This is a genomic window from Shewanella sp. SM74 (assembly GCF_025653725.1).
Lineage (GTDB): Bacteria > Pseudomonadota > Gammaproteobacteria > Enterobacterales > Shewanellaceae > Shewanella > Shewanella oncorhynchi.
This window is the reverse complement of record NZ_JAKKRZ010000001.1, coordinates 346,028-403,698: the sequence shown is the minus strand read 5'-3', so window position 1 is coordinate 403,698 and position 57,671 is coordinate 346,028. Positions and strand designations below refer to the sequence as shown.

Genomic DNA, 57,671 nt, shown 5'->3' with positions numbered 1-57,671 from the left:
CTAAATCAGGCATTATTGGAGAAACATCACCCGTGCTAGATGGATTGAAAGCAGGAATATAAGTACCCCTAGTGCCAATTGATGGACTCAGAGGCGTAAAAATATCAACGGGAATATTGCTCGTTACACTGAGATTTGGACTTATTGTAGCCAAGGAATTTACCCCAAGTCCGCTATTACTCGTACCCGCGACGGGCGAAAATACCTGAGTAGAAATAGGTGTCGCAATCTGTCCCCCGCGTACACCAGAAATGGATCTTGGTCCTGTTAACAAACTAAAACTCGCATCGGCATGTAAGCTAGCTCGATCATTTAACGTATTTACCTGAGGATTGCTCCTTGGCGTTGGTACGGAAAAAGGAGCGACCTCGAGTGCTTGGCTTGCACCATTCAGTACAGGAAGTACAGGTGCTGCAGTTGATGAAACAGCACTAGAAGCAGCAAAAGACACATTCGGTGATGAGTGGAGAGATTGGGAAACGTTAGCAGCTAATGAAGTAATAGGCGTGGCTTGAACTGGAGCAAATGAAGTTCCAGTAACCTGTAGTTCATGGACACCACTCGCTTCAATTTTTGCGGAGCCTGCAGTGTGAGCGCTGGCTCCTTGATAAGTGCTATTAGCGTGACTCTGGTTTAGGCTCTGGCTTTGAGTCTGGCTTAGATTCGAGCTGAGCATCTTATCATGTGCCGAAAATGAAGAGGATGGCGCTCCAACCTTAAGTGATAGCGCCACAACCGACATGATATTTACACCTTAATATTAATGATCGAACCTATCGTTTCAGAATCAGTTTCAATCACTTCTGTTGACGCTTCCCCTTGTCTTAATGACTCATTAGCGGTAAGTAATGCCGAGGTTTTATCAGGCTGCGCAACATCTCTTGTAGATTCAGCCGGAGCCGCACTTTGAGTCGGTGTAGGTTTAGCCACATCTATTGTTGCTTGAGTGAGCCCAGATTGAGCACTTTGCAAGCCTTGCAGACCGGATGAATAAGCAGATTGGATTTGCATAACGGTATTCCTGCACGCTGTGATTAATGGGTCAATTATTGACCAATCACCTGCAAAAGTACAGGTTTTATCCGCATTCTCACCATTTATTTACGGTCTTATTTATCCTGTGATCCAATTGGCTTCCCAATCCTTAAATACGGGATTAAAACCCTGCCGTTGCATCTGTTCGATGACTTGCTCGACGCTGCGATCATCGCTTATCTCAAATTGATCGAGTTGACTGTCGGGTGCTTGATAGCCCCCTGGTTGAGTGGAACTACCCGCACTGATTTGAGTGATCCCAAGTGGCAAAAGATTATCCCTCAGCTCAGGGCTTTCCCTTGTCGACATGCTGATATCAAGCTGTTGATTAAAAAGTCTAAATGCACAAATCATTTGTATTAAACCTAAATCCGATAGCATAACTTTTGGGGTGATCCCGCCAGTACAAGGCCTTAACCTTGGCAGCGAAATACTAAAGCGAGTGCGCCAATAGCGACGCTCTAAATAGTCAATATGATATCCCATCATTAACGCATCTAAACGCCAGTCATCCAGCCCCAGTAACACCCCAAGACCAATTTTATCTACTCCCGCCGCCGCAACTCTGTCTGGTGTTGCTAAGCGATAGGCAAAATCCATTTTTTTACCTCGGGAATGGTGACGAGCATAAGTCTCTGGCTGATAGGTCTCCTGATAAATCATCACGGCATCTAAACCTAGTGCGACTAACTGGCGATAATGATCCTCACTCATGGGCTGGACCTCCATCGCCACATGGCTAAATTGCTGCTTTACCAATGGTAAAATTTGCTTGAAGTAATCGATACCGACCTTAGTTTCATGCTCACCCGACACCAGTAAAATTGAATCGAACCCCCTATCTTTGATAATGACCATCTCGGCCATCAACTCCTGCTCATTCAAGGTCTTGCGTTTGAGTTTGTTACTCATGCTAAAACCACAGTAATCACATTCATTAGCGCACAGATTCGAGACGTATAGCGGTAAATACATGCCCAGATTCGCGCCAAATCGCTGCCGCGTAAGCGCCGCTGAATGTTGTGCCATGGTTTCGATATAAGGTTCAGCCGCAGGTGATAACAAGGCCAGTAAGCTACGTAAATCCCCTGCTGGACTCACTAACGCCCGCTCGACATCTTGGGCTGTGCAAGAATACAAATCGAGTAACAGTTTATCCCGTGGGATGTTGGCAAATTCCGCTACAAAACTCATTGGTTTAAAAATCCCGTCAGAGGACTGGTCTGTACCGCGCCAGTTTGTACTCGGCCAAGCCCAGCTTCAAAGGCTCGCCGACCGCATTGCACCGCCTCCTTAAAGCACTCGGCCATCACTATCGGCGACGCGCTGCTGGCGATGGCGGTGTTGACGAGCACCGCATCTGCGCCCAGCTCCATTGCTCGCGCAGCCTGCGAAGGTGCGCCAATGCCGGCATCGATCACCACTGGCACCCGCGCCTGCTCTATGATGATTTTTAAAAAGCTTTCAGTCACTAAACCTTGATTACTGCCAATCGGACTCGCCAGTGGCATAACCGCAGCGCAGCCCACTTCTTCCAAACGACGGCACAGTACAGGATCGGCATGCACGTAGGGCAACACGATAAAGCCTTTCTCACAGAGGATTCTGGCCGCCTCTAAGGTTTCAATCGCATCGGGCATCAGGTACTTAGGGTCTGGATGGATTTCGAGCTTAATCCAATGAGTTCCCAGCATTTCACGGGCAAGCTCAGCCGCAAACACCGCTTCCTTGGCGTTTCTCGCCCCAGAAGTATTAGGCAATAGCTGTACACCCGCTTGACGTAACGGCGTGAGCAAATCATCTAGCCCCATTTTAAAATCAATTCGTTTCATTGCAACTGTGACTAACTGCGATTTTGAAGCCATTATCGCCTCGATCATCACTTGGCTATTGCTGAATTTTCCCGTTCCGGTAAATAACCGTGATTCAAACTCCACATCGGCAATCGTTAACATATTAGCCTCCCGCCACTGCTGAAAAAAGTTCTAATTTATCTTCATGTTGGCAGAGAATAGATTGCCAGCGGTTGCGCGGAACCACCTCTGCATTCAACACGATAGCAACTGAGTCGAGGGCAATATCTTGCGCGAGGATCACAGCCGCGAGCGAAGTCGGTTCAGTCAACGACTGTGGGATATTATTTATGTGAATTAAAATCATATCAAACCTCAAGATTATCTTTATTTGATGATAGATAAGCCCCTTTGGGGCCACATATGTCACAATGGGGATCCCGCGTTAATATCGCCGCAGTCCATGAAAGTGATTTAGCGTCGAAGCGCCAAAAACGCCCCAACAAGGCACTTTTCGATTCATTACAACTATCCATATTCAACAAAAGTTGCATAGCCACCAAAGATTGCATTGACGCCATCACGCCCACGCTCGGCCCAAGTACGCCTTGGGTACTGCAGCTCTGTGACACTCTCGTCTGTGCGGGGAAAATACAGTGATAACAACCACCAGAGGGGAACTGCACTTGATCGACTGCAAACAATTGGCCGCTAAATGCTGCGATTGACGCGCTGACTAAAGGTAAAGCAGCTTCGATACAGCTGCGATTAATGGCTTGGCGGGTCGCAAAGTTATCAGTGCAGTCAAGCACGAGCACTCTTTTACCCTGTTGTTTTAATTGTAAAACCTCAGCGAAGTGATGAGCTGATGTCTCAGCACTAAATGCTGTTTCATGGGCAGTAACAGTGCACTGCGGCGCTAAGCCTTTGAGCTTTTGCTTGGCAACTCGCGCCTTATTGAGTCCAATGTCGGCATCGGTGAATAGCAATTGTCTTGGTAGATTCGAAACTTCAACCTTATCCATGTCGATTAAGGTCAAGTTGCCAATGCCAGCACAAGCCAGATACTGCGCCGCCAATTGCCCTAAGCCGCCAAGCCCTACAATAACAACGCTGGCGTCGACCAATTGCAATTGCCCTGCCTCACCGACCTCTGGCAATAAGACTTGCCGAGAATAACGCATGAAATCTGAATCACTGAGTGTATGAGCGCTTTGTGTACCGTCGCAAAGAACCTCTGCGTGAGCAAGCGGTTGGTTTTTACTCATGCTTAGCAACCAACTCATGCTTTACAGCCAGTTCTTCAGACAAGCTACATTGCTCCCAAGCTTGGCTCAACTCTGCAAATGCTGCGACTGGATCCTGAGCCTCGGTTATTGCGCGCACCACAGCAATATTGCCGACCCCAGTGGCTTTCACCTTTGCCAGATTAGCTAAGTCGATGCCGCCAATGGCGACCAAGGGATAGTGGTCTTGGAGTAACGCCACATAATGTTTAAGTTTTGCGAGCCCTTGGGGCGCCGAAGGCATTTGCTTCGTCGTGGTTGAGAATATATGCCCAAGCGCTATGTAGGATGGCGAGTATTGATACGCCAGTAGCAACTCAAAATAACTGTGGCTGGATATACCTAATGCGAGCCCTGCCGACTGAATGGCCGCTAAGTCGGTAACGGCGAGATCTTCTTGGCCTAAATGTACCCCAAAGGCATGGTATTTTATCGCTAACTGCCAGTGATCATTAATAAAAAGCTGTGCATTAAAATGCTTACCTAAGGCAATGGCCGTTTGAATTAGTGCTTCTAATTCAGAGCCAACCAACTCAGACTTACCTGACTCACATTTGCCTAAATCAGATTCGGCTAGCGCTGCACTAGATAACTCGCTGATGTCGGTTTTTATCCGTAACTGCAAGGTTTTAACGCCTGCAGCTAACAAACTCTCCAGCATGGTTAAGTCACTCACAACAGGGTAAACACCAAGATCGGCATCGAGCACTTTAAAACCGTGGGATAAAATATTTTGAGGTGGCGTCGAGGCTATTCTTACCTGAGCGGTTGCCTGATCTGTTGCAGATAAAACTGTTGCAACTAAATCACTTCTAATATCAAGGTGTTGGTTGAGTTGATGACTAATAAAATTGCCATCACACAGCCTTATCTTGGCATAGCGGGACAAGTCATTGGGCCACCCCATACGGGCCAACGGCCCTGGACCTTGCCCTAAGCCAATTGCCGCGCTTAAGCCATGACTCACATAGGCTTTCGCAACGACCACCGCATCTTGCAATACAAAACCCTGCGCTAACACGGCGGTAATGGCCGATGACAAAGTGCAGCCGCTACCATGATTATGACGGGTATTAACACGCTGACTTGCCAACCAGAAACGCCCATTTTGATGCAGCTCAGAGCTAGCGCGTACTTGATGGCAAACCAGATAATCCTCGGCAAGCTCAAAATCCCAGCCGTTGCTATCGAGAGTGCTAACATGAACGTTAGCCTGAGTTTGAGTTTGAGTATCAGCAAGAATGTCAGTGCAACCAAAGCTCACATCGCCACCTTTAGCGAGCACACTGCAATCAAGGCTCTGGGATAAAGCCAGTGCCGCAGCAGCGAATTGCGCTTTAGTCGAAACATCACTGTGAGTTAACCGCCCAAGTTCAAGCACATTGGGCGTGATAAGTTCGATTAAACCTTTGAAAGGCCTAAAATCTAAGGCTGATTTAGCCGCACTTTTTATATCCTGGCAGTTATCTACTGCTAATGCATCGCCACAACTGGCGACCATAACAGGATCGACAATCACAGGCACTGATGGATAGTTGATTTTAAAACTCGCGATCCAATCTGCCAGCAATGCCACTTGAGTTTGATCTGCCAGTAAGCCGATTTTAATTGCTTTGGGTGGCAAGTCTGACAGTAAAGTGGTCAACTGAGCCATTAACATCGCCGCTGACACGGGTTCGACTAAGGTGACCGCCACTGAGCTTTGCGCCGTCACTGTGGTGATCACGCTGCAACCGTGACAGCCCAAATCTTGAATCGTGGCCAAGTCCGCCTGAATACCGGCACCGCCGCCACTGTCTGAACCGGCTATGGTCCAAACAAACGCGGGACGCTCGGTACTCATGGGCAATTTTCCCCCATGAATACCCAGCATCATTAGGCTTCCTCAGCTTCGGCGACGAGCTTGTCTTTAACGTGATAAATCTCGGCGCCCGAGGCAGCAAATTGTGCCGATTTTAGCGCCATTGCCGCTTCCAACTCCTGCGGCGTCTTGACTGTGACTTGCATGGCTTGGGCAGCCGCTTCAACTTGCTCCGCTTTCGCTTGTGCCGCCTCTAAGCCAGCGGCATAGGCGCGAACATCTTGGGTGATTTTCATCGAACAAAATTTAGGGCCGCACATAGAGCAAAAATGCGCGACTTTAGCGGATTCCTGCGGTAAAGATTCATCGTGATAAGCACGCGCGGTTTCAGGATCGAGTCCTAAATTATATTGATCTTCCCAGCGGAATTCGAACCGCGCCTTTGCCAGCGCATTATCACGAATTTGCGCACTCGGATGACCTTTTGCCACATCGGCAGCATGGGCGGCAATCTTGTAAGCAATCAAACCTTGCTTAACATCTTGTTTATTCGGTAATCCTAAGTGTTCTTTTGGCGTGACATAACACAACATAGCGCAGCCGTACCAAGCGATCATGGCCGCGCCTATGCCGGAGGTGAAATGATCATACCCAGGTGCGATATCGGTGATTTGTGGGCCAAGGGTGTAAAACGGCGCTTCGTCGCAGTGAACTAACTGCTTGTCCATGTTCTCTTTAATGAGCTGCATCGGGATATGTCCCGGCCCTTCGATAATGGTTTGTACGTCGTATTCCCACGCGATTTTGACTAGCTCACCTAAGGTTTCAAGCTCTGCAAACTGGGCTGCATCATTAGCGTCGGCAATCGAGCCTGGACGCATACCATCACCTAAAGACAGGGATACATCGTAGGCGACGCAAAGCTCACAGATCTCACGAAAATGGCTGTAGAGGAAGTTTTCCTTATGATGGCTCAAGCACCATTTGGCCATGATTGAACCGCCGCGGGAAACGATCCCAGTGACGCGTTTAGCCGTCATCGGCACATAACGAAGCAGTACACCAGCATGAATCGTAAAGTAATCAACACCTTGCTCAGCTTGTTCAATCAAGGTATCGCGGAACACTTCCCAGGTTAAATCCTCTGCCACGCCGTTCACTTTCTCCAGCGCTTGATAAATCGGCACTGTGCCGATGGGCACTGGCGAGTTACGGATGATCCATTCGCGGGTTTCGTGGATATAACGACCCGTGGATAAATCCATGACAGTATCCGCGCCCCAACGGGTTGACCAGACGAGCTTTTCCACTTCTTCCTCGATGGAAGACGTCACCGTAGAATTACCGATATTGGCGTTCACCTTCACCAGAAAGTTACGCCCTATGATCATAGGTTCTGCTTCGGGATGGTTAATATTCAGCGGAATAATCGCGCGGCCACGGGCAACTTCGGCGCGGACAAATTCGGCGGTAATCGGTTCGCCAACTAAGGCACCAAAAGCTTCGCCCTTGGCTTTACGATTGAGGATTTCATCCTGTACTTGCGCAAGTGCCATGTTCTCGCGGATCGCCACATATTCCATTTCTGGCGTGATAATCCCTTGACGGGCATAGTGTAATTGACTGACTCGTTTGCCCTGCAGCGCTCTGCGTGGGCGGACAATTGCACTCGAACCTGCCTCAAAACGCAGATGGTCTAAACCGTCATCGGCGAGCCTTTGTTGGGTAAAATCCGATGTAGCGCAGGGTAATTGCTCTGTGTCGTTGCGGGCTAGGATCCAGTTTTGTCTTAATTTACAAAGACCTAGACGCACATTAATGTCGGCCTCAGGATCGGAATAAGGTCCGGCGCAATCGTACACTCGGATTGGCGGATTTTTCTCCATGATAGGCGCATCATCTGTTCCGCCCACCAGCGTGTCAGTCTGCAGAATCTGCCGCATGCCAACGCGTATATCGGCACTGGGACCTTCAAGATAAATCTTTTGTGAATTAGGATGTTGCAGTGGCGCTAACGTATCGATAAAGGCTTGAGCCTGCGCGCGAGTTTCGCGGCGATTCGGCGCCTTAGGCACGATTGATTGACGAGACTCAGCCGATTTATTAGGGATTGTCGATTCTGGCGCTGTGATTTCTATCGCATTGGCAGCTACAGCAGGGTTTGAGTTTGAACTGGACATAAGCAATCTCACGTTAAAAAATGGAGTTGCTTGTCTGGAGAATTGAGTTGTTGATAGCTGGACATGGCAATCAACTTTTGTGGCCAACACTGGCTTCAAAAATTGAGTTACCCTGCTCAATAACGATTAAATCTAAAAATTAAGGCTTAAAACACAGCTGAGTAAACAGGTGTTCAAGCAGTCTATTTTGGCGATTTAATGTGTGTTATTACGCTTGTTTCCTTCGCAGGTTTTAACCTGATCAGGTTCAACGGATCCCGAATAAACGGTCTCAGCCAAGAGGCACTCCGACAAGATGAGTGCGCAGTATAGACAGAAGCGGCAGCAACAAACAAGGAAAAAAGCAATTAAAAATCTTAACCACCAATCCAAAATAAAGATTCATAATTAATTGTTTTTAATTGATTAAATAAAATTAAACTAAAAAAGATATAATTAGCATGAAAATAAATCATAAAAGAAAGTCACTATTTATGGGGTTTGAGTATCATTTTGTTTAATCGAGATTGAATGGCATCATCAATAGCTTGATTGATTTTTTTGCCACTGCAGTTAATGGGAAAACCTAAATTTTCGGCGTTAGGATTAACTTGAGTGCCGACTTGTACCACGCGATAACAAGTATCCCCTTTACGCACAATACGATTTGGGTCTAAGGGTAAATCTAGACTCGTTGTGCCACCGAAATCATCAGCATTAGGGACAAATAGCACCTCCATCTCTGGGCTCATTTCACTCATATTCGATTTCCGGGTGAACTTATCGGCCTGTTCAATGACGAGAGCATCGAGCGCTTGCTCGCGCTGACGTTCAAAATATTGCTGGGTGAATAAACTCATGCTTGAGCTTGTCGCTATTGTGCTCTCACCTTCTGCTGCAGGCGAGCTCTTAGCGCCAAGCTGCGGCTTTATTTCTGTGGTATCAAGCGTATTAGTTGGTTTTTTTGTCGTCACTTCAGCGGGCTGTACTTCACTTTGGGCACTTGATTGAGATTGGCTCGATTGAGTGATGTCCGGTTTAACCGTATCTGGGTTCACTTTTTCCGACTCTACTTTTTCAGAGAAGGCCTTTTCTGGTGCTATTGTTTCAGGCATGACCTTTTCAAGTATTGGCAGAGGCTTCACTTGAGTTTGAGGTGTGGGAACAATTGTAGGCGTAACAGAATTTGTCGCTTCAGTCTTATCCTCGGCCTTGATCTCAGTTTCGGACTCTGAGGTTTTGGCTTTCTCTACCGCGGGAGCATAAATAAAGTAAGCCTTGATCGCTGCCACTTTAGGGCCACGGCTTTCTATTTCCTTCAATCCAAAGGGATTTAGCTGCGGACGCCACAAAATGCAGATAAGTAAAAATAAACACACATGCACTAAGATCACAAAAAATAACAGACTTAATCCTTTGAAATATGGCTGACGAGCACGCAAAACTGATCCCGTCCCTAATGCCTGAGCACTGGTTTGTGCCGTACAAGACAGTTCAAATTTGGATTCAGACTCAGGAACCAATTTATCTTGATGTTGATGTTCAGCACGGATTTCTTGCAGTACCAAATCTTGGGCTTGCTCTTGGTCTATAGCTTGGGCTTGCTCTTGGTCTATAGCTTGGGCTTGCTCTTGGTCTATAGCTTGGGCTTGCTCTTGGTCTATAGCTTGGGTGTCATGCTCAGTGACTAAAAAGCCTGCACCGCTATTGAACGCTAATGGCTCCGCATTAGTGGTAAAAACAGGCGTTTGAGCAGCATCCAGTTTACCGAGCTGATGATCAAAGGCGATAAAAGTCTCACCTTCTGGCGATGTGACCGAAATCAGCAAAGCACTATCAGCATCATCTCCAATCGCTGTAGGAGATGCTGTAAATAAAGGCGCGGCCTTGGGTTGATGTTGAAAAGGCAAAATCCATCCTTAGGTTTTGTATAGTATCCATTGATTTCAATGATGCTTAACGTGGAACGATTGCACTCTAATTCAATATCAATCCAATATCGGGTTGGTGAATATTGAAAGCGAATTACCCAATAATTGCATTTACTTACGAGTGCTCAACGCAGATTAGAGGAGGCAAACAGAGCAAAGTTCAATGCGAATGCAACCTGCTACAAGCACAGTACTTTACGCCAGTGCTTGATAAGTCACTTGCCAGTTAAGACAAATAAGGCTGGGAATTGGGATCATAATCGCGCTAAATTGAATGTTAAATCTCACGTCTTGAAGCGAGTAGCATCATCAATGCGATGCACTGATGGGAGTGCAAGACGGCGTTAAAAATCTAAAAGATGAAAAATAGAAGCCAACCATAAATTTAAGCTTACAAGTGTACGCTTAAATATGGTGATTTATTTTTCTAACTGATAGACTCAGTCTATTATCGTTTACGAGTGTGTATCTACCATGTCGAGTCAAAGTGTTACCGAACAGCCAAACACAGTTAAAAACCCGGTAAAATCTAGACCATATAGTATCAAAGAAGAGATCGCTAACAGTGTATCCCATGGCCTAGGTGTCATTGCGGGGATTGTGGCATTGGTGCTCATGCTGCTTAAAGGTCAAGATCACCTAACGCCAATTCAACTTACGGGCGTAACCATTTATGGTGCGAGCATCATAGTGCTTTTCCTATGCTCGACGTTATATCACAGCGTTAGCCATTCAGGCTGGAAACATAAACTGAAGATCGCCGATCACTGCGCTATTTACTGTTTAATTGCAGGAACTTACACACCTTTGATGCTGATAAGCTTACAAGGCACGCAGTCGATAGTGATTTTAACGGCCATTTGGTCGCTTGCAATTGGTGGGATCCTATTTAAGACACTGTTTATTCACAAATTCAAAAAGTTAAGCTTAGTCTTGTATCTCGCTATGGGTTGGCTATGTGTCACTGTGATGGGCGATTTAACGGCGGCGATGTCAGAGGTAGGCTTTAATCTATTGATCTTAGGCGGGTTATTTTACACCTTAGGGGTTGTGTTCTACGTCGGTAAACGCATTCCATTCAACCATGCCATTTGGCATTTGTTTGTGCTCGGCGGTGCCATGAGTCACTTTCTGTGTATATATCTGACTGTTATTTAAATGACTATGATTTAACTGATGGTAATATAACTGGCTCTGATTTAAATGACTATGACTTAACAGATGGTGATTTAACTGGCTCTAATTTAAATGACTATGACTTAACAGATGGTGATTTAACTGGCTCTAATTTAAATGACTATGACTTAACAGATGGTGATTTATCTGTGAGTCAAAGCTAAAAGTCGTTAATTATCTATTCAAGCACTTCCTCAAACATCGCAATCAAGCACGGCTATTCAATTCAGTAAACAGCGACGCTAATAGCGTCGCTTGTTCCGCTCTGCCACACTGGCGCCAAAGCGCAATAATACATTCTGCGGTACACAAGCCCCCTTCTTGCTGATTACGCCGCAATATAAAGGCGGATTCAGGCATAAGTGGCGGCAAACTGACTCGTGCGGCTGTTTTGAGATAAGGACTCTGGCGCAGCATCTTACGCGCCTCCTGCCAAGTCGCATCTAAAATCACCACTTGGTTCGGCATTCGTTGTGCTGCTATAACTGTAGATTGCGCATGCACTAACAAGGCTTGTGCGTTCGAGAGCGCTGGCTCAGCTAAAACCGTATCTAAGGCATTATGATCAATGGGCCCAGTGTGCTCAGTATCACTTGCTGGAAACAACAGTTTAGCCTGCTGCGATGCCAACATAGCCACTAAATCGTTATCAGGTGCCGTTCTCGACCAGACGATGCTTTTCACCTCTTCAGGAAATGCGGCTAACGCGAGTTGGCCAGTATTCGTTTTGCGGGTTAACTCGCGCTCGTGGGTCAATAAAATAATCTGCATTGCCTTCCTTGCTGCGGCAAAAGAGTGAGAAATAGCCTTAAACATCCACAGACTCAGGCACAGACTCGAAGCATATCCGCTTAAAAGATCAGGTTAAAATAACGGTGTTCGATCGCCAACAAGCCAAGCCAACTAAGTTTGACGTGAAATAAAATCATAGATTAAAGTTATGATTTAAAAATGGTAAAATTTAAAAACATTCCAATACTATCTGTTTTAGCAGAAAAGTTTCACGCTCTATTGATTGGCCTTTATGGGGATGATTGCGCTGAATATCTTCGTTATGGGCGATAGCTTGATGAATATTAAGCCATTCAGGCCGCATGCCATTTTTAATCTCATGGGCTTCTAATCGAGTCTCACCTAAACCACGCTCACCCAGTGTGATGTCAATACGGCATACATAACAGAATGACTCCATGTGCACTACATTCGCTCCTTCACGGTACCAAGGTCGAAACTCTTCATAGCGACCAAAGGGCGCTAACACTTGAATGTCTAAGGCACCGGTTTCTTCCTGAAGCTCGCGGATCAGTCCATCTTCGAGACTCTCGCCATCATCAATTCCGCCTCCGGGTAAGCTGTAGTCGCGGTATTTTTGGGTATAAAGTAGCAAAATGTCTTCACCCGATAACACTATCGCGCGGGCAGCTCTGCGATAAAAAACGCGTGCCGTCTGTAGGTTAACCGCAGGATCTTGGGTAGTTCTCAATAAACGCATCGTCGTAGCCATTTGCCGAAAAGGAGTCGAAGCATAAACGAAAATGCGCCAAATGCAGATCAAAAACTGCCACAGAGGCAATAATCACACTCAGTCCAGTCCGAGTGATTAATAGATTTTAACGATTACAAGATTGATTGTTAACGGTTTATGCTAAAATCGTTTTACCCATAATATTAACAACGAGATCGCGATGCATCAGCTCTTTCGCCTGATCCTCATCTTTGGTGCTCATCTTTGGTTCTCAGCGTAATGCCCAAGCGGCAAAAATGCTCAAGCGCATTCAAGCTCACTCATACTCACTCAAGAACTGGGCCAATTGCTGCTGATAGGCGTGAATAATTTCAGGAGTTTGCTTGTGCGCCGGCATGCGTTGGTAATGGCCAATCAGCTGCGACAGGTAGTGGTGTGCTCGCGGCAGGTTTGCTTCATCTAACGTCTGCCATATTAACGACCCCGTAGCAGTGATAGGCAGACCATTTGGATCTATGATTGTGCTGACGTGGAGGATTTCGTAGAAACGTTGATTCTCTTCCAATAAGTGTTCCGACTTAAGCCCTAGCCCTAAGGCCGAAAGTGATTGCCTGACATAGTAATTATGATGCACGGGACACAAAATAAACTCGAGGTGCCGCAGTGGGTGTTGAGCTAGAATTGCCCGCACTAATTCCACCAGCAATTCACCACCCACGCCAGCGATGATAATCAACTGTTTATCTTTGTCACTGGTTTGCTCGAGCGGTAAAGCCGCGACATCGAGGCAATGCACTTGCCACTGAGTATGACGATATAAGTTTGAGTTTGGTTCTTGATTTGACTGTGAGTCTATGTCTGGGTTTAAGTCTGGATCTGAGTGTGGCGCTAAATTGGGATTAAGGCCTGATATCTCTGCGGGGAAAAAACGCTGTAAACGCAGCTCAAGCGCCTGCATCAGCGAAGGGACACAATCGACAAAGTGCACTTGGCGGGCAGCATTCCTTTTTAACAACAGCATACCGAGCAAACCATGATCGCAGCAGCAATCCCAAATATGATCGTAATGACCAGTGATCATGCTGTTTATCTGTTGTAAACGTTGGCTAATTTTCACGGTTTGACCTTACTACTGCGGCTCCAAATACTGTAAATCCCACTGTAAATCCCACGCTAAATTGCATTTTTAAGCAAAAAGAAAGCGCGCAGTTTACCCGAGTCAAAAGCAAACCACATCTTTTGTTCGTGCCCTCGCAGTGCTTCACGTCACGTCTGTTACGCCACGCCTTAATATGGTGAATACGTATGCAGGCCGTTGCGGTTAAAAAGCCATCGCCACTAGTATGCTGTGAGTCACATTCGTTATAAAAACAAGGATCAAGGAATGTTCATCAAGACCAACCCTATTCAGTTCACTCGCAGCGACTTAACTGCCCGTCACGTAACAGACTGCCACTTAACAAACAGCCACGCTCGCCAGAGCTCATCGCGACAAAAACTATCGCAAGCGCGATTAAGCCATTCACTTATCGCCCTTGCAGTTACGAGTCTTTTTAGTGCCAACGTATTTGCCAAAACCGTTACCGTCAGCTCACCCAACCAACAAATTCAAATCAGCTTGAGTGACGATACTGGCCGCCCCGAATATAAAATCGATTTTCACGGCAAAACAGTCATAGAACCGAGCCGCTTAGGCTTAGTTTTTCAATCCCTTGGCGAACTCGGTCAAGGATTACAGATAAAAAGCAGCGATAAAAAAAGTGCCGATGAAAAGTGGCAACAACCTTGGGGCGAACAGGAATGGATCCGCGATCAGCACAATCAACTGACTGCAGTATTAAGTAATGGCAAGGTGCAACTCGAAATCGAATTTAAAGCCTTTGACTATGGGATTGGCTTTCGCTATCACTTAGCCCCACAAGCTGCCCTACCCGCCAATTCGCCGCTATTAATCACTGACGAGTTAACCGAGTTCAATGTCGGCAAAAGCGATAAAGCTACAGCATGGTGGATCCCTGCCCGCAGCTGGAATCGCTACGAATATTTATATCGCACCACAGCGCTTAAAGACGTCGATAGAGCCCATACCCCCTTCACCTTTAAACTCGCAGACGGTACGCACTTAAGTATCCACGAAGCCGCCTTGGTGGACTTTGCCGCCATGACCTTAGATCAACAGCGCGATGGCAAACTTAAGGCCGATCTCACGCCTTGGTCCGATGGTATTCGCGTCAAAACCCAAGTGGGTTTTTATACGCCGTGGCGCACCATTCAAATTGCCGACAAAGCAGCTGGGCTGCTCAATTCGCACCTCATCCTAAACCTCAATGAACCCAATAAACTCGGCGATGTTACTTGGGTAAAACCAGGGAAATACGTCGGTATTTGGTGGGGAATGCACTTAAACGAAAATACCTGGGGCTCGGGCCCAACCCATGGCGCAACCACTAGTGAAACAAAGCGTTATATGGATTTCGCCGCTAAATATCAGTTTGATGGCGTACTGGTAGAAGGTTGGAATGAAGGTTGGGACGGCGACTGGTTCCACAATGGCGATCAATTTAGCTTTACCAAGGCCTATGCTGATTTCGATCTGCCCGCCATCGCAGCCTACGGGGCAAAACAAAATGTACGCTTAATCGGCCACCATGAAACCGCAGGTTCAGTCACGCATTATCGCGAGCAAATGGCAGATGCCTTCGCCCTGTATGAGCAGCTTGGTGTTACTCAAGTCAAAACGGGCTATGTCGCCGATGGTGGCCAAATCAAGCGCATAGATGACAAAGGCATTACCCGTCACGAGTGGCACGACGGCCAGTTTATGGTCGGTGAGTATTTGCACAATGTCACTGAAGCAGCGAAACACCATATCAGTATCAATACCCACGAGCCGATTAAAGACACAGGCCTGCGCCGAACCTATCCGAACTGGATCTCCCGCGAAGGTGCCCGCGGCCAAGAGTATAATGCTTGGGGTAGCCCACCAAACAGCCCTGAACACACGGCCATGTTACCCTTTACCCGCATGCTTGCGGGTCCAATGGACTTTACCCCGGGAATTTTTGACTTAGCGCCCAAGGGGTTGGATGCTGAAAATCGTGTGCAAACCACATTGACCAAACAGCTCGCCTTGTACGTTGTGCTCTATAGCCCAATCCAAATGGCAGCGGATCTGCCGCGCAATTATGAAAAGCACTTAGATGCCTTCCAATTTATCCGCGATGTGCCCACAGATTGGTATCAAAGTGTCGCGCTGGCCGGTGAAGTCGGTGACTATGTGGTCTTTGCTCGCCAAGCGAAGGATCAAGGTGATTGGTACTTAGGCGCACTCACGGATGAAACCGCACGCACGGTCACGGTCAAACTGGATTTCCTCTCCCCGAATAAACGTTATCAAGCACAAATTTACCGCGATGGCGCAAAAGCCGATTGGAAAACCAACCCCTATGATTATGTGATAGAAACAAAAGAGGTGAGTGCTAAAGATAGCCTAAACCTCTCACTCGCCAGCAGTGGCGGCACGGCAATAAGGTTCAAAGTGCTTTAATAAAGTGCTTTAACGACTTTGTTGCGAGCAACAAAGTCGCTATAAACAAAGGGAGCTAAAAAGCGCCCTTTGTGTTTACTGTGACCCAATTAGTTTAATGTCAGTGCCACTATTTTAAGTGGATGATTGTCATCGAACGAAGGGAAATCCTCATGGGGATCGAGCCAAGTGTGCGTAGTGACTGTACGGCCTTGTTTTTCAACGCAGCGCACTAAACTGTCAAACCATGCTTGGCGCTCGACTTTCGCCACATTGTTACAGCAAACGATAGTGCCACCGACTTTCGTCGCCATTAATGCGGGCTTGAACAAACCTTGATAATCATTAACCAAATCGACAATACCAAAAGCACTCTTGGCATAACGCGGCGGATCGAGGAACACCAGATCAAACTGGGTTTGCGCCAATTTGGGATAACTCGGTAATTTTTGATTGCGACGCCCTCCCACACTCAAGCCTGCCAATTGGCGCAATGCCGGAAACGCATCACTCTGCACAAACTCACATACATTCGACACCTGATTTAACGCCGCATTCGCTTTGCCCGTCGCTAAAGCAAAGGAAGAAAAATCAACATTCATCACCTGAGTCGCGCCGCCGATGGCTGCCGCAGTACCAATGCCGCAGGTGTAGGAAAACAAATTCAGCACAGTTTTATCTTGGCTGTGTGCCCGTACATATTCGCGGCCAATACGCATATCGAGGAATAACAGCGGATCTTGTCCTTCGTGGCGCAGTTTAGTGCTGAACTTGATGCCATTTTCCTGCATAACTCGCTCAGAATTCGCAATATCTGCCAGTGCGGGAGATAACGCGTTCAATACGCGGGAATTACCTAATGAGCGGTCGTTATACACAATCGGCAAATCGGCCTGTTGCAGCAAAACAGCGCTCACATCGGCTAACTCTTCGTCGGTTAAGGTCTGATGAAAACTCTGCACTAGCCAAGTATCGCCATAACGGTCGATATTCAAGCCACTGACGCCTTCGACTGTGCCATGGAACACCCGAAAACAATCGGTTTGATCCTGTTCAGCTTGTTGTAAAAAATCATGGCGTTTCGCCAGAGCCGTCGATAACAGCGTTTGAATAGACATAAAAAGCGGGACTCGCGCAGCGGAAACCTGCGTAAGGTTTCAAGAGGGAAAACGGCATAATACCAAACTAGGTCGCAGAATATCGGAAAAGTTCGCCCCGAAAACAGCATAAACACCGACTAACATCCAAATGGGGGGGAACTCTATGTCCCCCCAACCCGCCAAGCCTGTTATAACCAAGTACACGGAATAATTTTCAAACAAAGATGTAGGTTAAATCACTTCAAGCAACGGCTCTAACCCTGGCGCCGTTTTAGTCGGCACAAACTCTATCACCTCAAACTCAGCGACATCGGCAATGCAGAAAGGATCTTGCTGCAAAATAGCCTCTAGCGCCGCGCGACTTTCAGCCTTGGCGAGGATGACGCCACCAGTACGTGGCACTTTGCGACCCGAGGCGACAAAAGTCCCTGCGGCATAATACTGATCAAGATAAGCAATATGGGCGGCTAAATGTAACTCCACTTCTGCAATTGGCTTTTTATAGGTAAGCGAGACAACAAACATAGGGTTCCTTTAATCAACTGAAAAAATTTAAAATAATCGAACGAAAAACGCTTAATCTGGCGATCATCATAAGCTAAGTACCTATCTGATCCCACCATATCTAGGCTGGCTATTATCATAGTGCAGAGTGCGCGACTTTCGAGTCAAGCTATCGGCATCCGTACTGGATATTTATTGCATCCTGACTCTTATTAAGTGCATTGAACTCGCCGTCAGTTATGCTGCGGTTGATTTTATCACTCAGTTAACATCCGCAATAACAATACCCTTTTTTCTAAAAAATAATGCAATGACTGATCATCAAGTATTCTAACAAGATTAGAGAGTTATTTGAGCATTCCAGCAAGCCTATGACTATTGATAAACAGTCCAAATGCGTTACACCTATGTTTCCACCCAGTTACTAACCCATGATGAATACGTATGTAAGCAGTTGTGCAAAAATCTACGCCGAGGCTACTATAAATCCGCTCGTTTCACCCTCTGCTTGTGGGGTTTGAAATCTGTGAGGTCGTTTCTGATAGGGTTACATACAAGGATTGCTATCAGGCTTAAGTTCTTTCTGCTGACTGGCTTTAGGCCACTCACTTGGGCTAACCCCTTTGAATTAAGGTGTTAGGTCCAAATTTGAAATGAATTTATCGGCGAATATACTTCTGAGGGAGGAGTATATTCGCCATTTTTTCACAGAGTACACTCATTCATGGCATGCGCGAAACTACCATGAATAAGCCATGAATCTGACTCTTAGCTTTTATTGTATGCTCTTGGCTGTGATGAAATAGCTCACCACATAAAAGCAAAGTACAGTGCCAATCCATTGCTAGGCAAAACAATTAAAACAATAAGCACTCAAGGCAGAACGACTGCCGGCAACAGAAAGGAAGTTCAATGTCTTCGAATCACCAGCAAGATCCCCATCAAGCCGCAGCGCCTCAGTTGCCGCATGCATTCAAGCAACAACCTGAGCTGAGTTTCTGGCAAATTTTTAATATGTGTTTCGGTTTTTTAGGCATTCAATTTGGGTTTGCCCTGCAAAATGCCAACGTCAGCCGCATTTTTCAAACCTTAGGGGCTTCTATCGATGAAATTCCCATACTGTGGATTGCCGCACCACTGACGGGTTTATTGGTTCAACCTATTATTGGTTATTTGAGTGATAACACTTGGGGACGCCTTGGCCGTCGTCGCCCCTATTTTTTGATTGGCGCGATTTTTACTACCCTTGCCATTTTCATCATGCCTCACTCGCCTACCCTGTGGATTGCCGCCGGCATGTTATGGATCATGGATGCCTCGATCAACATCGCCATGGAGCCGTTTCGCGCCTTCGTCGGTGACAATTTACCGAAAAGCCAACGTACTCAAGGCTATGCCATGCAAAGCTTTTTCATCGGCATTGGCGCTGTGGTCGCTTCGGCCTTACCCTATATTTTGACTCACTTTTTTGATGTTGCGAATACTGCACCAGCGGGTGAAATTGCCGATTCAGTGCGTTATGCCTTCTATTTCGGTGGCGCAGTGTTATTGCTCGCCGTCAGTTGGACTGTCGTATCGTCAAGAGAATATTCCCCTGAAGAACTAGCCGCCTTTAACGCAAAACAAGTCGATGCTGAAGATGAAACTTTAGCCCGCACTCGTACCCGCAAGGATTATCAATTTGCCTCCTTCGTATGGATGGGTCTCGGCGCCCTGCTCACCTTCGCTATTGGGGCGCAGGATTTAGACAAGCAGCTGTATATTTTGAGCTTAGGGATTTTCGCCTTTGGCCCATTACAACTGTATTGCGCGCTGCGTTTGGGCCATTCACAACCCGCTGAACGCAATAAGCTCGGCATGGTATTTAGCGTGGTTGATGACTTGTTCCATATGCCCAAAGCCATGCATCAACTGGCGATCGTGCAGTTTTTCTCTTGGTTCGCACTGTTTGCCATGTGGATTTACACCACTGCCGCCGTGACGTCTTACCATTTTGGCAGCAGCGATGTGTTGTCCCAAGCTTATAACGACGGCGCAGATTGGGTCGGCGTACTGTTCGCCTCCTACAATGGTTTTGCCGCCATTGCCGCGATTTTTATTCCTATGCTGGCTAAGCGTATTGGCATCAAGCTAACCCACACAGCCAATATGTTCTGTGGTGGTATAGGTTTGATTAGTTTCTTTTTTATTAAAGACCCAAGCCTGTTATGGCTGCCTATGATAGGTGTCGGTATCGCGTGGGCGTCAATTTTATCTGTGCCCTACGCCATGTTGTCGGGCATGTTACCCCCGCAAAAAATGGGCGTTTACATGGGGATTTTTAACTTCTTCATCGTCATCCCGCAGCTTCTTGCCGCCAGTGTGCTGGGTTTAGTGCTCAATGGTCTGTTCGATGGTCAACCTATTTATGCACTGATCACAGGTGGCGTCTTGATGATGTGTGCAGGCATTGCCGTATTATTTGTCGACCAAGACATTGTCGAACAAAATAACTCAAATAATCAAATTGCAGCGATGAACCGCAAGACCCACTCAATCACGAAAGCCACAAGCAAATTAACGAATAAAAGTTAGCTCTTTATAACAGCGATACACATTAGGCGACATGCAGCAATGCATGTTAAGCGCGGTGAATTCGGTCATTTGGCTAATCACAGCAGCATAAAATATCTTTATCAATTCAATCACTATAAAAATAAAACTATTATTTGGGGAGAACGAGATGGAATCGAGTCCTACGCCGCAGCAGGATCTGCATACCAGCCAAAACCGTCACACACAAGCGTTAACAAGACGCAGCCGCCTAGCGCTTGCCGTCGCCGCAAGCCTATTAGGGATAATAGGGTTAGCGGCCTGTTCACCCACATCGAATTCAGCAACAACTGCCACAAGTGTGAATGCCGCGCCAAATGTGCAGCGGGTTGCGCCCGGCGCACCGGGTAAAGCGCCGACTTGGGCATTTTCGGGTAAAACTGGTATTGGGACGTCTTACGAGCCTTATACCCAAGGTCAATATCAAGATGCTAAGCAAAATCCCATTAGCCGCGTTTGGTTCTCCCTCGCCCAAGGTATTTTAACCGAAACCATGTATGGTCTTATCCATAATGCGCAGCTCAAAGAACTGCAATTTGTGGTCACAGGTAATGGCTTTGTCGATACCGAAAAAGAGAACACTATCAGCAGCATAGAATATTTAGATACAGATGCTAATGGTCGCCCGCAATCCCTTGCCTATAAAATTATCAATAAAGATGTTGAAGGTAAGTATCAGATTGAAAAGCATATCTTTACCGATCCCGACCGCGACACTTTGATGATGCGTGTCACCTTTACCGCCTTTGAAGACGGCATTACACCGCATTTGTATGTCAATCCGCATATCGACAATGCGGGCGCCAATGATATCGGCCGCATCGATACTCATACTGACAATCATGCCAACACTCATGCTAATAATCAGGCGCTGGTGGCCTATACCGCCGCCAAAGACAGTAGCGTAATGACGGTAAAATCCGATCTGAATTTTGTGCAGGCTACGACTGGCTTTGTCGGTGTTTCCGATGGCCTAGCCGATTTGGCCGATAACGGCAAACTCGATACGCCCTATCAAACGACCAGTGCGCAAGATAAATCGACCGTTGGCAATATCGCCTTTACCGCGAGTTACCCTACGCTCATCAAAGCCAAACCCGTCACTTTTAATCTCGCCATCGGTTTTGGTAAAGATGAAGCACAGAGTTTAGCCAATGCCGATGCCAGCTTGGCCGCAGGTTATGATGCTGTGCTCAGCAATTACAACACAGGCTGGCAGGGTTACCTAAGCTCGCTGCCCGCCATCGCTAACATGGCCAACAACACGACCGATAACGGTAAGCTGCTGTATACCAGTGCTATGGTCTTGAAAGCGCAGGAAGATAAAACCTATGCGGGCGCACTTATCGCCTCGTTATCTAATCCTTGGGGCGATACGGTTTCGGCAGCCGTGCCGAGCACTGGCTATAAAGCGGTATGGCCGCGCGACTTTTACCAATGCGCCATGGCATTCCTCGCCATGGGTGACACGCAAACGCCCAAAGTGGCCTTCGAATACCTGAAAAAAGTGCAAGTGACCGAAAAGACGCCTGGCTTTACGGGTACGCCCGGTTGGTTCCTGCAAAAGACCCATGTGGATGGCCAAATCGAATGGGTCGGCGTGCAGCTCGATCAAACCGCCATGCCTATCATGCTCGGCTGGAAACTCTGGCAAGCGGGTGTACTCACCCCTGATGAGATCAGTCACTGGTATCAAGAGATGCTCAAAGGTGCAGCGGACTTCTTGATCAGTGGCGGTGAGGTCAATCTGGATTGGAATCACACCCAAATCACCCCACCTAAAACTCAGCAAGAACGTTGGGAAGAACAAGCGGGTTACTCCCCCTCAACAACGGCTGCCGTGATCGCTGGTCTTGTTGCCGCGAGTGAAATTGCCAAAGAAGCTAAAGATATTACTTCAAGCGCCCGTTATCTTACCGCCGCCAAAGACTTAAGTAATAGTTTAGAAAAACACTTAGTCACCACCCAAGGGCTATTGAAAAACAGCGCAGGCGTCAGCGCGCCTTACTATTTACGTTTAAGCCCGAATGGAAAGCCAAATACTCGCGATACACTGGCGGCAAATAACGGTAAGCAAGGTTTAGATCAACGTCAGATCCTCGATGGCGGATTTTTAGAACTAGTGCGTTATGGCGTGCGCGGTGCAACTGACAAGCTCATCAAGCAAAGCCTTCAACTGATTGATAATACAGAGCTTGAACCAAATCTACGCATAAAATACGAGTTTACCGCCAAAGATGGCAGTACTATCCCAGGCTTTAGACGTTATGGCAACGACGGTTACGGCGAGGATACGGTTACTGGCAAAAACTATGCGGAATCTGGCAGCAACAGCGCCGATCAACGCGGCCGAGTCTGGCCCTTCTTCACCGGCGAGCGTGGTCATTTTGAATTAGCACTCGCCCAAGCAAAAGGCGAGCTAACAGGCAATAACGCGCAGCAAACCAAGCAGCAGTTGATCAACACCTATGTGCAAGGCATGGAAACCTTTGCGAATGCGGGCATGATGTTACCCGAGCAAGCGTGGGACGGTGTCGGCGATGCCACCCGCTATCATTACCAACTCGGACAAGGCACCAACTCTGCCACACCGCTTGCCTGGACCCATGCCGAATACATCAAACTGGTGCGCTCAATGACCGATGGCCAAGTCTGGGATTATTACCCTATCGTCCCAGCGGCATTGAAATGACAAGTTGAAATAGCCAATTAAAATAGCGCATTAGCTTAACGATACTTTGATAAATTGCAGGCTAGAACAGCATCCTAGATGTTGTTCTAGCTTTTTATAGACGGTTTTATGATGCCTGATTTAGCGCCCGCTTTTCATAGGCTTATGCTGCGGGTAATCTTGCGGCGTGCAACCAAATTGCATTTTAAAGGCGGCACTGAAACTGCTGACACTCAAATAACCTAAACTATGGGCCACCATAGTCGTGCTCTCCCCTTGGCTTAAGCTCTCAAGCGAATTTAACAAACGAAATCTTTGTCGCCATTGTCGATAAGTAAGCCCAGTTTCAGCTTTGAATAGTCGCTCAATCGTTCTCACACTCGCGCCGCCCATTTCGGCTAACTCGGTCAGTGAGTAACTCACTTTTGGACGTCGGATCAGCGTTTGGATCAAGCGGCTGAGTCTTGGATCTGAGCCTGCGGGTAAATGGGCATCCAGACTGTCCAGAGTTTGGAGCTCATCGATGGCAACCAAACCCAGCCGATGCAGTTGTCCACTGTCCATAAGATGTGAACTTTCACAAAGTTTAAGCACTAATTCGCGCATCAACGCTGTCATAGTCACCATCACCACTTGCGTATCCTGTGGCCTAACGCCATAGCTAGGGTCAATATAAATATTGCGAGTATGTGCGTGGGTTTCACTGTTCACTTGATGGGGCAAATTGCAAGGGATCCAAACGGCATGGGTTGAGGGTACCACCCAGACGGCATTTTCACTGCGAACACGTAACAAACCTTTGGCGGCCCAAAGTAGCTGACCCCGCGGGTGCGAGTGAGGTTCGATGCCCGCTTCCGCCGCCATATTGCGAGTATGGGTCAGCACGGGCCGATTGGCATCTATGATAAACGCCGCATCACTGGGTGTTAACAATGTCGCTTTAGGAACATACTTTGACATATTACCTTCTTAAAACGCCAAACCAAGTCAGTTATCTTAGTAGGCATCTTTTACGTATTCAACCCAATAGGTCGGTAAACATGAAACGTTTTATTGGCGTTAAACAGCTAGCGTTTTTCAGTGCACTGTTGATCGCTACTTTACTTGCGCTTTTTCCGCTAAGTCAGCATCCCGCGGTGTTTTCCTACAGCGCAGGCGTAGTGTTAGTGACCTTGATGTTTTGGAGCACAGGTTTCTTCCCGCCCTTTATGGCGGGGTTAATCTTTTTTGCCCTTGCCACCATTTTTAAACTCATTGAGCCGAGTATACTTTTCTCCGGATTCGGCTCAACTGCGGTGTGGTTAATCATTTCGGGGTTTGTGATCGGCAGTGCCATCACTCAGTCAGGTTTAAGTCGCAGAATGGCCAGTTTGATTGCCCCCATACTGACCACAAGTTATCCACGCTTGATTGCGGGTTTGGTCTTTAGTGCCGTGCTGCTTGGCTTTGTGATGCCCTCATCCGTTGGCCGTGCTGTGGTCATGGTGCCAATTGGTATGGCGTTAGCTGAGCAAGTCGGTTTTGCTCGTGGTAGCCATGGACGGATAGGCATTGCGACCGCCTTGGCACTGGCGTGCAACATGCCCAGTTTTGCCGTGTTGCCCGCGAATATTCCCAACATGATATTAGCGGGTTCCAGTGAGAATCTATTCAATATCCACTTTGGTTATACTGAGTATCTCTTATTGCATTTTCCAATCCTTGGCTTACTCAAATCAATATTGATTGTGGCGCTAGTCGTTTTCCTATTTCCTGCAAAAATTGATAACAACCAGCCTGAACGCGTTATTGAAAAAGAAGCTTACAACCTTGATATGCAAAAGAAAGTTGCACTGTTACTGACTATTACTTTGCTCTTTTGGGTGACTGACTCGCTGCACGGCATTAATCCCGCTTGGGTAGGATTAACAACGGCTATCTTGTTATTGCTCCCCAAATGGGGAGTGCTTGAGTCTAAGAGTTTTAATAGTTCAGTGGATTTGTCGACCGTCATTTTTGTCGCGGCAGCCTTAGGTCTGGGAGCATTGGTCAATCATTCCGGGCTCGGCACTGCGCTAGGTCAACTGTTCAGTGAATGGTTACCCTTGCAGCAAGGGGCATCGTTCCTGAATTTTATGTCGTTATCGTTAATCGCGACGCTAACAGGATTAGTGGCAACGGTTCCAGGTGTGCCGACTGTGTTATCCCCCATGGCAGCAGACTTTGCCAATGCAACTGGCTTCTCCACCCCTGCGGTATTAATGACGCAGGTGATCGGTTTCTCAACCGTGATTTTTCCTTATCAGGTGGCTCCTTTGATTTTGGCGATGCAATTATCCCAAGAGCCATTAACTAAACTACTTCGCATCACCTTACCTCTAGCGGCAATAACTCTAGTTGCACTCATGCCACTGGATTATTTATGGTGGCTATGGCTCGGTTGGATTAACTAAATTGCGTTAACTAAAGTGCGTTAACTGAATTAAATGGACGAAACGCTCACCCTTGGCGATATTCAAGCCGTCAAGGGTGCTTTAGAGCAGCCATCATCAATTGCTCAGCACTCGACAGCACTTGGGTCGATAACATAACTCTCCCCACATAAATTCTTTCGATAAGCTTCATAGTTAGACTATACTGTTTATATGTACAGTATATTGTGATTTATTATGATGCTTCTAGGCCGCTTCGCCAAACATACCCAATATCAGCTCTCGTTATTTAGCTCCTTGATTGCCGCAGGATTTCCGTCACCGGCCCAAGACTATGTAGAACAAACATTAGATCTCAATGAGTTATGCATCAAACATCCTGCCGCCACGTTTTTTGTCAAAGTCCAAGGGGATTCGATGATCGAAGCGGGGATTTTCTCCGGTGATATTTTGGTGGTGGATCGCTCACTACAGCCAGCCCACGGTGATACCGTTGTCGCAGCGGTGAACGGTGAGTTTACCGTAAAGCAATTACAGCTACGCCCTGTGGTGCAATTGCTACCACGTAATGCCTTATTCTCCCCGATCGCTATCAATGATGAGTCTGAGTTAAACATCTTTGGGGTAGTGACCAACGTGGTGAAAAAGCTCAAATGACGCCCTCACTATTCGCCCTCGTCGATTGCAATAATTTTTATGCCTCCTGTGAGCGGATGTTTAGGCCGGATTTGGTTGGTAAGCCGATTGTGGTGTTATCCAATAACGATGGCTGCGTCGTCGCCCGCTCCGTAGAGGCAAAACAACTTGGCATCAAGATGGCGGTGCCTGTATATCAAATAGCAAACCAACTCCGCCAGCATCAGGTTGCGGTATTCTCCTCCAACTATGCACTCTATGCCGACATGTCAAACAGAGTGATGACCACCTTAGAGCAAATGGTGCCAAAAGTAGAAGTGTATAGTATTGATGAAGCGTTTTTAGATCTATCACGCATCGATAAATGCACCGATATTCATCAGCTTGCATTAGATATTTATCAGCGAATACCGCAATGGACAGGGATCAGTGTTTGCGTTGGCATTGGGCCGACAAAGACCCTCGCCAAACTGGCAAACTATGCTGCTAAGCGTTATCCAGCAACCCGTGGCGTGGTTGATTTACGCGACCGTGAACGCCAACGACGACTCATGGCGCTTATCCCTGTCGAAGAAGTCTGGGGAATAGGCCGTAGGCTTACGAAACGCTTGAACATCATGGGCATAAATACCGCGCTGCAATTGGCGGATGCGCATCCCAAACTTATCCGCGATACCTTTTCGGTCACCGTTGAGCGCACAGTACGTGAACTTAACGGCATTGCCTGTGATGACATACAAGAGGTCGCCGCCACTAAGCAACAAATTATCAGCTCCCGCTCCTTTGGTAGTCGTATTGATAACTTGGAAGCGATGCAACAGGCAATCAATGAATACACTTTTAGGGCCTGTGAAAAACTGCGCTCTGAGCGCCAATACGCTAAAGCGATGTCGGTATTTGTGCGTACTAGTCCTTTTAGCGATATGACTCCCCAGTACAGCAAATCGCTGTCGGGCAGTTTAGTTCGGCCCAGCAATGATACGCGGGATTTTGTCACCCTTGGCCAAAGCCTATTGCAACGCATTTGGCGTGAAGGTCATGCTTATGTAAAAGCCGGTGTCATGTTAGGGGATTTTTTTGGTGCAGGCGTGTTTCAGCTCGGACTATTCGATGACGTCACGCCTAGGCCTAAAAGCAAGGAGCTGATGCAGTTACTCGATAAAGTGAACCACAGCGGCCGCGGAAAAATTTGGTTTGCAGGACAAGGTATTGACCCAACTTGGGGGATAAAACGTGAACAGCTCTCCCCGCGCTACACCACCCAATGGGCACAACTGCCCATAGTGACATAATCAGCAAATCCAGTGGCTAAATGACCATCTGCGAATCACATTAATACTCTAGGCATTGGTTATTCAGTTAAGCTCACTCCACTCCTGACGACATTAATCAGAATAGGCTTATCGGCCTAAACCCATCTCACTAAGACTGTGCCAGCAAAACTCATCTCGCTTGGTAAAATAATTTTAAAAACCAATGTTTAACATTAAAAATGATAAGGCAATGAACGCAGTAGAGATATGACTAAAGCAATAAAGCAGACTTGCAAGTCTTCGCGATCTTAAAAAGATAAGCAAGGGCAAGCATGAGCTTGCCCTAAACATAGATGCGGCTTTCAACATTATTCTATTTTAAATCTCAACTAACACTAGAATGCATCCAACACTATAATCCAACGATTGCAAAACCGACTTAACACTAAAATCCATCGGCGTTAGCGCTAAAATGGTATCAACATCCATCATGCATTACCTATTATCTCAGCCTTAACACTCTTCATCACTCAGGTCTTCAAAGTACCAGTAACCGAGGTTCACCCACTCAGTCAGCTGCGTAAGCAAAACGGCATCGGCTAACCAGGGGGCTAAGGCGGTTTTATCTAACTGATTGCTATCACATAGTAGTGGGATCACCTCGGCCAATTCGGCTGAAAGCAGATACTTATCACCATTAATATACACAACGCCTTGTCCCACATTGATATCAAAATACAAACAACGCAGTCCGCCGAGGCGAATAAGCGGTTGCTCATCGAGCCAAGCGAGCACTTCGTCTTGCGTGATGTCCAACGGCTCATCGGGTAAATCGAGGGCGCATTTAGATTGAGTTAAATAGCGGCCCGAAAACTCGCTCACCAGTTCATCGGTTAACATATTAGTCAGTTGCGTGCGTAACCGCGCTAAATCACGATTATCAACACAACCACTGCGCGTTGTCTGCTCGCGGTCTGGATCTTCAATCTGCTGTGTGCCTAAATCTTGCTCAGACAGATGATCGGCCAAAGCACTTACCATATCTTTGGCGGAAGCTGTACGATAACCAACTGAAAAACTTAAAGACTGTTCTAAGGTTATGCCGTCATGGGGGAATCCAGGGGGAATATAAAGGATGTCGCCGGGCAACAACTCAGTATCGATAATCGGTTCAAAGGCTTCTGTGTGCAGCAAAGCGGGATGGGCGGCAAACTCTTTGTGCGGCCCCAGATCGCCTACGCGCCAGCGGCGGCGTCCCGAACCTTGGCAAATAAACACATCATACAGATCGATATGCGGCCCCACGCCACCGCCAGGAGTGGCAAAACTCACCATCACATCATCTAAACGCCAGCGCGGAATAAAATCAAAACATTGGATCAGGGCTTCTGCATCGGGCACCCAGTTGTTCAAGGCTTGCACGATCAAAGTCCAATCCCGTTCACCGAGATGATCATAGGAATCAAAAGGGCCAAATTCAGCCTGCCATTGCCCCGCCTGTTGGTACACTCGCCGAGATTCCACCAGCTCATCCATGGCTAAGCCGGCTAACTCTTCGGGCGAGATTAAATCTTGAAAATGTTTGAATCCTTGGCGGATAACCAAAGGTTTTTTCTGCCAATATTCTGCTAAAAATTGCGCGGGCGTTAAGCCATTAATATCGAGTTGCATGGGTCGCTCACAAACCAAACTGTTATTCATAGAGGTAAATGCTAACAGGAAGCGAAACCAAGAAAGCTCGACCGGATCAACAAAGCATTAAGTCTTTTATCAGCGTCAATGTGATAGTGAATTTACTAACGTATTGAATTACAATCGGCTTATCTAAAAGCGTTGTACTGTCAAAGACGGCAATGCTGACACATCATTTATAGAGTCCACGTAAGATCTATGCCTACATCTGCTGCTAACACTTTGGTCGTGCTCGACTTTGAAACCACAGGGCTATCGCCTAATCAAGGGGACCGCGCGATTGAAATCGGAGCTGTGCTGATTGAAAACGGCGTGATCACCCAAAGATTTTCAGAGTTGATGAACCCAGGATTTAGAATAAGTCGTTTTATTGAGGACTACACAGGGATCAGCAATCAAATGCTCAGGGATGCAGCGCCCTGTAATGAAGTGATGGCGCGTTTTGCCGACTTTATCGCCGATCATAACTTAGTCGCCCACAATGCGGCATTTGATCAGCGCTTTTTAGACGCGGAATTTGCTCAAATTCGCCATCGTTATCTTGGACAATTTGGCTGTTCCTTGCTGGTGGCGAGACGTTTGTATCAAGCGGCGCCGAATCATCAGTTAGGTACTTTAGTGCGCTATAAACAGTTACCAAGCGATGGCACCTTTCACCGCGCCTTAGCCGATGCTGAGATGACTGGCCATTTGTGGCTGGCAATGCTGGCAGACCTTCAGCAAGAGTTCGGTCTCAATGCTCCCACCTTCGAGTTACTGCAAAAAATCGCCAAGAAAACCAAAGCAGATGTGCCGAAGTTTTTACGTCAATATGCGGTTAAGTGATCCCAAAAAGCAAAAATCCGATAAATCCAAGGATTATCGGCGATTTTTCAATAAGCAAATTAAGTGCTCAACGACTTGCCAGCAAAAAACACTCCTAGCAATAATGACCCATCTATAACGGCTTAAGCGGCGCGCTATCAATGCCGCAGGAACTGCGAACCACTAAGGTCGTCGGAATAAGCTGCGCACTCACCTCTTGTCCGCGGATAAGTTTGAGTACACTGTCGACTAAGATTTCACCGGCTAATTGGGTGTTCTGCTTAATGGTCGTTAATGGCGGATTGGCAAAACTCGCCACCGGAATATCATCATATCCCACGACGGCCACTTGCTCTGGAACTGAAATGCCCTTCTCTTTCAGCGCACGAATAGCACCAATGGCAATCAGATCGCTAGCAGCAAAAATAGCATCAAACTGTGCGCCTTTGGCCATCAATGCCATAGCCGCATCGTAACCAGCACTTTCAGTGCTAATTGCCGACACTTGCTTAGTGCGATCGACAGCAATATTCGCCATTTGCAGCGCCTTCACATGGCCTAAATATCTGTCTCTAAACTCGGGGCTGTGGCTCGAGGCATCGCCTAAAAAAGCAAAAGCTTTACGACCAAGGGAAATCAAGTGCTCTGTGGCAATCAAGCCGCCTTGATGATTATCACAACCAATGGAAAGTACTGACTTATTGTTATGCTCAGCGCCCCAGATCACAAAATGAGTATTCTGCGCGAGCAATCGCTCCAACTTTTGCTCGTAGTCCATATAGTCCCCGTAACCAAGCAGAATAATGCCGTCAGCTTTATTACTGTCTTCATAATCGGCGTGCCAGTCGCTGGACAATTGCTGAAAAGAAACCAATAAATCATAACCTTGCTGCGCCGTTGCTCGGGTAATGGAACCTAGCATAGACAGGAAAAAAGGATTGATTAACGAGTCATCGTTGGTGGGGTCTTCACACAATAACAGCGCTAAGGTATGGCTATTTTGGGTGCGAAGATTGCTGGCATTTTTATCGACCTTATAATTCAGCTCTTTGGCAATGGTTTGAATACGTTGGCGAGTTTCTAAATTGACTAACGGGCTGTTTCTAAGGGCACGGGAAACCGTTGACTGGGATACGCCAGCACGATAAGCAATATCAATCGAGGTCGCTTTCGATGCCATAAAGAGGATTTAACCTTAGTTATTATTTTGCGTCGATACTAAAACAGTTCCACCCACTTGTATAGACGAATGCGTTAACATCCGTCTTACATTAGAGACTCTGCTTAAATGCCGAGCTGATCGAGCAAATCATCGGCTTCATTATCAATGGCACGAGTCGCAATGGCGGGTTTATCGGCCATCTTAACCCAAGGCGAAACATTCGAATTTGTGTCGTTATTTCCCCCAATCGAACTGTGCTGCTCTAACAGACTATCGGGATCGAATTCTTCATCGTAGACAAATTCATCTAAGCGAATGAATTCGGTTTTGTCCATGGCAAACTCGAGGTAGAAAATATGGTTATTCTCTGTCCTAAACGACACTCTACGGGCAACCGCATCGTCTAAGTTAGCGTCGATTGATATGGTTAGCTCTTTATTAATCGTCAACATTTTTGGCTGGCTTTGGCTGATTGACGTTTGCAATTCTTTAGAAATTTTATTAATAAAATCCCCTAGAATTTGGTTCATCAGTTCGCCCATCACATTACTCACTTCATCTGACGTATGTGAAAATGCGAGCTCAGACTCAGGCATGCCCATGTTCAGCATGTAGCGACGGTAGATTTCAATCGCTGCAGAGGCGGAAAAGTTGATCACCACTAGCCCTGAAAAACCACCATCAAAAATCGAGAAACAACCGAGATCAGGTTTAAGACGCGTGCGCGCAATACTTTGTACCATACCCGCATGGGTAACATTGCTGGCACTGGTGCTAGAAAGGACGTGGGCGACTGAGTGGCATAACTTCAGTAAAATATCATCCGACGTTACGATAGTATTTGTGGTCATAATCGATTCTCAAACTGAATAATGAATTAATCTTGCGCGTAAAAGCGTAAAAAATCAAAATTAAAACAATTGATTAGCCTAATATAGCAAGATGGCAAAATTAACATAATGCTAACTTATTGATATTTAATAGATCAGATAAAACCTTCAACATAAAGCGACTTATAAAACGACCTAACTTAATAAGAACATGCCCCATAATGCAACAGATTAAAGTTCCCTATCACTATTCCCTGCTTTAGATCAAAGAAACTCATATTTTATAACGGCTTTTACTTAATTTATGTCACAGACGATTCAATTGAGATTGATTCGCAGGTATATTGATGCACAATAATAAGCCCTTAAGGAATCCAAATGATCACGTTTTTGCGCCGGTTTACCATTTTGCAACGCTTAATGATGATGCTCCTTATGGCCGCGATAGGGACTGTGTGTTTTGCCAGTTTTTCAATTAAAGAGCAGTACAGTAATTTAATTGAGCAGAAATGGTTGCAGATAGACGGTCAGCTCGCCAGCATGTTAAGCGTGATAGATGTGCACCGTCAGGATGCGCTCAAAGGTAAGTTTAGCGAAGCAGAAGCTAAACAAATCGCCGCGGATTTAATCAATCAAACTCGCTATTCAGGTTCAGGCTACTTCATTGTTATTGATGATAATAATCAAATCCTCGCCCACGGGGATAGCGCAAATCTTATTGGCACCTCAGCATTAACCTTCAAGTTACCTAATGGCACAAATCCCTTAGCCACTATGCTGCCATTAGCGCGTGCTAAATCGAAAACCACCCTCGAATACCCGATCGCCGATCCTATGACCCGTGCGATAGAAGACAAGCTTGCTGAAGCCCGTTACTACCCGCAATGGGGCTGGACAGTCATCACAGGCGCCTATCTTAGCGATGTCAAAGCGAGCTTAAAGTCAGTCATTATCGACTATCTGATTATCATGTTTTTGATTTCAGTGCCGATTTTTGCCTTCTTCCTTGTGCTTAACCATTCCATCACCTCACCATTAAATGATGCTATTGATGCCCTTGAAGATATTGCCCAAGGCGAAGGCGACTTAAGTCAGCGCATTAATGCTCAAGGTAAAGATGAGATTGCCCATCTCGCCCGCGCCTTCAACATGTTCGCCCAAAAAATTGGCGACATGGTCGGCCATTTACAACCTTTAGGCCAAGCATTAGATAAAGATGCAAAACAGCTTTTGATTGCAGTTGAAGAGTCCAATCAGAGTGCTGAACATATCCACAGAGAAACAGGCAGCGTCGCCACAGCCGTCAATCAAATGCTGTCGACCACCCATGAAATGGCGAGCAACACCCAGCAAGCGGCCGATGCGGCGAACAGCGTAAAAGAACAAGCGCAGCAAAGCCAAGTAGTGATCGACAACACAGTCAGCAATACAGAAAAACTGGTGGCAGAATTAAAAGCTTCTGAAGTCATCACCCAAAAGCTGGGCGTCGCCTCACAGCAAATCGGTAGCATTCTCGATGTGATCCGCAGCATTGCCGAGCAGACCAACTTGCTCGCCCTCAATGCCGCCATTGAAGCTGCTCGAGCAGGGACCCACGGCCGTGGTTTTGCCGTGGTTGCCGATGAAGTCCGCGCCCTTGCTACTCGCACCCAAGACTCGACCAATGAGATCCAAAAAATCATTAGCGAGATCCAATCCGGTGTAGGCTCAGTGATGAAGAGCAACAATCAAACTCAACTGCAATCCGATGAGCTGCAGGCTCAAGCCCACGAAGCGGGTAAAGCCATGGCGGCGATTCTGCAATTGATTGCCCATATCAGTGACATGAACACACAATTAGCCAGCGCCACTGAAGAGCAATCACTGGTGACCGAAGAAATTAATCGAAATATTTGTAATATTTCGGAATTAACCGAAGTCTCAGTAAAAGCTAACGAAAGTAATAGCCATGCAGCTCAGTCACTGCAAGACATTAGCCAAGACATGTCCCGCACCTTAGGCCAGTTTAAAATCTAACTAAAGTGTATGAGAACGGCATGACTTGTCGATTGGGGCGCCATAGGGCGCCCTTTTCTTTGGGTAAACCGTCTGGTAACGCTTGTGAACCGCTATCTCACCAACAATGAATTTCAACGAAAAAATCCCATTAACCACAAATTCTCTGTCACGCTAACGTTTGATATGCGGTATGCTTTAGCCTTAAAAATCCAACCGAGACACTGCCATGCGAATGACCTTAGCCGTTCACCCTGAACAGTACACAATTCATAGCTTTAGCCCGAATGCCGTATTGCCCAGTGAGGTTTTTGCACAGGACATGTATTTCATTGGTAAGACCCAAGAAGGTTTATCTTTAGTCGTTTCCAGTGAAATGGAACTCGACAGCCTAGAGCAAGAACCGGGCTGGTGTTGCTTTGAAGTACTCGGGCCACTGGGATTTTCGATGACAGGCATTTTATCTAAAGTGTCTGGCACCTTAGCGGACGAACAAATCAGTATTTTTGCGATTTCGACCTTTGATACCGATTACATTTTAGTAAAAAATAATCGCCTCAAAAGTGCCATCGCCGCCTTGAAAAAACAGGGCTATCACATCATAGAATCGAAAGACGAAATGTAATACCCCTTTAAATATGAGTTCATCTACTATGTACGAAAAAACAGTCACCATTACCGCCAAACATGGCATTCACACCCGTCCAGCAGCCTTACTGGTTAAAGAAGCCAAAACCTTTGACTGTGATGTCATGGTCGAGTGTAATGGTAAGCAAGCCAGTGCTAAGAGTCTGTTTAAGCTACAAACCTTAGGCTTATATTCTGGCGTCACGGTAAGAGTGTTTGCCGAAGGTGAACAGGCTCAGGCCGCGGTTGAGAAAGTCTCTGAGCTGCTCATTACCCTAAGCTAGGCCTTTTCTTACGCTAAAATGCGTTTATCTGCAGGTTTAACCGACACGCAAAAAACTCGTCTCGACCGTCTTGACATGCTAATGCTTTACATACAAACGCTTTACAAGCTTAGCGTCACTCAACTAGACTCGCTATCGCTAACGGACACTCAGTTCAGTGGTTAATTTAGGAAGGGATATGTCAATAACGGGGATTATAGTGTCATCGGGAATTGCCTTTGGACAGGCACTTCACCTGCTCCACACCGAACATCACCTCGATTATCGCCCTATTCCCCTGTCTAAAATCCCTCAACAACAGGGTAAATTTGCCAAAGCCTTGCAAGAACTACAGGCACAACTGACCCACAGCCAAGCTGCACTCGACAGCGACTCCGAAAATTATCAGTTGATCGAAGCCGACTTATTGTTATTAGAAGACGATGAATTAATCGAGCAAGTGAACGATGCTATTCGCACCTTACAATTGTCGGCAAGTGTGGCGGTTGAACGTATTTTTGCCCATCAGGCCAATGAGTTACAATCCTTAGATGATCCCTATTTAGCCAATAGAGCCCAAGATGTGCGCTGTTTAGGCCAAAGAGTCGTCGCGGCGATAAACGGCCATTTAGCTCAAGGGCTCGAAAAACTCGATAGACCCACTATCTTATTAGCGCAGGATTTGACCCCCGCCGAATTTGCCTTACTGCCGCGGGAAAACCTCTGCGGTATTGTACTGAAAACGGGCGGTTTAACGAGCCATACGGCCATTTTAGCCAGAGCAGCCGGCATTCCAGCCATCTTAAGTTGTCAGTTCGACGCAGACTCTATTCCCAACGGTACGCCCTTAGTGCTCGATGCACTCGCGGGTGAACTTTGTGTCAATCCCAATCCAGACCAACAGGCAAGGCTCACAGTCACCTTTCACCATGAACAAGCAAGGCGCGCGGCACTTCAAACTTACAAGGATGTCCCAGCGCAAACCCAAGACGGTCATACCGTGGGACTCATGGCAAACGTGGGTAATCTCAACGACATCACTCATGTCAGCGATGTCGGCGCCGATGGAATAGGTTTGTTTCGCACCGAATTTATGTTGATGAACGTCGCCACCCTGCCCGATGAAAAAGCCCAATACAGCTTATATTGCGATGCATTGCACGCCCTAGGCGGTAAAACCTTTACCATCCGCACCTTAGATATAGGTGCAGACAAAGAACTCCCCTGTTTATGCCAAGAAATTGAAGATAATCCTGCCTTGGGTCTTCGCGGCATTCGCTACACCTTGGCGCACCCAGAATTATTTAAAACCCAATTGAGGGCAATTTTGCGTGCCGCTAACCATGGCCCGATCCGTTTGATGTTCCCTATGGTCAATCAAGTCGAAGAATTGGACGAGGTGTTTGCACTTATTGCCCAGTGCCAAGATGCCTTGGAAGAAGAAGAGAAAGGCTATGGCGAACTTAGCTACGGTATCGTTGTCGAAACCCCTGCTGCGGTATTCAACCTCAACGCTATGCTGCCAAGACTTGATTTTGTCAGCATTGGCACCAACGATTTAACCCAATATGCAATGGCAGCCGATAGGACAAACCCGCAGCTTACCCGTGACTATCCGTCCCTTTCGCCTGCCATTTTAGCCTTAATTAACATGACAATAACCCAAGCTAAGGCCGCTAATGTTAAAGTTTCTCTGTGCGGTGAACTCGCCAGTTCACCGCAAATTGCGCCGCTGTTAATCGGCATGGGGTTGGACGAACTCAGTGTTAACTTAAGCTCACTCTTAGAAGTGAAAGCGGCCATTTGCCAAGGCAGCATCACACAATTTTCAGCATTAGCGCACACGGCATTACAACAAGATAGAATTGCAAGCTTACAACAGTGTATAACAAGCTATAAATAGAGACATTTATTCGTTATGCTGCGTTACAGAACAAAAACAATGACAAAAACAAGCAAAAGAGGCTCTAGATTATGGGATTTTTAAGCCGAATAAGGCGCTTGGTATCGGGCCAGACTCAGTTAGCTGGCGGTATCATGGTATATGCCCCCGTTTCCGGGGATATCGTCGCCATTGAAAAAGTCCCCGACGTGGTTTTTGCTGAAAAGATTGTCGGTGATGGCATCGCTATCGCTCCCAAAGGCGAATTAATTCTGGCGCCTATCGACGGCACCATAGGTAAAATTTTTGAGACAAATCATGCATTCAGTATTGAGTCTCCCCAAGGTTTAGAGCTATTTGTTCACTTTGGTGTAGGTACAGTCGAGCTGAGAGGTAAAGGGTTTAAACGTTTAGCCCAGGAAGGTCAAGAAGTGAAAGTCGGCGATCCGATTCTGTCATTCGATATTGATTATCTAAAAGATCAAGTCGACAGCCTACTCACTCCTGTCGTTTTGGCGAACATGGAAGATGTCAAATACCTCGACAAAGCCCAAGGCAGCGTCACTGCAGGCAAAGACGTGATCTTTACGGTACAGCTCTAATCAAGCTTTACTTTAAGTGTTTGAATTAGCAGTTTGAAAATACCCTTGATTGATATAAAAAGGCTGGCTCCCCCAAAGGCGCCAGCCTTTTATTTATCTCCACTTTCCTCGCGAAGAGGCCTGTCTGATAGCTGAAATATTTTCATCACAAAACCGACATAATGTTTCAAACTGATTTAAAACAGAATAAACCAAATATCAACCACCCAGATGTAGGATTGAATGACTATCGAAAGCACGTTAGCAATGTGGCTATTTGCAGGCCGAGTAGACTAAGACAACCAGGCCAACAAAACTTCCTATCCTGTATAGCGAGTGCTGTTCGAGCGTCAGAGTATCGGCTCACATTGGTCACAAAAAGCAAAAAGATCAATGTACCCGCTGGCTCTCGAACGAAATCATGACTATACATCTAAAGGTGCTTTTAATATTACAGAGGAATAACAATGAAGTTCAGTCATAAGATTGTCGCCGCATCCTCTGCGTTACTGTTAGTGACAGTAACGCTTCTAACGACCAAACAATACTACTCGATTCAGAATGAAATGCAGGCACAGGTGGAAGCCAGTGTCACCGAAATCGTCGATGGGGTTAGAAATACGGTTTCATCGGAAATTGAAGCCCGTAAACAATTGGCAGCTTATACGACCAGCCTACTGGAACAAGATCTCACGCCCGCACACATCAGTGCAGTCATCACTCGCCCCATAGTTAAAAATGCATTTATTCTCGTCGGTTTAGGTTATGAAAAAGATGGCACGAATATCAATAATAATCCTAGCTGGGATCCGGGTGCGGGATGGAACCCAAGAGTAAGGCCTTGGTATCTCGATGCAAAACAAGCCGATAAATTAATCATCACGGCTCCCTATGCGGACTCAGCCTCCGGTGAAATTCTCGTCTCAATTGCGACGCCCGTGAAAGATCACGGTACATTCATCGGTGCCATTTTCTATGATGTTAGCTTGGTCGGGTTAGCCAAACTCGTCAATGAGGTCAAACTCTTCAACGCTGGCCATGTGTTTATTGTTTCTGGGGATGGAACGACCATAGCCCACCCAGAGGAAAAACGAAATGGCACTCTTATGGCCGATTATTTACCTAATGTCAAAGTGATGGAAACGCCACAAAAAGTAACCATAGAGGGAAAAAGCTTCACCTTGGATTTCTCACGCGTTGCGGGAGAGGACTGGTATGTTGGTGTTATCTTGGATGAGGAGATTGCCTATGCTGCAGTGACGGACTTACGCAATAGCTCTATTCTCTATTCCGTTATCGCCTTAATCATCAGTATCACAACCCTACTACTATTGATCACAACCTTAATGCGCCCATTACAAACATTAAACGATGCAATTCAAGATGTTGCTTCTGGCGAAGGTGATTTGACTCAACGCTTAAATACTAAAACAGACACTGAGTTTTCAGCGTTAGCCTTGGGATTCAATACCTTCACGGCAAATCTACAACAGTTGATCATTCAATCTAAATCCATTGGCCAGCTCATCCATAAAAGTTCAGAAATGACATCGCTAGAATTACAGCAATCTACTGATGCCATGAACTCGCAACTGCATGAACTAGAACAACTTGCAACTGCCATGCACGAAATGGCAACCACTTCAACTGACGTAGCCCGTAATGCCCAAGGAGCGGCTTCTGCTGCGAAAGAAGCAGATGAAGCGACAAGTGTAGGTTCTAAAATCGTCAGCGATACAACTGATGCCATTAATGCCCTGTCATCCAAAATCGATATGGCCGTCACTGAAGTCAAAACATTAGAATCTGCAACTGACAACATTGCCACAATATTGAAAGTGATCAATGACATTGCAGATCAAACAAATTTATTAGCCTTAAATGCCGCTATTGAGGCAGCAAGAGCCGGTGATTCTGGTCGTGGTTTTGCTGTGGTAGCAGATGAAGTCAGAACCCTCGCCCAAAGGACTCAACAATCTACAACTCAAATCCGTAACATGATAGAGCAACTTCAAGCAGGAGCAAGGGCTGTTGCAGAGGTAATGAACCAAAGTAAAGATAATGCAGAAGATGCGGTTACACGCGCCCAAGGTGCTAATACCGCATTAAACAAAATTCGTGAAGCAATATTACAGATAAGTGATATGAACCTACAAATTGCCTCTGCAGCGGAAGAACAGAGTTTAGTAGCTGAAGAAATTAACAATAATACTATCAGGATCAAAGATTTATCAGTCCAAGTTTCTGACACTGCAGTTCATGCAAATACAGCCATGCATACGCAAACTCAATACATCAAAGAACAAGATGCAATCCTTAATAAATTCATAGTCTAAGCCAGTGAGCCATGATTTTATCCATGGCTCACCATGACATCTACTAACAACAGGACCTCATCATGAGCAAAATAACGTTGTTCGTCATAGTTAGCATGCTTCAGATCCCACTACAGGCTAATGCCCAAACAACCACAGAAGAGTCGGAACGACTGCAACAACTCGAGCAAAGAGTTAAAGAACTGGAGCAACAAGCCAAAGCGGAGCCTGCCAGTCCCTCATTGCAATCCTCCCTACAAGACAGTCGTTTTATCCTCTACGGTTCACTACGTCCGACCTTAGAATACCAAGACAAAGGTGAGGATGTGTGGGATATCGGCGATGCACTCTCCCGCTTAGGGGTTAAAGCTGAAACCGAGTTCGCCTCTGGTTGGCGTGCCATTGCCCAAGGTGAATGGAAAATCCGTCTCGATGACAATGGCCGATTCGGCGAGGCGAGACTCGCCTTTGCGGGGATCGATTCTCCCTATGGCAAGTTGACTTTTGGGCGCCAAAGGCCGGTGCAGTACACTTTAGTCGCTGAATATGTCGATATCTTTAACAATGCGAATAGCCCCTTTGGTTATAACCAAGAGAGTCCATTTTTTGTTGATAATGCCTTGATCTATGAGCTTAACATTAAGCCAATCACCTTAATGGCTTCAGCCATTTTTGATGGTAACTCAGGTGGCAGTGGTGCCGATGTAATTAATGTCGGCGCAGGATTTAACCAGAGTGGATTTCACGTAGGTATCGCCTACTTACAACAGGATACCTATGTGAACGATATTATGACTGGAGAAGAACAACTGGCCGGGGGCGTCATTTCCTATGAATTTAGCAATGGCATATATGCCGCCGTTGGTTATCAGCATAAAGACTACGAATTTGAAACCGCAGTCAATAGAACCGGTAATACATTTGATAGCGCCATCGCGATTCCAGTTGCGAAAGCTTATAAGCTGAAACTAGGATACTTCAGGTTTGAAGATGGGATAGAAGATACCAGCAGCCAAAATTATGATGGCTACAATCTCACCTTAGAGTGGCAAGCCGCAACAAATGTCCGCATGCATTTAGAATATTTACAACAAAATAATGATCAACGTGAAAACAACACTATCATAGCCTTAGGCATTCGCTATGATTTTGATTTAAATTGGCAACTTTAGTCAACGCCATCCCATTACCGTTAAGCCCGCAGCGCACTCAATGAAGCGTGCTATACGGCATCAGTAAGCAGCAAGATATGACTAAACGCCCTGAGGGCGTTTGGTTACATAAAGTGACAGACATCACCCGATAATCCCAATACGCTTCAAGCACACTGACATTTTATGCTCACGCTACCTCAGTAACACATCCCACTTGTGACATGCGACGCACAATGCCACAATGCCAGCAAAATCAATGCTTGCAAGCCAAGCGTCCATCCACACTGGAGCATCATTTTGACCCTCTACGGTATTAAGAATTGCGATACAGTGCGTAAAGCACGTAAATGGATTGAAAATCATCAACTTCCAGTTCATTTCCATGATTTTAGAGATGACGGCCTACGTCAAGAAGACCTCGAATTCTGGTGTAAAACCTCAGGCTGGGAAACCGTATTCAATAAGCGCAGCACAAGCTTTCGTGCCCTCAGTGACGCAGATAAAACCAATATCGATCAAGCCAAAGCCATTCAACTTATGCTGGCGCAACCGACACTGATCAAACGCCCCGTCTTGGTCGTCGGTGAACAAGTGCTGATTGGCTTTGATGAAGCCGCCTATAAAAGAGTATTTTCACTATGATGCCAGCCGACGATTATCCCGTTACAGAACTGACAAAAGCGCTGATCGCCCGCCCTTCGGTGACGCCGCTTGATGAAGGCTGTCAAACCTTAATGGCTGAAAGACTCAGCGCCATCGGCTTTAATATCGAATCTATGGTATTTGAAGACACCACCAATATGTGGGCTCGCCGTGGCAATGAAGGTCCGGTTTTTTGTTTTGCCGGCCACACAGATGTTGTGCCAACGGGTGATGTGAGCCGTTGGCACACGCCGCCGTTTGTGCCCACCATCATTGATGGCTACTTATATGGCCGCGGCGCGGCGGACATGAAAGGTTCATTGGCGGCTATGGTCATTGCCACCGAGCGGTTTGTGGCTAAACATCCCGATCATCATGGCTCTATCGCCTTTTTGATCACCAGCGATGAAGAAGGCCCATTTATTAACGGTACGACGCGAGTCATTGATACCTTAGAAGCGCGCAACGAGAAGATCACTTGGGCATTAGTCGGCGAACCCTCATCAACCCTAAAGCTGGGCGATGTGGTCAAAAATGGTCGCCGCGGCAGTTTAACCGGCAACTTAACCGTGAAAGGCATTCAAGGCCACGTGGCCTATCCACACCTTGCCGATAATCCAATCCACAAAGCCGCGCCTTTCTTAGCCGAGCTAAGTCAAATGCACTGGGATAATGGCAATGAGTTCTTTCCGCCCACCAGCTTCCAAATCGCCAATATTAATGGCGGCACAGGTGCATCAAATGTGATCCCTGGTGCACTGGAAGTGATGTTTAACTTCCGTTACTCCACCGAAGTGACCGCCGAAATCTTGATTGAGCGAGTTGAAACTCTATTGAAAGCCTATGAGCTAGACTACGATATCAGCTGGATTTTCAATGGACTACCATTTTTAACCGGTGATGGCCCGTTATTAGATGCAACCCGTATCGCGATCCGCCAAGTCACAGGTTATGAAACCGATCCGCAAACCACGGGCGGCACATCAGACGGTCGCTTTATCGCACCAACGGGCGCCAAAGTGTTAGAGCTTGGCCCTGTCAACGCCACCATTCATAAAGTGAATGAATGCGTTAAAGTGGACGACCTTGAGCAGTTAGCCCTGTGTTATGAAGTCATTTTGGAACAATTACTGTGTTAGCACATCTGAAGATCCGTCCCGAAACCGCAAAACTTTACGGCTTAAGCTCCCCTGAATTAGTGGATTATTTAAGCCCGTATCACCTTGGTTATCATAGCTTTGGGTTAGAGGAGAACACAGCTATCGCCTTTAAGTCTATGGCGGCAAAAGCTGAAGATGCGGGCATAAAACTCGCGATTTGCTCGGCACATCGTCCCTTTGAACGGCAACTGGCAATTTGGAATGCCAAGGCTAGCGGTAAACGCGCGGTATTGGATGCCAATGAGTTACCGGTCAATATTCAGGGCTTAAGTGACGATGCCATAGTTGACTTGATTTTGCTCTGGTCGGCGTTGCCTGGCGCTTCACGCCACCATTGGGGTACCGATCTCGATGTGTTCGATGCGGCTCAAATTGATGTTAAAGCCCTGCGCCTTGTTGAAGCTGAATATGTTCAGGGTGGTCCCTGCGCTAAATTGCATGCTTGGCTGGTAGAAAATGCCCATCATTTTGGCTTTTACTTCCCGTTTCAGCAGGGACAAAGTGCGGTAAGTCCTGAGCCTTGGCACATCAGCTATTTCCCTGTAGCACAGTTATTGTTGCCACAATTCGATCGTGCCGAACTGGCAATCCTGTTAGAAAACAGTGATATGTTGCTAAAAGATGCAGTACTCGCCCGATTAGACAATCTAATAGATGAATACGTGCTGCGTATCGCTCAGCCCTAATCACGAAATACTCGCCAAGATCAGTCAACACAGGTTAAGCATAGCGCTATATCGTCAAAATTGGCGCCAAAATGCGGTTTAACACAATGATATATTTGATAAAGTAGGTTTTATGGATTTTTCTTCACACCGCCAGCAGCTTGTTATTGCCGATCGAAAATTAAGTTACCTTGATGTCGGCTCAGGCCCTGTATTGTTGTTTGGGCACAGTTATTTATGGGATAGCGCTATGTGGGCGCCTCAAATTGCCACCTTAAGCGCCCAGTATCGCTGCATAGTGCCTGAACTTTGGGGCCATGGTCAGTCAGATTTACTGCCCAATAACTGCAAAACGCTACTCGATATTGCCGATCAAATGCTTGAGCTAATGGATGCTCTTGAGATAACTCACTTTAGTGTTGTCGGACAATCTGTCGGTGCTATGTGGGGCGCAGAATTGGTACTGAAAGCACCAACAAGAGTTAAAACCCTCGTTATGCTCAACAGTTTTATCGGCTTCGAACCCGAAGTCACCCGTGCGAAATATGATGGCATGCTGGATATGATTACCGCCGCTAAGGCGATCCCTGCGCCGCTGATCAGTGCAATTTCACCTTTATTCTTCGCCAATGATGCCGCGAATAGCACTCCCGAACTGGTTACGGACTTTGAACAGTCACTTGCCAGTATCACAGCGGAGCAAATCCTCACGATAGTTAAACTTGGACGAATGATTTTTGGTCGTCGCGATACCATGGAATACGCCGAGCAATTGACACTACCCTGCCTCATCATGGCTGGCGTGGAAGATAAGGCCCGCAGCGTATTGGAAAGTTACCTGATGAGTGATGCCATTGACGGCAGCCAACTTGTGCATATTCCTGCGGCAGGACACATATCAACTCTCGAACAAGCGGAATTTATTAACCAACATTTAGCCGATTTTCTGGCTAAACATTATTAATTAATCGCTAAATCTACGCTTCAAGGTGCGAAAACTCGCATCTTGAAGATGAGTATTTCTACTTAGCACATGTTACCAAAATGTGCTTATATCAATATTGCTCACCCATACTTAATTCCTATTTTATGGATAAATACATTAGGCTTTACTTTATTAAAGTCTGTTATTGAGCACGCCTCATTTCATTAAACTCACCTGTGAAACCTCTATTAACAAGTAAAGACCTTGTTTTTGTTCCAAGCGGCTTAAAAAATGTTGCACAAAGGTGAAATCTACTAATTATCAACTACCTTTATACTGTATTCCCTCAACAAGGTATTCTGCCATGAGAAAAAGTACAGTTGCCCTCTGCGTATTCAGCACACTTTATATGCCGTCTCTTTATGCCGATGTTCAAATAAATGGATTTGCCTCTATTGTCGCGGGCTCGAGTCTAAGTGACGATAAAAGCTATTATGGTTACGATAAAGAACTCGATTTTAATAATGATTCCAAAGTTGCCTTACAATTTACCGCCGATCTTGGTAGTGGCTTAAGAGCGACTGCACAAGTGCTATCCAGAGGCAGTAACGATTATAGCGCTGAATTCGAATGGGCTTATATCTCCTATGACATCAGCGACAAACTTATGCTTATGGCAGGTCGCCAACGTTTTAATCTCTATAAATACTCCGATTATATTGATGTAGGCTATGCCTATCACTGGATCACTCCGCCCCGCGGAGTTTATTCACTGCCATTTAATTCAGGTGAAGGTGTAGGCTTAGTTTATGCCGATTTATGGGGCGATACCGAAGTAGGTTTGACCTATAAATACATTACCACTTCAGTTTCTGACTACTCGCCTACCGGTTCATCAACACCTCCTGCGCCCTTCTCCGCCGAGGGCCACATAATGAACTTTAACTTTGTAACCTCAGGGTTTGAGTACGGTTTAAATATTGGCATAGTTACCGATTTCTCCTACGAATTACCCGCACTGCTTGGCTTAGGTAATGCAATTTCTCAAACCGGACTCTTTACTCAGCAAGTAGTTGATGATCTTTTACCGATTAATGACAGCGCGTTACTCATTGGCGCGAATGTTAAATATGATGCTGAAAAATGGTTTATTTTGGCCGAATACACGCGAATTGATGTCGATCCCAGTAGCTTTAATATTCAAGATTCAGCCTTTGTTTCCGGCGGGATCCGCTATCACGATTTCACCTTCCACTTAACCTACGGTATTGATAAAGGTGAGCCCCAATACGATGCCTATGACGCTATGTTACCTGTTTACAATGGTCTGCCACCGGCAAACCAAGCTGCACTCGCACCGCTTGTTTTTGGTACACAAGCGGCGCTTGAAGCGCAACAGGAAGACAGCGCCTACTACATCATAGGTACCCGCTGGGATTTCCATCCTTCTGCCGCACTGAAACTAGAGTACACCAACTACAGTAACGACAAACCGTCCTCCGATGAACAGTTGCTGAGTATGGCAATAGACTTAGTTTTTTAAGGAGTTAAGCATGAAACTACTAATAAGTTCTCGGTTGATGATAAAAACCTTAGTCGCCAGTGCGCTTCTATTTGGCAGTGCCTGTGTTCAAGCCGAAATTGCCGTCGTGGTGCACCCTTCTAATACGTCAGAAATTAGCGCTGCGGATATTTCACGGATCTATTTAGGCAAACTCAAGTCTTTCCCCAGTGGTGGCACTGTCGTCGCACTCGATCAACCTGAAGGCACGCCCGCACGTGATGCATTTGTTAAACAGATCCTTAATAAAACCGAGAGTCAGTTAAAAGCCTATTGGTCAAAACTGGTCTTTTCAGGCCAAGGTCAACCGCCCAAAGTCGTCGACTCCAGCGCTGAAATGCTTGCATTGATTGCCGCCAATCCCAATATGATCGGATTTGTTGACGTCAGCGAAGTCAACGATAGCGTGAAAGTGATCAGTAAGTTCTAACCCATACTGCATCATCCTTGTCCGCCTTAATCTGTGGCGGACAAGGTTTCCACTCAGCATTTGTGCGATATAAACAACAAACACACTATCAAAATCAAATGGTGCTTGAACCCTCAGAGAGGGCTTATCCATTTGCAGTACTATTAAGAAAAAATAATCTCGATTTTTCAATATCCTGATTCAAACCTTAATTGGATAGACCAGCAGAGCCAAATTTGCTGGTATACTCTTGCTCAAAATGTGCTGCTTGCATGAATTAGAGCATGAGAAGACATTTTATATGTCAATAAAACAATAGGTTAAAATGAAACTACTCAAACCTTTATTCGACAATAACCGCCGCTGGGCCGGACGTATACGCCAAGAAAATCCTGATTTTTTTGAACAATTAGCGAAACAGCAACATCCTGAATACCTGTGGATTGGCTGCTCAGATAGTCGCGTTCCCTCAAACCAAATCATTGATCTTATGCCCGGTGAAGTCTTTGTTCACCGTAATATCGCCAACATGGTGATCCATACCGATCTTAACTGCTTATCTGTACTGCAATACGCCGTCGATGTGCTCAAGGTGAAGCATATTATGGTGGTGGGTCACTACGGCTGCGGTGGTGTGCGCGCGGCCATGGGTCAGCAACGCTTAGGACTCATCGATAACTGGCTCGGGCATTTACGTGATATCTATCGTATTTATCAGGAAGAATTACAACAGATGGACGAAGCCAAACGTTTTGATCGTCTGTGCGAGCTAAACGTGATTGAGCAGGTTGCTAATGTGACCAGTTCAACCATAGTGCAAGAAGCCTGGGATCGCGGCCAAGAAGTGGCGGTACACGGCTGGATTTACGGCATTGATAACGGTTTACTGACAGATTTAGATGTCACGGTTGACCGTGAACATGGTTTAGCCAATCCACGCTAACAGCCTGAATATAGGCTTTTAACCCTTAGCTGAGTGTCATCTATACTCAGATAAAACCTGCCCCTGTGCAGGTTTTTCTTTTTCCATGACAATTTTCAGCAATAAAACATCGCAAGGGTCTATTACGCCAGTTATAATCCGCCAGTTAATTGCAGGCGACCTATGCGCCACAAATTCTAAGGAGATACCTTCCATGCCCGGTTTTGAATTATTTGGTCCTGAAGAGAAGCAGGAAGTCGCTGACGTTATGGAAAACGGTTTTACCTTCCGTTACAACTTCGACCATATGCGTAATGATCGCTGGAAGACGCGCGATATGGAGCAACTACTGTGCGAGAAGATGAACGTGAAGCATGCTCACCTTTTATCAAGCGGTACTGCTGCGCTGCAAACGGCCATGATGGCTGCAGGCATTGGTGCTGGCGATGAAGTTATCGTGCCACCTTTTACCTTTGTAGCCTCAGTTGAAGCGATTTTTATGGCAGGCGCTATTCCGATTTTTGCCGAAATCGATGAGACATTGTGTTTATCTCCAGAAGGAATCGAAGCCGCGATTACCCCACGCACTAAAGCCATCAACTTAGTGCACATGTGCGGTTCTATGGCGAAGATGGACGAGATCAAAGCCGTCTGTAAAAAACATAACTTACTGATTTTAGAAGATGCTTGCCAAGCCATCGGTGGTAGCTACAAGGGCCAAGCCCTAGGTACTATCGGGGATGTAGGTTGTTACTCATTCGATTCTGTCAAAACCATCACCTGTGGTGAAGGTGGCGCTGTGATCACTAACAACACAGAAATCTACAACAATGCGCACATGTTCTCAGATCACGGCCATGACCATATTGGTAAAGACCGCGGTGCAGAGTCACACCCTATCATTGGCTTGAACTTCCGTATTTCGGAAATGAATGCCGCCTTAGGATTAGCGCAGTTACGTAAACTCGATACCATTATCGATATTCAACGTAAAAACAAAAAGACCATTAAAGATGCAATGGCCGCTATCCCAGAAGTCACCTTCCGCCAGATCCCAGATCCAGAAGGCGACTCGGCTGGCTTCTTAACCTTTATGTTGCCAACCGAAGCGCGCACGCAAGAAATCAGCAAAAAACTGGCTGAAAACGGCGTTGATGGCTGCTTCTACTGGTATGTAAACAACTGGCATTATTTGAAAAACTGGAAACACATTCAGGAGCTTAAGGCATCTGCTGCGTTGCCAATCACATTAATCGCCGACAGACCTGACTATACTCAAGTTTCTGTGCCTAAATCCGATGCCATTATGAGCCGCACGATTTCTATGCTCATCAAGTTGTCTTGGACCGATGCTCAGATCGCCGAGCGTATCGAAAACATCAAGAAAGCATTTGCCCAATAATTCTACGGGAGTTTGTTGCAATGAGTTTTAAGAATTTTAAAGTAGTTGAAAAAATGATCTTCGGCCGTGGCTCATTCGTCCAATTGGATGAAGTGTTAGCTGCTGAACGTAAAACCGCCGACGACTTCGTGGTGTTTTTAGTCGATGACGTGCATCAAGGCAAAGCCCTTGAGGGCCGCATTCCTGCTAAAGCACAAGACATGGTGATTTGGGTTAACGTTGATGAAGAGCCAAGTACAATTCAAATCGATGCCCTGACTGAACAAGTTCAAGCTTTCAATAGCAAACTGCCAGTGAGCGTCGTCGGTTTAGGTGGCGGTTCAACCATGGACGTGGCTAAAGCGGTATCGCTGATGCTGACAAACCCAGGTGGCTCTGCCATGTACCAAGGTTGGGACTTGATCAAGAACCCAGCGGTACACCACATCGGTATCCCAACGATTTCTGGTACTGGTGCAGAAGCGTCACGCACCGCCGTATTATGTGGTCCAGTGCGTAAGCTAGGCCTGAACTCAGATTACACAGTATTCGATCAAATCATCATGGATTCTGAGTTAATCGAAGGCGTAGAAACGGACCAATGGTTCTATACAGGTATGGATTGCTATATCCACTGTGTTGAATCTTTACAAGGTACCTTCTTAAACGAGTTCTCTAAATCCTACGCTGAAAAAGCGATGGATTTATGTCGCCAAGTGTACTTAGACGACCACGTAGAAAAAGACGACAAGCTAATGATGGCGTCTTTCATGGGCGGAATGAGCATAGCGTATAGCCAAGTGGGTGCCTGTCATGCGGTTTCTTACGGTCTGTCCTATATCCTGGGTTACCACCACGGTATCGGCAACTGTATCGCCTTTGATGTGTTAGAAGAATTCTATCCAGAAGGCGTTGAAGAGTTCCGTCTGATGATGAAGAAACATAACATCACGCTGCCGAAGAACATCTGTAAAGATCTGCCAGACGAAACTATAGCGAAAATGGTTGCCGTGACTAAGAGCATGGGTCCACTATGGGCTAACGTTTACGGCGCGGGTTGGGAAGAGAAAGTCACAGATGAAATGTTGACTGTGCTGTTCCGTCGCATCTAAACTCTAACACATGTTAAAAGGGCTCAATTGTGAGCCCTTTTGTCTATATGCATTGTATATCTACACTGTATATCTTTGATAAAAGTAGGATAATTTGATGAATGTGACTCTGTTAATCCCGGCTCGTTACGGTTCAAGCCGCTTCCCGGGCAAACCCTTAGCCCCGATTAACGGCAAGCCAATGATCCAACACGTGTATGAACGCGCGTCGTTAGCCAAAGGCCTCACCAATATTTATGTCGCTACCGATGATGACCGCATTAAAGCGGCCGTTGAAGGTTTTGGTGGCAAAGTGGTCATGACCAGCCCAGATGCAGCCTCGGGTACAGATCGTATCAATGATGCAATAAACCAACTGGGACTAAAAGATGACGACTTAGTGATCAACCTACAGGGTGATCAACCTCTTATTGACCCAACCTCTATCGAGCAAGTCATCAGCCTCTTCGAGCGTCACCCTGGTGAGTTTGAAATGGCCACCTTAGGCTTTGAAATCGTCAATAAAGCCGAGCTTGACGATCCTATGCATGTGAAGATGGTGTTCGATAACAACAACTACGCCTTGTATTTCTCTCGTTCGCGTATTCCTTTTGGCCGCGATACTCAAGATTACCCCGTTTATAAGCACTTAGGTGTGTATGCTTATACCCGCAAATTCGTACAGGCCTTCGCCGCCCTACCATTAGGTCGTCTAGAAGATCTGGAAAAACTCGAGCAATTACGTGCATTAGAGTACGGCCATAAAATCAAAATCGCCATTAGCGCCTTTGATTCTATTGAAGTGGATACGCCAGAAGACATTCGTAAATGTGAGCAACGTTTAGCGGTTGATTAATCGCCCGTTAGGTGTGCGCGAGTCAATTCGAAACAGGAGCTGAGTATGTCGACCTTAGAAGTCTGGATCATTATTATTTTGATCGTCGGTGTCATCGCCAGCAATCTTGCTGCGTTGAAGTACAGTGCTAAGTTCAAACTGCCGCAGTTCGGTCAACATGGTAAAGATAAGCAGATAAAGTCAGATACTGCCAAGCCTTCGGCAGCAGACAATGATGCCGATGCGGCTTCAAACAAGCCAAGTTCAGCGGACTCAGAACCCAATAAAGCAGATAAGTAAAACTGAGCCACCTAGGGGCTAAACTCAATGGCGGCTTTTAAAAGTGAGTCTAAAGATGGCTCTTGAACACGCCTTTTAAAGACTGCGCTATAAACACTGAGCAATGACGTTCGCAAACATAGAAAAGGCGCCACAGGCGCCTTTTTTGTCTCTCAAATAACAAGCTAGCCAATGCCACTCATCAGCCTTAGGCTTTTTTCGCTGATGTGCGACTCAATGGCTGCTCCTCAAGGTGCGCCACTAAAAAGACTAAAAAGCGAAACAGGGATTTAATCTTAAGATCATGATTTTTATTGGGCTCAGCCGCGACTAACTTCTGCAGCGATTTGATTCTAGCGTAAGCATTCTCGACTAAAGCGTCGTTCTCTTTACCGACATATTTAGCAAACTCGGCAAATTCACCAATAAATTTCAGTGTCACTTTACGGCGATTTAACGAAGTGAGTGCTGCGCCCTCTTTCAGTTTTGCCTCAAAAATACTGCATTCTAAACCACTGGCGATCGCACTTTGCGACAAACAGCTGCTTAACGCATCGGCCAGAAAACCCAAATTGGCTTTTAACTCGAAGGCAATCGCCTGCTTACTGGCGCTCGATTGCTGCCAGCGACTGCGTTCCTTATCAAAAATATCGTATAGCTCTTTCCAAATGCTCATGCGCTTTGCCTACCTTGCACTGAATCGCTCCCTTCGTATATAGCACTCGACTTTTTTGAAATGCTAGCGTTGTTAATACTAACGTTTTTAATACTAGCGACTGAAAGTTATCATAAATTTAAGGTTTTCGGCATAGCGCTATGATAAATAATGGTTTAAAGCACATTCACACTAAAACTAAAATCGGCATAAAAAATGGCCCGAACGAGTCGGGCCAGAGTGCAAGCTACCTGAGTACGAAATGAGCTCAGTGCGAACTCATGACTCACTCACGACCCATCTAATGGCATATAAAGTTAAAGCGCTTGCGATTTTTTCACGTTATTTTTCTCGGCGGCGAGTCGACGCTGCGCTTCTTTTTTCTCACGGCGCGCTTCAATCACTTGATTCACATCGCTACCGATATGCGCTTCATTACGGGCTTTAGCCAGATTCACTTGACGTTCACGCTCAACGAAACGTTTACGCTGCTCGTCAGAAATTTTATCGATACAATATGGGCAACTGACACCTTGCACATAGGCAGGGCTCTGTTTTTCAGCTTCGGTGATTGGCATACGGCAAGCATTACATTGATCGTATTGACCTTTCTTCAAGTCATGATTTACCGCAACGCGGTTATCAAATACAAAGCACTCGCCTTCCCACAGGCTTTCTTCCGCTTTCACTTCTTCTAGGTATTTAAGAATACCGCCTTCGAGATGATAGACCTCGTCAAAGCCTTGCTCTTTTAAATAAGCAGTTGATTTCTCACAGCGAATACCGCCAGTACAGAACATGGCGACCTTCTTATGTTTAGCAGGATCAAGATTCTGCTTCACATATTCAGGGAATTCTCTGAAGGTTTCAGTCACAGGATTAATGGCATTCTTAAAGGTGCCGATTTGCACTTCATAGTCGTTACGGGTGTCGACTAAAATCACGTCCGGATCAGAAATCAGCGCATTCCAATCTTGAGGCTTCACATAGGTGCCAACCACTTTAAGTGGGTCAATACCTTCGACGCCCATAGTCACGATTTCGTTTTTCAGCTTGACTTTAGTGCGGTAGAACGGCATTTCATCGTCAAATGACAGCTTGTGAACGATATTGTCTAGGCCATTTTGGCTATTAAGCCACACTAATAACGCTTCAATAGCTTCTTGAGTGCCAGCAACTGTGCCATTGATCCCTTCACTTGCGAGGAGCAGAGTGCCTTTGATCTCGGCCTGTTCCATCATAGCGAGTAATGGCGCTCGGATAGATTCAAAATGCGGTAACGACACGAATTTATATAACGCACATACGACAACTTTAGCCATAACACCCTCTTTGCTGGCTGGAACTTAATTTCCAGTGCATAAACAAATCAATCATCTGCAGCCTTGCTGCAGATCCCAAAAATAGCGCGGAATTCTACCTGAGTCACAGCAAGATAAACACAGATAAAATACAGGGTCTTTAATTCTTTACGCACAGTGGTGAGAAAAATCATTCTATGATGGCAAATTAAGCAGAAATCCCAGTATGAAAGCGTTACCATCTGTGCCCTTTGAATATTGCATGATTGGCACGCAACATTCGCATTGGCATACTCGCGTCGTCAATAAGCATACATAAACATGCTGACGTCAGCTTTAGTCGCATCAACTTCCACGCATGGCGCCGCACAGTAGAGGAAATCCGAATGACTCTAGCCGTCTTATACACCTTCCGCCGTTGCCCCTATGCTATGCGAGCACGTTTGGGACTCTTATTAGCCCAATGCAATGTTGAAGTCCGTGAAATCACCCTTAAAGCCAAACCACCACAAATGCTAGCTGCCTCACCTAAGGGTACTGTGCCGGTATTAGTGCTAGCAAACGGCGAGGTGATTGCCGAAAGTCTTGAGATCATGCGCTGGGCACTCACGCAAGCAGATCCCTTAGATCTATTGTGTCAGCAAAATCCTGCTATTGAAGATAAAATGACACAGCTTATCGCGCAAAATGATCAGCAATTTAAACCATGGCTTGACCGCTATAAATATGCCGACCGTTACCCTGAGCAAACGCAAGCTTATTATTATCAGCAAGCGAGTCATTTCCTCCTGCAACTTGAAACATGCTTAGGGCAACACCCCTTTTTAGTCGCCGATACACCTCGCCTTGCCGACTACGCAATCGTACCTTTTGTACGCCAGTTTGCCGCAGTGGATCTTAAACGTGCACTGAGTGATGATTTTCCGCGAGTCGCCGCTTGGCTAAATCGACTGATTTCGAGTGAAATATTTATTCGTTCGATGGAAAAATATGTGATCTGGGACGCTAGCCATTCTCCAATTTGCTTGTTAGGAGACGTGTAAGCCAATAAGATTTAAAGATTATTTTTATTTTATGTTATAGCCATCGGTAAAATATTCGAGTAAGGTATTTGCCACTAGGTAACTAATTTAGCTAATCGTAGCTAGACAATCTTTTCAAGAAAAGTAACCACGCCTAAAGACTCAAGGACGTGAATGATAGAACACAAGGATAAGACAGTTGGAAAATATGGATATTAATATCGTTATTATGCTTGGGGGCCTGGTGCTATTGCATTGTCTATTTGCCCTTCGGGCCTTCAAAAGTAAAGTGGATCTCAGCACCAACAAAAAGTGCTTATGGTGCCTACTGAGTCTGATACTCGGCCCTATGGGTTATTATGGTTTTCACGGTTTTATTCCCCTAGATAGAATTCTCAAAGACTAAACGGTAAAACTGAATACCTTCAAAAAACTAGTCATACCATTGATTTTATTATTAAATTAATAAAAAAATAGCGCAACCTTAAGCTGCGCTATTTTATGACCCTGTTTAATCAAACAAGGCATTACAGTTAACTACAAATGACTGTGCAACAATACCGAGTCATCAGGAACTTTTTGGATCACAGGCGCTTGCCCTTCAGCCAAGGCTTGTTTATAGCTTTGATTCATTTTAAGGGCGAGATACAAATCTGGCCGGATCAAAATACCACCTTCCCCTGTCTGCATGCCCGCTTGCTCAAACCAACTCAGCATCTGCCGTTTACGTCCCGCAAGCACTAAACGAACGCCACGTTTTTTAAGCAGTTGATGTAAATCAGCCAACATGGCCATCACACTTAAATCCAAATGGGTAAAACAAGGCACTGCATCAATAATGATGCAATCAACAGGCTCAGATTCCCGAATAAACTTTTCCAGTAAACGGCGCTTAAAATACGTCGCATTAAAGTAAGTTAACGGTGAATTAAAGCGATATATAAATACTCCTGGAACCGATTTAGCTTTACCCGATTCATCGACACTGCGGATAACGCCCTTATGATCTAAACCAAGCACTTGATCCGTAGGCCGCATCACAGTAGCGAGGAACTGGAATAAACCCAGTAATACAGCCAAGGTTATCCCAGGAATAACCCCAATAAACAACACAGAGAACAAGGTGATACAGGCAAGTAAAAAAGCAGACCTATCCCGCACTCGTAGATTCCACAGTGACTTTAAATCGATAAGCGAGATTGAGGCAATCACCAGCACCACACCTAAGGCGGCACTGGGGATGAACTTCAAAGGCGCAGTGAAAAATAGCGCCACAACACCAATCAATACCGCCGCAATGATAGACACTAACTGGCTCTTACCACCATTGGCATCATTAACCGCAGTGCGGGAATCCGCGCCGCTCACCGCAAAACCTTGAGATATGGCAGACGCTATATTGGCTATACCTAACGCCCTGAACTCTTTATCGGCATCTATATCGTAACCGTTTTTTGCCGCAAAGCTTCGAGCCGTCAACATCATGCTCACAAAGCTCACCATGGCTAAGTTAAGCGCCGGTACCACAAGCTCACGGGCAATACCTAAATCAAATACAGGCGCTTGGAATGAAGGTAATCCTGAGGCCACTTCTCCGACGACGCTAATATCAAAGCTCGTCAGGTTAAACACCCAAACAAGGAAAGCCGCCATCGCCATTGCGCACATAGAAGCAGGCCATTGAGGACGAAACCGTTTCACTAAGGCATAAGTCGCTAGCGTCACAATCCCCATAGCCAATGTCGGCCAATGGGTTTTGGATAAGTAAGAAGGCGCACCGCTGAGGCGTTCGATTAGATAACGCTCATCGAAGGTAAAACCGAAGATTTTTGAAAACTGTCCCACGATAATGGTAATTGCAACACCATTAAGCAGCCCCATCAAAATCGGTTTTGATAGAAAATCAGCGAGAACCCCTAGCCTAAAACGACTCGCAATCAAGCACCAAAAGCCTGTCATGGCCGTCATGGTCATCACTAACTGCCAGTGCTTCATGCTATCCCCCGCAGCTAGGGGCGTGACAACCGCGGCGATAACAGCACAAGTCGCCGCATCTGGACCCACGATTAATTGTTTTGAGGTGCCAAATAGTGCGTATACCAACATTGGCAATACGCAGGAATACAAACCCACGGCAGCATTCACACCAGTGAGCTGGGCATAAGCAATCGCTACGGGTAATGCCACAGCGGCAACGGATAAGCCTGCGCGCACATCATCCCTAAGCCATTGCTTTTCATATTGTAATAATTGCGCCAATCCCGGCATAAACGAAATCAAACTAGGGAACTTCACTCGGCAACCTCCATATACACACTATCAAGATAAGCAACAAGTATAACTGAGACTGAAAATGTTCAGCTAAAAGGTCATTACCTAAAAAGCCATCAATAGTATGTTGGTTATTGCATAAAGCCAATCATTACGCGAGTGTCTTCCTCAGAATATTTATAGGCTTAGGCACTTAATTCAAGCCAAGCTAGCGTAATATCATAGGTAATGACACTAAGAGCAAGCTGCCCATAAACCAATTAAAATGGCGCTTACGTCTATCGGTATTGAGTTTCTTACTGATCGCGGCACCGACAAATACCCAAGTAAATGATGCAGGAAATCCCACTATGTTGAACATTAATACGCCAAGAAACGCACTCAACCAAAAGCCATCGCCACTTAATGTAAAAGCGCTACACAGGGTAATCGTCGACATCCAAGATTTAGGGTTAATCCATTGAAATAATGCAGCTTCAATGAGCGTCATAGGTTTTCGTCCATCATCCATATGCGTGCTCTGCACTGGCGACGTCACTAATTTGTACGCGAGATACAGCAAATATGCTAAAGCGAAATATTTCAATACTTGGTGCAATACCGGTAATGCTTCAAACAAGGTACCGAGGCCGAATAATACCGCAAGATGTAAAGAGGTCGAACCCAAGCGGATCCCTGCAATATGTGGCACGGTACGCTGCACACCAAAATGCGCTCCAGAGCTAGCTAAGAGAATATTGTTCGGTCCAGGAGTCATTGTCATAGTCGCGCAAAATAGCGCGGTCGAGGCCATTAAAGTCCATAATTGTGGATCATAAAGCAGTGCAGTATTCATATTCGCCTTAAATTGTATGCATACATTTGTTGACATAAAAAGATGCAATAAATAATATACGGAGAATATTAGAGATCAATGGATTTATTGTCATGGGTACAATCTGGACGCCAGACCTAACGACTTTTTCAGGCCCGAAATATCAGCGCTTAGTCAGTGCCATAGAACAAGGCATTTTGCAGAAGGTGTTAACCCAAGGTAGTAAACTGCCACCACAGCGCCGTTTAGCCGATGCCTTAGGGATCACTATTGGCACTGTGACCCGCGCCTATGCATTGGCGGAACAAAGGGGTTACGTCGAAGCGCGTGTGGGAGATGGGACCTATGTCAATGCCTCCCCTGTACCTGAAATGGGTAACGTACAATTGAATATGGCGACCTGTCAGCAGCCACTCACAGATCAAATCAGCACCCTAAGCGATTGCCTCAGCCAATTAGCGAAAGACCCCACTAAATTGAGTCAGTTACTCGGTTATCGCGCCAGTCCATTAGATCAACACCAACAAGTGTTCCACCAATGGTTAAACCAACGCGGCATACAGCAAACGCCCGAGCAACTGGTCTTTACCCATGGCGGCCAGCAAGCCATTTTTGCCTGTTTGAGCGCATTTTTATCAACAGGCGATGTACTGTTACACGAGCAATACAGTTATCCAGGCGTGAGAATTTGTGCTAAACAGCTTGGTGTCACTAGCGTTGGAGTGCCCCTTACCCACGAAGGATTAGATCTGCCGCGCTTTGAAGCCCTATTACAGATCCACAACCCTAAATTAGTCTATCTCACACTGAATAATCAAAACCCCACTTGCATTCAGTACAGTGAATCACAGCGGCAGAAAATCCTTGAATTATCAGAGCAATATCAATTCTATATCATTGAAGATGACGTGAATTATTGTTTACCTGAAGAATGGCATTCGCCCCTGTGGCAATTAGCAAAACAGCTGGCGATACCACGGGTGATTTATATTTCCAGCCTGTCAAAATTGTTTTCTGGCGGCTTAAGGCAAGGTTTTATTCTGGTTCCTGACCCCCTTATCGCCCAAGTGCGACTCGCTATCCATAGCCAATGC

52 protein-coding genes, 1 pseudogene and 1 riboswitch (2 of these 54 running past the window's edge) are annotated in these 57,671 nt (G+C 46.2%); of the genes and pseudogenes, 30 read left to right on the top strand and 23 right to left on the bottom strand.

Features of this window, described 5'->3' with window-relative positions; genetic code table 11:
- From L5M49_RS01785 to L5M49_RS01745, 9 genes are all read right to left on the bottom strand, one after another.
- Window positions 1-742, bottom strand: partial view of a putative metalloprotease CJM1_0395 family protein gene (locus L5M49_RS01785; protein WP_263265335.1) — the start only. The gene continues 1,472 nt to the left of window position 1, outside the view; the window shows 742 of its 2,214 coding nt (coding positions 1-742); it begins with the start codon at window positions 740-742; its stop codon lies beyond the left edge, outside the window.
- 5 nt (window positions 743-747) lie between these two features.
- Window positions 748-1,011 (bottom strand): chemotaxis protein, encoded by a 264-nt coding sequence (locus L5M49_RS01780; RefSeq protein WP_105252574.1) that lies wholly within the window; start codon window positions 1,009-1,011, stop codon window positions 748-750.
- A gap of 102 nt (window positions 1,012-1,113) precedes the next feature.
- A complete protein-coding gene (gene thiH, locus L5M49_RS01775) occupies window positions 1,114-2,229 on the bottom strand; it encodes a 2-iminoacetate synthase ThiH (protein ID WP_263265334.1) in 1,116 nt (371 codons plus the stop codon).
- The gene (locus L5M49_RS01770; protein WP_115014773.1) at window positions 2,226-2,990 is read right to left on the bottom strand and encodes a thiazole synthase; all 765 of its coding nucleotides are present in this window, start codon (window positions 2,988-2,990) and stop codon (window positions 2,226-2,228) included. The genes thiH and L5M49_RS01770 overlap by 4 nt, the downstream gene beginning before the upstream one ends.
- 1 nt (window position 2,991) lies before the next feature.
- Complete coding sequence (gene thiS, locus L5M49_RS01765) at window positions 2,992-3,195, bottom strand: sulfur carrier protein ThiS (RefSeq protein WP_263138807.1); 204 nt, start codon at window positions 3,193-3,195, stop codon at window positions 2,992-2,994.
- A gap of 1 nt (window position 3,196) precedes the next feature.
- On the bottom strand, window positions 3,197-4,096 hold the full coding sequence (locus tag L5M49_RS01760; RefSeq protein WP_263265333.1) for a HesA/MoeB/ThiF family protein: 900 nt from the start codon (window positions 4,094-4,096) through the stop codon (window positions 3,197-3,199).
- Window positions 4,089-5,987: a bifunctional hydroxymethylpyrimidine kinase/phosphomethylpyrimidine kinase gene (locus L5M49_RS01755; protein ID WP_263265345.1), complete on the bottom strand. Its 1,899-nt coding sequence runs from the start codon at window positions 5,985-5,987 to the stop codon at window positions 4,089-4,091. The genes L5M49_RS01760 and L5M49_RS01755 overlap by 8 nt, the downstream gene beginning before the upstream one ends.
- 2 nt (window positions 5,988-5,989) lie before the next feature.
- The gene (thiC, locus tag L5M49_RS01750) at window positions 5,990-8,095 is read right to left on the bottom strand and encodes a phosphomethylpyrimidine synthase ThiC (protein ID WP_263265332.1); all 2,106 of its coding nucleotides are present in this window, start codon (window positions 8,093-8,095) and stop codon (window positions 5,990-5,992) included.
- A 201-nt stretch (window positions 8,096-8,296) separates the two neighbouring features.
- A riboswitch (TPP riboswitch) is annotated at window positions 8,297-8,395 on the bottom strand.
- 167 nt (window positions 8,396-8,562) lie between these two features.
- On the bottom strand, window positions 8,563-9,984 hold the full coding sequence (locus L5M49_RS01745) for a hypothetical protein (RefSeq protein WP_263265331.1): 1,422 nt from the start codon (window positions 9,982-9,984) through the stop codon (window positions 8,563-8,565).
- A gap of 495 nt (window positions 9,985-10,479) precedes the next feature.
- Here L5M49_RS01745 and trhA point away from each other — a divergent pair, with 495 nt between their 5' ends.
- A complete protein-coding gene (gene trhA, locus L5M49_RS01740; protein WP_263178370.1) occupies window positions 10,480-11,163 on the top strand; it encodes a PAQR family membrane homeostasis protein TrhA in 684 nt (227 codons plus the stop codon).
- On the top strand, window positions 11,139-11,345 hold the full coding sequence (locus tag L5M49_RS01735; RefSeq protein WP_263265330.1) for a pentapeptide repeat-containing protein: 207 nt from the start codon (window positions 11,139-11,141) through the stop codon (window positions 11,343-11,345). The genes trhA and L5M49_RS01735 overlap by 25 nt, the downstream gene beginning before the upstream one ends.
- Window positions 11,346-11,388: 43 nt before the next feature.
- Here L5M49_RS01735 and L5M49_RS01730 read toward each other — a convergent pair whose 3' ends face one another.
- The 3 genes and pseudogenes from L5M49_RS01730 to L5M49_RS01720 all read right to left on the bottom strand — a co-directional run bounded on the left by L5M49_RS01730 (window position 11,389) and on the right by L5M49_RS01720 (window position 13,763).
- Window positions 11,389-11,997, bottom strand: coding sequence for a tRNA-uridine aminocarboxypropyltransferase (locus tag L5M49_RS01730; protein WP_263265329.1), 609 nt, complete (start codon window positions 11,995-11,997; stop codon window positions 11,389-11,391).
- Between the two features lie 145 nt (window positions 11,998-12,142).
- Complete coding sequence (locus tag L5M49_RS01725) at window positions 12,143-12,673, bottom strand: NUDIX hydrolase (protein WP_173244689.1); 531 nt, start codon at window positions 12,671-12,673, stop codon at window positions 12,143-12,145.
- Window positions 12,674-12,946: 273 nt separating this feature from the next.
- Window positions 12,947-13,763: pseudogene (locus L5M49_RS01720) on the bottom strand (tRNA (adenine(22)-N(1))-methyltransferase).
- A gap of 267 nt (window positions 13,764-14,030) precedes the next feature.
- Here L5M49_RS01720 and L5M49_RS01715 point away from each other — a divergent pair.
- Window positions 14,031-16,193 (top strand): glycoside hydrolase family 97 protein, encoded by a 2,163-nt coding sequence (locus tag L5M49_RS01715; protein WP_263265328.1) that lies wholly within the window; start codon window positions 14,031-14,033, stop codon window positions 16,191-16,193.
- 89 nt (window positions 16,194-16,282) lie between these two features.
- Here L5M49_RS01715 and L5M49_RS01710 read toward each other — a convergent pair whose 3' ends face one another.
- Window positions 16,283-17,290, bottom strand: a complete 1,008-nt coding sequence (locus L5M49_RS01710) for a class I SAM-dependent rRNA methyltransferase (RefSeq protein WP_173244681.1) — start codon at window positions 17,288-17,290, stop codon at window positions 16,283-16,285.
- A 213-nt stretch (window positions 17,291-17,503) separates the two neighbouring features.
- Window positions 17,504-17,797 (bottom strand): YciI family protein, encoded by a 294-nt coding sequence (locus L5M49_RS01705; protein WP_173244678.1) that lies wholly within the window; start codon window positions 17,795-17,797, stop codon window positions 17,504-17,506.
- 891 nt (window positions 17,798-18,688) lie between these two features.
- On the opposite strand from L5M49_RS01705, the gene L5M49_RS01700 reads away from it, so the two are divergent.
- Complete coding sequence (locus L5M49_RS01700) at window positions 18,689-20,350, top strand: MFS transporter (protein WP_263265327.1); 1,662 nt, start codon at window positions 18,689-18,691, stop codon at window positions 20,348-20,350.
- A 148-nt stretch (window positions 20,351-20,498) separates the two neighbouring features.
- Window positions 20,499-23,060 carry a glycoside hydrolase family 15 protein gene (locus tag L5M49_RS01695; RefSeq protein ID WP_263265326.1) on the top strand — a complete coding sequence of 854 codons (2,562 nt, stop codon included), beginning with the start codon at window positions 20,499-20,501 and terminating at the stop codon, window positions 23,058-23,060.
- Window positions 23,061-23,180: 120 nt separating this feature from the next.
- On the opposite strand, the gene L5M49_RS01690 is transcribed toward L5M49_RS01695, so the two are convergent.
- A complete protein-coding gene (locus L5M49_RS01690) occupies window positions 23,181-23,999 on the bottom strand; it encodes an AraC family transcriptional regulator (protein WP_173244669.1) in 819 nt (272 codons plus the stop codon).
- 80 nt (window positions 24,000-24,079) lie between these two features.
- Here L5M49_RS01690 and L5M49_RS01685 point away from each other — a divergent pair, with 80 nt between their 5' ends.
- The 3 genes from L5M49_RS01685 to umuC all read left to right on the top strand — a co-directional run bounded on the left by L5M49_RS01685 (window position 24,080) and on the right by umuC (window position 27,378).
- Window positions 24,080-25,471: an SLC13 family permease gene (locus L5M49_RS01685; protein ID WP_263265325.1), complete on the top strand. Its 1,392-nt coding sequence runs from the start codon at window positions 24,080-24,082 to the stop codon at window positions 25,469-25,471.
- A 216-nt stretch (window positions 25,472-25,687) separates the two neighbouring features.
- Window positions 25,688-26,107 carry a translesion error-prone DNA polymerase V autoproteolytic subunit gene (gene umuD / locus L5M49_RS01680; RefSeq protein WP_212601839.1) on the top strand — a complete coding sequence of 140 codons (420 nt, stop codon included), beginning with the start codon at window positions 25,688-25,690 and terminating at the stop codon, window positions 26,105-26,107.
- Window positions 26,104-27,378: a translesion error-prone DNA polymerase V subunit UmuC gene (gene umuC, locus L5M49_RS01675; RefSeq protein WP_263265324.1), complete on the top strand. Its 1,275-nt coding sequence runs from the start codon at window positions 26,104-26,106 to the stop codon at window positions 27,376-27,378. Before umuD ends, umuC begins: the two co-directional genes overlap by 4 nt.
- Before the next feature lie 474 nt (window positions 27,379-27,852).
- Here the strand turns inward: umuC and L5M49_RS01670 are convergent, their stop codons facing one another.
- Complete coding sequence (locus L5M49_RS01670) at window positions 27,853-29,010, bottom strand: cupin domain-containing protein (RefSeq protein WP_263265323.1); 1,158 nt, start codon at window positions 29,008-29,010, stop codon at window positions 27,853-27,855.
- Window positions 29,011-29,229: 219 nt separating this feature from the next.
- Here L5M49_RS01670 and L5M49_RS01665 point away from each other — a divergent pair, with 219 nt between their 5' ends.
- Entirely contained in the window at window positions 29,230-29,856 is a 627-nt protein-coding gene (locus L5M49_RS01665; protein WP_173496662.1) for a PolC-type DNA polymerase III, read from the top strand.
- A 112-nt stretch (window positions 29,857-29,968) separates the two neighbouring features.
- Here L5M49_RS01665 and L5M49_RS01660 read toward each other — a convergent pair whose 3' ends face one another.
- Both L5M49_RS01660 and L5M49_RS01655 read right to left on the bottom strand, forming a co-directional pair.
- Window positions 29,969-31,015, bottom strand: a complete 1,047-nt coding sequence (locus L5M49_RS01660) for a LacI family DNA-binding transcriptional regulator (protein ID WP_113939612.1) — start codon at window positions 31,013-31,015, stop codon at window positions 29,969-29,971.
- Between the two features lie 104 nt (window positions 31,016-31,119).
- Entirely contained in the window at window positions 31,120-31,848 is a 729-nt protein-coding gene (locus tag L5M49_RS01655; RefSeq protein WP_263191876.1) for a DUF3334 family protein, read from the bottom strand.
- Between the two features lie 357 nt (window positions 31,849-32,205).
- Here L5M49_RS01655 and L5M49_RS01650 point away from each other — a divergent pair, with 357 nt between their 5' ends.
- The 18 genes from L5M49_RS01650 to L5M49_RS01565 all read left to right on the top strand — a co-directional run bounded on the left by L5M49_RS01650 (window position 32,206) and on the right by L5M49_RS01565 (window position 50,535).
- The gene (locus L5M49_RS01650) at window positions 32,206-33,843 is read left to right on the top strand and encodes a methyl-accepting chemotaxis protein (protein WP_028760053.1); all 1,638 of its coding nucleotides are present in this window, start codon (window positions 32,206-32,208) and stop codon (window positions 33,841-33,843) included.
- A 208-nt stretch (window positions 33,844-34,051) separates the two neighbouring features.
- Entirely contained in the window at window positions 34,052-34,447 is a 396-nt protein-coding gene (locus L5M49_RS01645; RefSeq protein ID WP_198573284.1) for an ACT domain-containing protein, read from the top strand.
- 28 nt (window positions 34,448-34,475) lie between these two features.
- A complete protein-coding gene (locus L5M49_RS01640; protein WP_028760055.1) occupies window positions 34,476-34,733 on the top strand; it encodes an HPr family phosphocarrier protein in 258 nt (85 codons plus the stop codon).
- 178 nt (window positions 34,734-34,911) lie between these two features.
- Window positions 34,912-36,615, top strand: coding sequence for a phosphoenolpyruvate--protein phosphotransferase (ptsP, locus tag L5M49_RS01635; RefSeq protein ID WP_113939609.1), 1,704 nt, complete (start codon window positions 34,912-34,914; stop codon window positions 36,613-36,615).
- A 71-nt stretch (window positions 36,616-36,686) separates the two neighbouring features.
- Window positions 36,687-37,196 carry a PTS glucose transporter subunit IIA gene (gene crr, locus L5M49_RS01630; protein ID WP_006081821.1) on the top strand — a complete coding sequence of 170 codons (510 nt, stop codon included), beginning with the start codon at window positions 36,687-36,689 and terminating at the stop codon, window positions 37,194-37,196.
- A 446-nt stretch (window positions 37,197-37,642) separates the two neighbouring features.
- Entirely contained in the window at window positions 37,643-39,511 is a 1,869-nt protein-coding gene (locus L5M49_RS01625; protein WP_263206771.1) for a methyl-accepting chemotaxis protein, read from the top strand.
- A gap of 62 nt (window positions 39,512-39,573) precedes the next feature.
- Window positions 39,574-40,662, top strand: coding sequence for a porin (locus L5M49_RS01620; protein WP_263161039.1), 1,089 nt, complete (start codon window positions 39,574-39,576; stop codon window positions 40,660-40,662).
- A gap of 279 nt (window positions 40,663-40,941) precedes the next feature.
- A complete protein-coding gene (locus L5M49_RS01615) occupies window positions 40,942-41,286 on the top strand; it encodes an ArsC family reductase (RefSeq protein WP_263195777.1) in 345 nt (114 codons plus the stop codon).
- Window positions 41,286-42,425, top strand: a complete 1,140-nt coding sequence (gene dapE / locus L5M49_RS01610) for a succinyl-diaminopimelate desuccinylase (RefSeq protein ID WP_263206802.1) — start codon at window positions 41,286-41,288, stop codon at window positions 42,423-42,425. Before L5M49_RS01615 ends, dapE begins: the two co-directional genes overlap by 1 nt.
- Entirely contained in the window at window positions 42,419-43,132 is a 714-nt protein-coding gene (locus L5M49_RS01605; RefSeq protein WP_263265322.1) for a M15 family metallopeptidase, read from the top strand. Before dapE ends, L5M49_RS01605 begins: the two co-directional genes overlap by 7 nt.
- 112 nt (window positions 43,133-43,244) lie before the next feature.
- Entirely contained in the window at window positions 43,245-44,075 is an 831-nt protein-coding gene (locus L5M49_RS01600) for an alpha/beta fold hydrolase (protein WP_173496658.1), read from the top strand.
- Between the two features lie 325 nt (window positions 44,076-44,400).
- On the top strand, window positions 44,401-45,579 hold the full coding sequence (locus L5M49_RS01595; protein WP_105252605.1) for a porin: 1,179 nt from the start codon (window positions 44,401-44,403) through the stop codon (window positions 45,577-45,579).
- Window positions 45,580-45,589: 10 nt separating this feature from the next.
- Window positions 45,590-46,027: a phosphate ABC transporter substrate-binding protein gene (locus L5M49_RS01590; protein WP_105252606.1), complete on the top strand. Its 438-nt coding sequence runs from the start codon at window positions 45,590-45,592 to the stop codon at window positions 46,025-46,027.
- A gap of 304 nt (window positions 46,028-46,331) precedes the next feature.
- On the top strand, window positions 46,332-46,949 hold the full coding sequence (can, locus tag L5M49_RS01585) for a carbonate dehydratase (RefSeq protein WP_028760064.1): 618 nt from the start codon (window positions 46,332-46,334) through the stop codon (window positions 46,947-46,949).
- A 193-nt stretch (window positions 46,950-47,142) separates the two neighbouring features.
- Window positions 47,143-48,330, top strand: coding sequence for an 8-amino-3,8-dideoxy-alpha-D-manno-octulosonate transaminase KdnA (kdnA, locus tag L5M49_RS01580; RefSeq protein WP_028760065.1), 1,188 nt, complete (start codon window positions 47,143-47,145; stop codon window positions 48,328-48,330).
- A gap of 20 nt (window positions 48,331-48,350) precedes the next feature.
- The gene (gene kdnB / locus L5M49_RS01575; protein ID WP_263265321.1) at window positions 48,351-49,421 is read left to right on the top strand and encodes a 3-deoxy-alpha-D-manno-octulosonate 8-oxidase KdnB; all 1,071 of its coding nucleotides are present in this window, start codon (window positions 48,351-48,353) and stop codon (window positions 49,419-49,421) included.
- Window positions 49,422-49,518: 97 nt separating this feature from the next.
- A complete protein-coding gene (gene kdsB, locus L5M49_RS01570) occupies window positions 49,519-50,256 on the top strand; it encodes an 8-amino-3,8-dideoxy-manno-octulosonate cytidylyltransferase KdsB (protein ID WP_012197229.1) in 738 nt (245 codons plus the stop codon).
- 45 nt (window positions 50,257-50,301) lie between these two features.
- Window positions 50,302-50,535: a DUF2897 family protein gene (locus tag L5M49_RS01565; RefSeq protein WP_263145817.1), complete on the top strand. Its 234-nt coding sequence runs from the start codon at window positions 50,302-50,304 to the stop codon at window positions 50,533-50,535.
- 187 nt (window positions 50,536-50,722) lie between these two features.
- Here the strand turns inward: L5M49_RS01565 and L5M49_RS01560 are convergent, their stop codons facing one another.
- From L5M49_RS01560 to L5M49_RS01550, 3 genes are all read right to left on the bottom strand, one after another.
- On the bottom strand, window positions 50,723-51,190 hold the full coding sequence (locus L5M49_RS01560; RefSeq protein ID WP_263181329.1) for a hypothetical protein: 468 nt from the start codon (window positions 51,188-51,190) through the stop codon (window positions 50,723-50,725).
- A gap of 296 nt (window positions 51,191-51,486) precedes the next feature.
- Window positions 51,487-52,491 carry a rhodanese-related sulfurtransferase gene (locus tag L5M49_RS01555; RefSeq protein WP_263181328.1) on the bottom strand — a complete coding sequence of 335 codons (1,005 nt, stop codon included), beginning with the start codon at window positions 52,489-52,491 and terminating at the stop codon, window positions 51,487-51,489.
- Between the two features lie 47 nt (window positions 52,492-52,538).
- The gene (locus tag L5M49_RS01550) at window positions 52,539-52,712 is read right to left on the bottom strand and encodes a hypothetical protein (protein WP_198573292.1); all 174 of its coding nucleotides are present in this window, start codon (window positions 52,710-52,712) and stop codon (window positions 52,539-52,541) included.
- A 144-nt stretch (window positions 52,713-52,856) separates the two neighbouring features.
- Here L5M49_RS01550 and L5M49_RS01545 point away from each other — a divergent pair, with 144 nt between their 5' ends.
- Together L5M49_RS01545 and L5M49_RS01540 are read left to right on the top strand one after the other, a co-directional pair.
- Entirely contained in the window at window positions 52,857-53,513 is a 657-nt protein-coding gene (locus L5M49_RS01545; RefSeq protein ID WP_263181327.1) for a glutathione S-transferase, read from the top strand.
- A 187-nt stretch (window positions 53,514-53,700) separates the two neighbouring features.
- Window positions 53,701-53,898 (top strand): hypothetical protein, encoded by a 198-nt coding sequence (locus L5M49_RS01540; protein WP_028760072.1) that lies wholly within the window; start codon window positions 53,701-53,703, stop codon window positions 53,896-53,898.
- 131 nt (window positions 53,899-54,029) lie between these two features.
- Here the strand turns inward: L5M49_RS01540 and L5M49_RS01535 are convergent, their stop codons facing one another.
- The gene (locus L5M49_RS01535) at window positions 54,030-55,787 is read right to left on the bottom strand and encodes a SulP family inorganic anion transporter (RefSeq protein WP_263265320.1); all 1,758 of its coding nucleotides are present in this window, start codon (window positions 55,785-55,787) and stop codon (window positions 54,030-54,032) included.
- A gap of 184 nt (window positions 55,788-55,971) precedes the next feature.
- Window positions 55,972-56,598 (bottom strand): LysE family translocator, encoded by a 627-nt coding sequence (locus L5M49_RS01530; RefSeq protein ID WP_263191883.1) that lies wholly within the window; start codon window positions 56,596-56,598, stop codon window positions 55,972-55,974.
- A gap of 92 nt (window positions 56,599-56,690) precedes the next feature.
- Between L5M49_RS01530 and L5M49_RS01525 the strand changes: the two genes are divergently transcribed.
- Window positions 56,691-57,671: the 5' portion of a PLP-dependent aminotransferase family protein gene (locus tag L5M49_RS01525; protein WP_263191884.1), read on the top strand. 378 nt of this gene lie beyond the right edge of the window; only the first 981 of its 1,359 coding nucleotides appear in the window; the start codon lies at window positions 56,691-56,693; its stop codon lies beyond the right edge, outside the window.

Excerpts from the sequence above, each read along its gene's own strand:
- L5M49_RS01595 (WP_105252605.1), top strand. The coding sequence starts at position 44,401 with ATGAGAAAAAGTACAGTTGCCCTCTGCGTATTCAGCACACTTTATATG.
- L5M49_RS01715 (WP_263265328.1), top strand. The coding sequence starts at position 14,031 with ATGTTCATCAAGACCAACCCTATTCAGTTCACTCGCAGCGACTTAACT.
- thiH (WP_263265334.1), bottom strand. The coding sequence starts at position 2,229 with ATGAGTTTTGTAGCGGAATTTGCCAACATCCCACGGGATAAACTGTTA.
- L5M49_RS01660 (WP_113939612.1), bottom strand. The coding sequence starts at position 31,015 with ATGGCATCGAAAGCGACCTCGATTGATATTGCTTATCGTGCTGGCGTA.
- can (WP_028760064.1), top strand. The coding sequence starts at position 46,332 with ATGAAACTACTCAAACCTTTATTCGACAATAACCGCCGCTGGGCCGGA.
- umuD (WP_212601839.1), top strand. The coding sequence starts at position 25,688 with ATGATGCTTCTAGGCCGCTTCGCCAAACATACCCAATATCAGCTCTCG.
- L5M49_RS01565 (WP_263145817.1), top strand. The coding sequence starts at position 50,302 with ATGTCGACCTTAGAAGTCTGGATCATTATTATTTTGATCGTCGGTGTC.
- L5M49_RS01625 (WP_263206771.1), top strand. The coding sequence starts at position 37,643 with ATGAAGTTCAGTCATAAGATTGTCGCCGCATCCTCTGCGTTACTGTTA.
- crr (WP_006081821.1), top strand. The coding sequence starts at position 36,687 with ATGGGATTTTTAAGCCGAATAAGGCGCTTGGTATCGGGCCAGACTCAG.
- L5M49_RS01760 (WP_263265333.1), bottom strand. The coding sequence starts at position 4,096 with ATGAGTAAAAACCAACCGCTTGCTCACGCAGAGGTTCTTTGCGACGGT.
- thiC (WP_263265332.1), bottom strand. The coding sequence starts at position 8,095 with ATGTCCAGTTCAAACTCAAACCCTGCTGTAGCTGCCAATGCGATAGAA.
- L5M49_RS01655 (WP_263191876.1), bottom strand. The coding sequence starts at position 31,848 with ATGACCACAAATACTATCGTAACGTCGGATGATATTTTACTGAAGTTA.
- L5M49_RS01710 (WP_173244681.1), bottom strand. The coding sequence starts at position 17,290 with ATGTCTATTCAAACGCTGTTATCGACGGCTCTGGCGAAACGCCATGAT.
- L5M49_RS01640 (WP_028760055.1), top strand. The coding sequence starts at position 34,476 with ATGTACGAAAAAACAGTCACCATTACCGCCAAACATGGCATTCACACC.
- L5M49_RS01665 (WP_173496662.1), top strand. The coding sequence starts at position 29,230 with ATGCCTACATCTGCTGCTAACACTTTGGTCGTGCTCGACTTTGAAACC.
- L5M49_RS01770 (WP_115014773.1), bottom strand. The coding sequence starts at position 2,990 with ATGTTAACGATTGCCGATGTGGAGTTTGAATCACGGTTATTTACCGGA.
- L5M49_RS01590 (WP_105252606.1), top strand. The coding sequence starts at position 45,590 with ATGAAACTACTAATAAGTTCTCGGTTGATGATAAAAACCTTAGTCGCC.
- L5M49_RS01685 (WP_263265325.1), top strand. The coding sequence starts at position 24,080 with ATGAAACGTTTTATTGGCGTTAAACAGCTAGCGTTTTTCAGTGCACTG.
- L5M49_RS01700 (WP_263265327.1), top strand. The coding sequence starts at position 18,689 with ATGTCTTCGAATCACCAGCAAGATCCCCATCAAGCCGCAGCGCCTCAG.
- umuC (WP_263265324.1), top strand. The coding sequence starts at position 26,104 with ATGACGCCCTCACTATTCGCCCTCGTCGATTGCAATAATTTTTATGCC.
- L5M49_RS01755 (WP_263265345.1), bottom strand. The coding sequence starts at position 5,987 with ATGCTGGGTATTCATGGGGGAAAATTGCCCATGAGTACCGAGCGTCCC.
- L5M49_RS01550 (WP_198573292.1), bottom strand. The coding sequence starts at position 52,712 with ATGGTAACGCTTTCATACTGGGATTTCTGCTTAATTTGCCATCATAGA.
- kdnB (WP_263265321.1), top strand. The coding sequence starts at position 48,351 with ATGAGTTTTAAGAATTTTAAAGTAGTTGAAAAAATGATCTTCGGCCGT.
- ptsP (WP_113939609.1), top strand. The coding sequence starts at position 34,912 with ATGTCAATAACGGGGATTATAGTGTCATCGGGAATTGCCTTTGGACAG.
- L5M49_RS01780 (WP_105252574.1), bottom strand. The coding sequence starts at position 1,011 with ATGCAAATCCAATCTGCTTATTCATCCGGTCTGCAAGGCTTGCAAAGT.
- dapE (WP_263206802.1), top strand. The coding sequence starts at position 41,286 with ATGCCAGCCGACGATTATCCCGTTACAGAACTGACAAAAGCGCTGATC.
- L5M49_RS01690 (WP_173244669.1), bottom strand. The coding sequence starts at position 23,999 with ATGTCAAAGTATGTTCCTAAAGCGACATTGTTAACACCCAGTGATGCG.
- L5M49_RS01540 (WP_028760072.1), top strand. The coding sequence starts at position 53,701 with ATGGATATTAATATCGTTATTATGCTTGGGGGCCTGGTGCTATTGCAT.
- trhA (WP_263178370.1), top strand. The coding sequence starts at position 10,480 with ATGTCGAGTCAAAGTGTTACCGAACAGCCAAACACAGTTAAAAACCCG.
- L5M49_RS01545 (WP_263181327.1), top strand. The coding sequence starts at position 52,857 with ATGACTCTAGCCGTCTTATACACCTTCCGCCGTTGCCCCTATGCTATG.
- kdnA (WP_028760065.1), top strand. The coding sequence starts at position 47,143 with ATGCCCGGTTTTGAATTATTTGGTCCTGAAGAGAAGCAGGAAGTCGCT.
- L5M49_RS01620 (WP_263161039.1), top strand. The coding sequence starts at position 39,574 with ATGAGCAAAATAACGTTGTTCGTCATAGTTAGCATGCTTCAGATCCCA.
- thiS (WP_263138807.1), bottom strand. The coding sequence starts at position 3,195 with ATGATTTTAATTCACATAAATAATATCCCACAGTCGTTGACTGAACCG.
- L5M49_RS01695 (WP_263265326.1), top strand. The coding sequence starts at position 20,499 with ATGGAATCGAGTCCTACGCCGCAGCAGGATCTGCATACCAGCCAAAAC.
- L5M49_RS01670 (WP_263265323.1), bottom strand. The coding sequence starts at position 29,010 with ATGCAACTCGATATTAATGGCTTAACGCCCGCGCAATTTTTAGCAGAA.
- kdsB (WP_012197229.1), top strand. The coding sequence starts at position 49,519 with ATGAATGTGACTCTGTTAATCCCGGCTCGTTACGGTTCAAGCCGCTTC.
- L5M49_RS01645 (WP_198573284.1), top strand. The coding sequence starts at position 34,052 with ATGCGAATGACCTTAGCCGTTCACCCTGAACAGTACACAATTCATAGC.
- L5M49_RS01725 (WP_173244689.1), bottom strand. The coding sequence starts at position 12,673 with ATGCGTTTATTGAGAACTACCCAAGATCCTGCGGTTAACCTACAGACG.
- L5M49_RS01705 (WP_173244678.1), bottom strand. The coding sequence starts at position 17,797 with ATGTTTGTTGTCTCGCTTACCTATAAAAAGCCAATTGCAGAAGTGGAG.
- L5M49_RS01530 (WP_263191883.1), bottom strand. The coding sequence starts at position 56,598 with ATGAATACTGCACTGCTTTATGATCCACAATTATGGACTTTAATGGCC.
- L5M49_RS01555 (WP_263181328.1), bottom strand. The coding sequence starts at position 52,491 with ATGGCTAAAGTTGTCGTATGTGCGTTATATAAATTCGTGTCGTTACCG.
- L5M49_RS01650 (WP_028760053.1), top strand. The coding sequence starts at position 32,206 with ATGATCACGTTTTTGCGCCGGTTTACCATTTTGCAACGCTTAATGATG.
- L5M49_RS01560 (WP_263181329.1), bottom strand. The coding sequence starts at position 51,190 with ATGAGCATTTGGAAAGAGCTATACGATATTTTTGATAAGGAACGCAGT.
- L5M49_RS01730 (WP_263265329.1), bottom strand. The coding sequence starts at position 11,997 with ATGTTTAAGGCTATTTCTCACTCTTTTGCCGCAGCAAGGAAGGCAATG.
- L5M49_RS01600 (WP_173496658.1), top strand. The coding sequence starts at position 43,245 with ATGGATTTTTCTTCACACCGCCAGCAGCTTGTTATTGCCGATCGAAAA.